The sequence below is a fragment of the Nocardia sp. NPDC003963 genome, assembly GCF_053605105.1.
In genome coordinates, this window is record NZ_JBSGIP010000010.1 from 1 (window position 1) to 56,538 (window position 56,538).

Here is a 56,538-nt window from a genome sequence, read left to right on the forward strand (position 1 = left end):
CGCGAAGCGCGAGTCTCGAGGCCTGAACGGCGGGACACCAGGGGGCCTCAACCCCCGCGACGCCGAAGGCGGCGCCAAAAACACAGCACCTTCACAAACAAGCCTGCGTCCCCGCCTTCACGAGCAAGCCCGCACCTCACCCCTCACAAACAAGCCCGCACGCCGCGCATGAGCAAACCCGAACTCCACCCACCCGCACGAGCGAGCCGACCTCCCGCTCCACCCCGCCGGCCTCTTCTCGTCAACCGGAGCGTTCACGCAACGCCTGGTCGCCCTCGCTTCTCCAGTACTGCCTTACACCAGCTCCAGCCCGACCACCTGATTACGCGCGGGCGGAACACCGTAGGTGGTGGTGCGTTCCCGTACCGGACGCCCGATCCCTTCGGCGATCTCCGTGAGTTCGGCCACAGTTTTCGCCGAGCCGTGCTGCGAACCCGCCATCCGGGAGATGGTCTCCTCCATCAGAGTGCCGCCGAGGTCGTTGGCACCGCTGCTCAACATCACCCGGGTGCCGGTGGTACCGAGTTTGACCCAGCTGGTCTGGATATTGTCGATCCGGCCGTGCAGCATGATCCGGGCCAACGCGTGCGCCGCGCGGTTGTCGCGGTTGGTGGGCCCCGGGCGGGACGCCCCGGCCAGGTAGAGCGGGGCGCTCTGGTGGACGAACGGGAGCAGGACGAATTCGGTGAAACCGCCGGTCTCGTCCTGGATACCGCGCAGTACTCGCAGATGCCCGACCCAGTGGCTGGGGTTGTCGACGTGCCCGTACATCATGGTCGAGCTCGAACGGATCCCGACCTGATGTGCCGTGGTGATCACGTCGATCCAGGCAGAGGCAGGCAGTTTGCCCTTGGTGAGCACCCACCGGACCTCGTCGTCGAGGATTTCGGCGGCGGTGCCGGGGATGGTGCCCAGCCCGGCTTCGCGCAGTGCGGTCAGCCAGTCCCGGACGCTCTCGCCGCCGCGCGAGGCGCCGTTCACGATCTCCATCGGGCTGAACGCGTGGACGTGCATCGACGGCACCCGGGCCTTCACCGCGCGGACCAGGTCCGCGTATCCGGTAACCGGTAGATCGGGGTCGATTCCACCCTGCATACAGACCTCGGTCGCACCGTCGACGTAGGCCTCCCAGGCACGGTCGGCGACTTCGCCGGTGCTGAGAGTGAAGGCGTCGGCATCGCCTTTACGCTGCGCGAACGCGCAGAAACGGCAACCGGTGTAGCAGATATTGGTGAAGTTGATATTACGGTTCACCACGTAGGTGACATCGTCGCCGCACACATCGCGGCGCAACTGGTCGGCGAGACCCGCGACGGCTTCCAGATCGGCCCCGTCGGCGGTGGCCAACGCCAGATATTGGTTGTCGGTGAGCCCGGCCGGATCCCGCTCGGCTGCCCGCAATGCGGCCAGGACATCCGCGTCCAGCCGCTGCGGCGCGGCGGCCAGATCCCGGACCTGTTCGCGGATGGTGTCCCAATCGCCGAACGCGTTGTCGATATCGCTACGGGTATCGGTATTGCGGCCGGCGGTATCGATCTCGGTGTTGAGGTCGGTTCGCCCCGCCGATTCCCAGCTCTCGTCGGGTTCCTGCCAGGGCAGGCCGACCGGAAGCGCGTCCGCGTTCGCCAACCCGGTGTCCGCGTCGGTGAGGGCAGCCACGTGCGCGCCGATCCGGGGATCGATCCACGGGTTCCCGGCACGTACGTACTTCGGATGCGCCGAGGTGCGTTCCACCAGTTCGAAACCGGCACCGGCGGTGATCTCGGCGAGCGTGTCCAGATTCGGCCACGGCCGTTCGGGATTCACATGATCGGGAGTTACCGGCGAAACACCGCCCCAGTCATCGATCCCGGCTTCCAGCAGGGCACGGCATTCCTCGCCGGACACCAGGTTCGGCGGTGCCTGCACCGAGACATCGGGGCCGAGCAACAACCGGGTCACCGCGATGGTGGCCAGGAATTCCGCGAAGTCCGCGTCGGGGGCGTTCCGCATGGCGGTATCGTCCTTGGCCCGGAAGTTCTGCACGATGACTTCCTGGATATGACCGAACGCCTTGTGCTGTTTCCGGATCGCGGCGATCGTATCGGCACGCTCGGCCATATTCTCGCCGATACCCACCAGGATTCCGGTGGTGTAGGGCACCGAGAGCCGGCCCGCGTCGGTGATGGCACGCAACCGCACCGCGGGATCCTTGTCGGGGCTGCCGTAATGGCAATTGCCCTTCTCGGAGAACAACCGGGTCGCGGTGGTCTCGAGCATCATGCCCATCGACTGCGCCACCGGTTTCAGCCGCGAGATCTCCTCCCACGACATCACCCCGGGGTTCAGATGCGGCAGCAGCCCGGTCTCCTCCAGTACCAGAATGGAGACCGCGCGCAGATAGTCCAGGGTGGAGTCGTAGCCGCGTTCGTCGAGCCACTGCGCGGCCTCGGGCCAGCGGGCCTCGGGCCGGTCACCCAGGGTGAACAGTGCTTCCTTACAACCCAGTTCCGCACCACGGCGGGCGATATCGAGCACCTCGTCGGGTTCCAGGAACATCCCGCGCCCCTGGGCACGTAATTTCCCCGGCACGGTCACGAAGGTGCAGTAGTGACAGGTATCCCGGCACAGATGAGTGAGCGGGATGAAAACATTGCGCGAATAGGTGATCGTGCTCGGCCGCCCGGCCGATTCGAGTCCGGCGTCACGCACCCGGGCGGCACTGCGGCACAGATCGGCGAGGTCCTCGTCGCGAGCGTGCAACAGCACCGTGGCCTCGTCGACGTTCAGTGTGACCCCGTCGCGTGCCCGGCGCAGCGCCCGGCGCATGGCGGACGGGGTCGGCACGGGGGTCGGGACGGTCGGTTCGGGTAGCTCGGTCACGCCCTCGATCATGCGGCACACATCCGGAACTGTCTCCTCCCAGGTCGTTGAGCGTTCACAACCGCGGTGTATCTCGGGCTATTCCACGCAGGTCAGTGCTTATTTGCGGCGCCTTCGGCGCCGCGGGCGGGGCCCTATCAACCCCGGTTCTTCACTCCTACGCTCAGTCGCTGCGCTCCTTCGCTTCGTCGCTCCAGAACCGGGGCGGGCCCCGCCGGTGAGATGGACCGTCCGGCGGGGCAGGGAAGGTTCGAGTGGGGAGTTGTGCACCTCGACCGACCCGGGTGGGCTCACGTCACTGTAGGTGGTCGGTGGTCGTCTGCCGGTGAACGGCCGACCGCACACACCGAGTCGCGGTACCCCGCATTGCGAAACCGGGAAGCGTCCCGACCATGAGCAGCGACCATCGGGAGCAGGCAGAACAGACGAGCCGGAACAGAGCTCGACCGACTCGGGGTGGGCCCACGATACGGTCGGTGCTCGATGGTCGCCGACCTACGGACGGCCGACCGCGCATGCCCCGTGCGACGATGAATACATGTCGTCGGACAGCTCGCCACGATCACCGAATCTTCTGGCCGATCCGTCGTGGCGGCCCAGTCCGCGCGCGAAGACCCTGTGGACCGCGCAGATCGCGCTGTCGTGGCTCGTCGTATTCGCCGTACTGCTCGGGTGGGTCGTTCTCGACTCCGATCGCCGCTCCTGGCAGGTACTGGTGGCGGTGGTGGCCCTGGTGATCGCCGTACTCACCACGATCGTGGTGCCCCGGTGGCGCTATCGGGTCCACCGCTGGGAGGTGACCGATGAGGCCGTGTACTCCCGGTCGGGCTGGCTGACCCAGGAGAGCCGGGTCGCGCCGATCTCCCGGGTGCAGACGGTGGACACCGAACGCGGTCCGCTGGAACGCATGCTCGACTTGTCGACGGTCACGGTGACCACGGCTTCCTCCGCGGGCGCGGTGCACATCAGCCTGCTGGACCGGGCGGTGGCCGAACAGACGGTGACCCGGTTGACCGAGATCGCGGCGCGGCACCGCGGGGACGCGACATGACCGCCGGTGAGCTACCGGCCGCGGAACAGGAACCGGCCGCGGGCCATACGCCGGACGACAGCGAACCGTGGCGGCGACTCGATCGCCGGATGCTGCTGGTCCATCCGGTGCAGGAGATCGTGAAGTTCCTGCCCGCGGTGATCGGTGCGGTGATCCTGGGGGTCAGTTCCGGAAACCCTCTCTACAGCCTGCTGGGCCTGGTGTTCGTGATCCCCTACGCGATCACCCTCTGGTTCACCACCACCTACCGCGTCGGGCCGACCCATGTCGAACTCCGCACCGGACTCGTCCGGCGGAAACGATTGTCGGTGCCCCGGGCGCGGATCCGCTCGGTGGATATCGAGGCCGATCCGCTGCACCGGGTACTGGGCCTGGCCGTGGTGGTGATCGGCACCGGCCGGGAAGCCGGCTCCGACGACCGTTTCCGGCTGGACGCCCTCGCCGCCGAACATGTCCGCCCACTGCGCACCGAGCTACTCGCCCACACCCGTGAACTCCATATCGCCGCCGACGATCCGGCACCGGCCCACGGCCCGGCGGCGAATGAACCCACCGGAACCGAGTACCACGGCGGCGAGGAGATCGGGCACTGGCAGCCCGGCTGGGTACGCTACGCACCGCTGTCGTTGACCGGTTTCGCCCTGGCCGCCTCGGCGCTCGGTGTCGCCGCGCAATTCGGCTTCGGCTCCGCCGAGATCAGTATCAGCCGCGATGCCGTCGACGGCGTCCGCGATATCGGCCTGCTATCGCTACTGCTCTTCGCTTTCGCCGCGCTGGCCGCGATGGTGGCCGTCGTGAGCCTCGCCGCCTGCGCCCACTACCTGACCACCAACTACGGCCTGCGTGTCACCGATTACGGCAGCACCCTGCAGATCCGCCGCGGACTGTTCACCCTGCGCCGGATAACCCTGGACACCGCGCGATTGCGCGGCGCCACGATCCGGGAACCGCTGCTCCTGCGCCTGGCCGGCGCCGCGCAACTGGAAGCGGTGATGACCGGTGAGAATCCCGAACAGAAAATCCTGCCGCAATCCCCGCGCGCCGCGGTGGAACGGACCCTGGCCCGGCTGCTCAGTCCACATCGGAATGCCGGAACCGCGGATCCCGCTCTGCCGTCGGCGCAGGTGTCCACGCTCGCCGACGTACCGCTGACCCGGCACGGCCCGGCGGCCCGGCGGCGCCGCTATATCCGGGCCTGCTGGCCGGTCCCGCTGATCGCGCTCGTGCTGATCCTCGCGCCGGCGGCCGGTCTGCCCGACCCGGGCTGGTGGTGGCTGCTACCGGTCGTCGCCGCTCCGATCTGCGCGCTGCTCGCCGAAGACCGCTACCGCGGCCTCGGCCATACCGTCGTCCCCGCCGCCGACGGCTCCCCCACCTGGTTGATCGTCCGCTCCGGATCACTCGACCGGGAACGCACCTGCCTGGAAGCACCCGGCATCATCGGCTGGACTGTGCGCCAGACCTTCTGGCAGCGCCGGGCCGGCCTGGCCACGGTCGGTGCCGCCACCGCGGCCGGAAAGAAGCTCTACCTCATCCACGACGTCCCCCTCGATCGCGCATGGGATGTGCCGGCGCGAATGGGTGGCACATCCGGCGCCGCGGGCCCGGGCGCCTGCTGACCCCCCTTCACTCCGCCGATCGGTCGCTGCGCTCCTTCGCTCCGGACCCGGGCCGACCGCGAATGGCAACGCACCCGGATCCCCCACCCCCGGAACGCTGTGTTCCGAAGGGCGGGAAGGGATCCGGGCCGCGGGGGTCAGGTCTGGCAGTGCCGGGTGGGGGCCACCCGCAGGTCGGGTTCGTCGGCCACGACCCGCAGATCGGGCCGGGTATCCGGACTCGCGTGATCGCCCGTCCACGACAGCAGGGACCACCGGGACAATCCGGAAAGAGCCGAGCCGAGGCTCAGGAAGGATCCGCTGGAGATCGCCGAACCGAACGATCCGATGGAGCCGATCGACAGGACCGACCCCACACTTCCGATCGACAGGATCGAATACGCGGAGCCGATGGACAGGATCGATCCCTCCGAGCGGTACGACAGGATCGACCGCGCCGAGCGCCGGCTCCGGATACCGGTCTTACGCGTACTCTCGACAGTCGCCATCACCCCGGTCTACCACAGCGAAGTGACGGCTGCCGGGCGCTGAACATCCGACGCTCCGAACCGGATCACCCGTTCCGCGGGAGCGGCGATTAACTCGATGTTCGCGGTCCGCGACCACCCGGGTGAACCACGCGCGGACCGCGGCGCCGGTCCCGGCGCGTGACCCGTTCGCACCGAACCGCGCGGAAACGGAAGAAGCCGAGGTCCGCGTGGACCTCGGCTCTCCGATACCTGCGTACCGTCGGTTCAGCCGACGGTGAAGAAGCCGATGGTCGGCATGAACGTGCAGCTGCGGGTTTCGGTTTCGGTCGCCTGGGTGGTGAGCCCGCCACCGATCACCGCGACGACCCGGCCGGTGCCGGTGTTCGCGATGGCCGAGAGGGTGGCCGGACCGTCCGGGTTGATCTTGGCCTCGTCGGTCAGCGGCTGCGAGCCCGCCTCACCGGTGTCCAGGTTCCGCCACTGCACCGTCATCGGCTGTACCTGTTCGGCCGTCGGGCGTTCGGTGCCCAGCGCGGTGAACACGAAACCGGTCTGGCCGGCGGCGGGTCCGGGCGGCGGCAACTGGGCCGGGCCGGGCACCGCGAGGGCGGTACCGACCGAATCGCCGGACGGGGCGATGCAGCCCTTGCCGATGGTCGGGTACAGGAACTGCGCGATCGTCGGCCCGGATTCGGGGATCTCGGGACCACCACCGCCGCTACCGTCCAGGAACGTGATGACCCGTTCCAGCGTCGATTTGATCTGCGGGGGCAGATTCACCGTGGCCAGCAGCGCGCGGGCCTGGGAAAGAATGGCCTCCTGCGGGCTGCCGGGCGCGGCGACGTCCTTGGCCGCCGGAGCCGGTGCGTTGACGATGGCCGGGGCCAGGGCGGCGAGAACGTCGACGGGTACCCCTTCGGGGACCATCGGGACGCTGTTCACCGACGCCTCGGTGGCAGGAGCCGCGACGGCTGTCGCGGGCGCCACGAGGGAGGCGCCCGCCGCAATGGCGAGCGCGGACATTGCGATCCGCGATCCTCGGGTGCGAAGCACTGGTCTAGCCGTCCTTACCTCGGGTACATCTGGGCGACGCTGAAAAGCCGTCGTTTCGGGGTCACTCTAAGGACACTGACGCGCGTTGTACAGCACCGGGGTCGGGATTGCGACCCCCAATTCGCTGTGCTACTAGACAGTAGCGAATAACGCAAGTGACTGGTGTGAAAATTGAGGCGAATGTACACCTGTGACGCATCGGTTGCTCGATGGTTACCGGACCCGGTGGGCGCGGTTTGCCGGGGCGCGCGTCGCACACAGTCCAGGCTCGCGATCGCCCGGAAAGGTGTGGGGTTAATGTATTCCGGGCCGGAAAATCCGGCCGACGCGCCCAACAGCACCGGGTCCGGCCGCCGGCCCGGACCGACTCGAAAGCTCGTGTATTGACTCAGCCCAGCGGCGCCCGGACCGACATTCGGGGGTTCGTACCGTTTCGCCTGGCCCTGGTAGCTCTCGGGATCACCGTGCTGACGCGGCTGTTGTGGATGCTGCTGACTCCCAACGGCATGAACCTGGTCGACCTGCACGTCTATGTCGACGGATCGGCAGCCCTGCTCACCGATCATCTCTACGATTTCACCTACGCCGAGAAGACACCGGATTTCCCGCTGCCCTTCACCTATCCGCCGTTCGCCGCGGTGGTGTTCTTCCCCTTGCACTTCCTGCCCTTCACCGTGGTCGCGATGCTGTGGCTGTTCGCGATCGTCGCGGCGCTGTATTGGGTGGTGCGGATCGCCTTCGAACTGATGCTGGGGCGGGACGCGCTGCGCGAACCGCGGTGGCGCACGGCCATGGTGGCGTGGACCGCGGCCGGCCTGTGGTTCGAACCGGTCCGCACGACCATCGACTACGGACAGGTCAACATCTTCCTGATGCTCGGGGTGATGATCGCGATCCGCAGCTCCCGGTGGTGGCTGTCGGGGACCCTGGTGGGCGCGGTCGCGGGTATCAAACTGACGCCGGCGATCAGCGGCCTCTTTTTCGTGGCACGGCGGCGCTGGGCGGCCGCGGTCTGCTCGGCGGTGGTGTTCGGACTGACGGTGGCGGCCAGTTTCCTCATCAATCCGGAGGAGACCCGCCGCTATTTCGGCACCCTGCTCGGCGACGCCGACCGGATCGGGCCGGTGGGCTCGGTCTGGAATCAATCCATGCGCGGCGCGCTGAGCCGGCTGCTGGGTAGCGATGTGGGTACCGGGCCGTGGTGGATCGCGGGCGTACTAGTCACGGCCGCGCTGGGCTGGTTCGCCTGGCGCGCGCTGCGCCGTGACGATCTGCTGGGCACGGTGCTGATCGTGCAGTTGTTCGGGCTGCTGGTCTCACCCATTTCCTGGTCGCATCACTGGGGCTGGTTGCTGCCGGCCGTCCTCTGGTTGCTCTACGGGCCGTACCGGGAGGTGGCCGGCGCGAAGATACTGGCCGGATACTGGCTGCTCACCACCCTGGTCGGCGCGCCCTGGGTGCTGTCGTTCCTGCAGGATTCGATCTGGACCATCTCCCGCTGGGGCGTATGGTCCTGGCTCGGCACGGTCTATGTGATCGGCGCGCTGGTCTGCTACGGCTGGATCATCTGGGCCGGCCGGACCGTTTCCCGTACCGCTACCGCGCCAGCCGATCTATCTCCCGGGCCAGCGCCACGTCCCGTGCCGTGAGCCCACCCGCGGAATGCGTGGACAGGGTGAAGGTGACCTTGCGCCACCGGATATCGATATCGGGATGGTGATTCGCCGATTCGGCGATATCGGCGACCTGCCGCACGAGTTCGATCCCGGCGGGGAACGTAGCGGCCTCGACCGTACGGGTCAGCGCATCACCGGACCGGCTCCACTCCGGCAGGGAGTCCAGCGCCGCGGTGATCTCGGTTTCGGAGAGCAGTGATGTGGTCATATCGCCGAGTTACCCCGCGATCGCATTCCTACAACCACCTTCCCCGACCCTTCATATCCCCACCCCCGAACTGCCCGCATCCGAGGCGGACGCCGGAGCGGAGGCGGAGGTCGCCCCTCGCTCAGGCGGCGCGCGCCTTCTTCAGTCCCTTTTTCAGTTCTTTTCCGGAGGCGCCTGTGGCCTCCAGGCGCTTCATCCGCATGATGACCACAGGGCATTTCACGCAGCGCGTCTTCTTTCGACAGCACTTCTTCTTCGGCTTGAGGCTCGAAACCTCGCTCGCCTTGACCTTGCCCATGCGGGTTAGCATACCCTTACCTCTGGGCGCCGCCAGCAGGCCACCGGGTTCCCGGTAGGGTGTAACCGGCCCAGATGCCCGGTGAGTTCGAATCTCCCTGTCGCAGGGTCCGGCCGCAAGCAACAGTTAACAGCAGGAGGAACCGGCGTGTCGTCTGCACGCGATTTTCGCAACGTCGCCATCGTGGCGCACGTCGACCACGGTAAGACGACGCTCGTCGACGCCATGCTGCGGCAGTCCGGCGCATTCGCCGAACGAGCCGAACCGGTCGACCGGGTGATGGACTCCGGCGATCTGGAGCGCGAGAAGGGCATCACCATTCTCGCCAAGAACACCGCCGTACACCGGCACCACTCCGACGGCAGCGTCACCGTCATCAATGTCATCGACACCCCCGGCCACGCCGATTTCGGCGGCGAGGTCGAACGCGGACTGTCCATGGTCGACGGTGTGGTACTGCTGGTCGACGCCTCCGAGGGCCCGCTCCCGCAGACCCGGTTCGTCCTGCGCAAGGCGCTGGCGGCCTGTCTGCCGGTGATCCTGGTGGTCAACAAGACCGACCGGCCCGACGCCCGGATCGCCGAGGTCGTGGAGGAGAGCCACGATCTGCTGCTGGATCTGGCCTCCGATCTCGACGACGACGCCGCCGAAGCCGCCGAACTGGCCCTCGACCTGCCCGTGCTCTACGCATCGGGCCGCGCCGGCAAGGCATCCAAGGAGCAGCCGCAGAACGGCGAGGTGCCGAACGCGGAGAACCTGGACGCACTCTTCGACGTACTGCTGGAGAACATCCCCGCGCCCAAGGGCGATCCGACCGCGCCGCTGCAGGCTCATGTCACCAACCTCGATGCCTCGGCCTTCCTCGGCCGGCTCGCGCTGGTGCGGATCCACAACGGCGAGCTCCGCAAGGGCCAGAACGTAGCGTGGATGCACGCCGACGGCGTGAAGACAATGAAGATCACCGAGCTGCTGCAGACGATCGGGGTGGAACGACAGCCGGGTGAGGTCGCGGTGGCCGGCGATATCGTCGCCGTCGCCGGTATCGCCGACATCATGATCGGCGATACCCTCGCCGACTCGGAAGAGCCCGTCGCGCTGCCCCGCATCACGGTGGACGAACCGGCCATCTCGGTGGTCATCGGCACCAACACCTCGCCGCTGGTCGGCCGGGTACAGGGCCACAAACTCACCGCCCGCATGGTGAAATCCCGGCTCGATCAGGAACTCGTGGGCAATGTCTCACTGCGTGTTCTCGATATCGGCCGCCCGGACGCCTGGGAGGTCCAGGGGCGTGGTGAACTCGCCCTCGCCATCCTGGTCGAGCAGATGCGGCGCGAGGGCTTCGAACTGACCGTCGGCAAACCGCAGGTGGTCACCCGGCAGGTCGACGGCAAGGTGCACGAGCCCTACGAAGAGCTCACCATCGACTGCCCGGACGAGTACCTGGGCGCGATCACCCAGCTCCTGGCCGCCCGCAAGGGCAAGATGGTGCAGATGGCCAACCACGCGGCCGGCTGGGTGCGCATGGAGTTCATCGTGCCCTCACGCGGGCTGATCGGCTTCCGCACCGATTTCCTGACCGAGACCCGCGGTACCGGTATCGCCAACGCCGTCTCACACGGTTACGCGCCGTGGGCCGGGGAGATCCGGGCCCGGCACACCGGTTCCCTGGTCTCCGATCGCACCGGCAGTGTCACACCGTTCGCCATGATCCAGCTCGCCGACCGCGGCCAGTTCTTCGTGGAACCGGGCGCGGAAACCTACGAGGGCATGGTCGTCGGGATCAATCCGCGCGCCGAGGATCTCGATATCAATGTGACCAAGGAGAAGAAGCTCACCAATATGCGCTCCTCCACGGCCGATGTGATGGAGACGCTGGCCAAGCCGCTGCAGCTGGACCTGGAGATGGCCATGGAATTCTGCGCTGCCGACGAATGCGTCGAGGTGACGCCCGAGGTCGTCCGGGTGCGCAAGGTCACGCTGGGATCCAACGAGCGGGCCCGGGAGCTGTCGCGCCGCAAGGCGCGCGACCGGGCCGCGCTGTAAGCGGTTTCGCCGCCGGACGGGGTGGCGCGGGTTTGGGTAGAGTGCCGAACGTGATTTCGGGGAGGCGCGCGGTGTGGCGCGGGCTGCTTGTGCTCTTGGCGGTGCTCGTTCCGGTACTGGCCGGATGCACCGCCGACCCGCCGCCGCCCATCGCCAGTACGGACAGCCCGAAGACCGAACCGGCGCAACCCACCAAGAACACCGTCGTCGTCGCCATCGACGACATCGGTATCGGGTTCAACCCGCATCTGCGGTCCGATCAATCGCCGGCGACCGCCGCGGTGGCGGCCATGGTGCTGCCGAGCCCGTTCCGGCCGACCCCCGATCCGGCGCTCCCCGGCGGCACCCTGTGGGTACCGGATAACGCGCTGATCGATTCGGCGACGGTGACCTCGCCGGGGCCGTTCACGGTGACCTACAAGCTGAAGGATCAGGCCAACTGGTCCGACGGCGCGCCCATCGCGGCCGAGGATTTCCACTACCTCTGGCAGCAGATGATCACGCAGCCCGGAGTTATCGATCCGGCCGGCTACCGACTCATCTCCGAGGTGCGGTCCTCCGGTGGCGGCAAAACGGTATCCGTGGTGTTCGACAACCCGTATCCGGCCTGGCCGCAACTGTTCGCGAATCTGCTGCCCTCACATCTGATGAAGGACTCCCCGGGCGGTTTCCAGCGCACCCTGGTCGAGCAGATCCCGGTATCGGGCGGGAACTTCACCATCGAATCGGCGGATCCGGGCCGCGACGAGATCCTGCTGGAACGTAACGACCGGTTCTGGGGCACCCCGGCCCGCCCCGACCAGATCCTGTTGCGCCGCGGCGGCACCCCGGCCCAGCTGGCGGATTCGCTGCGCACCGGCGACACCCAGATGGCACTCGTACACGGCGGTGTCGCCACCCAGGCCCAGTTGGCCGCGATTCCCTCGGTCCGCACCGCGATCATGCCGCAGTCCCGGCAGCTGCGTCTCACCCTGAACGGACGTGAGGGTGTGCTCGGCGACCAGCGGGTCCGGACGGCGATCCTCTCGTTGCTCGACCCCGCACTGCTGGCCACGGTCGGCGCGCAGACCGGCAACTGGGTGGAACCGGTACGCGCGCAGGTGCTGTCTCCCTCCGATCCCGGCTACGTCCCGACCGACCCGCCGCGCCTCAACCCCGATCAGGCGTTCGGCCTGCTGGCCGAGGCCGGTTTCGGCCGCGCGCCGGAACCACCGCCGGTCTCGGCGACCTCACCGGCACCGCGCCCCCGGTCGCTGGCCCGCAACGGCGAACCGCTGGTGCTGCGGATCGGTGCGGTGACCGGCGACGATACCGCGCTCGCGGTGGCCAATACCGCCGCCGACCAGCTGCGCAGCGCCGGGATCGACGCGTCGGTACGCAATCTCGCGGCCGACGAGCTCTACGGCAAAGGTCTGGTGGACGACCAGATCGACGCCGTCGTGGGCTGGGAGGCCACCGGCGGCGATCCCGCCACGGCACTGGCCTCCCGCTACGGCTGCCCGCCCGCGCCGCCCACCACGCCCACGACCGACGGTGCGAAAACCGAGGTCCCGGCCGCTGTGGAGGCGGCCCGCCGGGCGCCGAGCAATCTGTCGGGTGTCTGCGATCGGGAGTTCCAGCCCGCGATCGACGGCGCCCTGCACGGAGTAGAGGTGCCGCGGACCCTGGGCGACGCCGAACCCCGGCTGTGGGGAGCGTCCACCGTACTGCCGATCGTGCAGGACAATGTAGTGGCCGCCGCTGGTCCCTCGGTGGACGGGGCTTCGCTGAGCGGCGCGATCCAGGCCGGAATCTTCGGCGACGCGGCGATGTGGCGGCGCGTCCCGTGACCCTGCCCGGCGATCGGGGTACGGGTGGGCTGCTGCTGGTCCATGCCCATCCCGACGACGAGTCCATCACCACCGGGGGCACCATCGCCCACTATCGGCGGCTCGGGGTCCCGGTGACCGTGGTGACCTGCACGCTCGGCGAAGCAGGCGAGGTACTCGGCGAACAGTGGGCCGGACTGACCGCCGACCGGGCCGATCAGCTGGGCGGATACCGGATCGGTGAGCTCACCCGCGCCCTGGCCGAACTCGGTGCCGGCCCGCCGTACTTCCTGGGCGGAGCCGGACGCTGGCGCGATTCCGGTATGGCCGGTACGCCCGCGGCCGAGCACCCACGGGCATTCGTCGATTCCGGCGCGGCAGCGGTGCGGGCCCTCACCGAGGTGATCCTCGAACTGCGGCCGCGGGTGGTGGTGACCTACGACCCGCACGGCGGATACGGCCATCCGGACCATATCCACGCCAATCGGGTGACCACCGAAGCCGTCGAGGCCGCGGCCGGGAAAGGCTGGGACACGCCCAAGTTCTATTGGACCGTGACCGACGCGGATATCCTGCGCGACCACCTGCGAGCGCTGGCCCGGCGCACGGTCGACGGTCTGCCCGGTGCGCTACCGCCCGGCTGGCGGCTGCCCGCGGAAGACGAGTTGGCCTCCGTACCAGGCAGTTCGGTGACCACGGCGATCGATGTCGCCGACTCGCTGCCCGGAAAACGGGCCGCCCTGCGGGCCCACGCCACCCAGCTCACGGTCGCGCCGTCCGGCCGGGAGTTCGCGCTGACCAATATGATCGCCCAGCCGGTACTACCGGAGGAGCACTACATCCTGGTCCGCGGCCGCGCCTGGACCGGCGGCCCCGACGGCCGGGAAGACGACCTCTTCGCGGGGCTGGTGTAGCCGGGCGGCGCCCGTACCCGAATAGACTCGACGTCATGCAGCACTCGGATTCGGACAGCGGAATCGACCCCGTCGCCGCAGCGGCCCGGTGCCCCACGGCTCGGTCGCGCCGATGACGGCCGCCGTCGACGCCCGGACAGGCGCGAACACCCGGTCACGGTGGGCCGCGCTGGCGAGCGGGATGGTCGGTCCGGTGCTGATCGCGGTCCTGGTCGTGGACGCGGTGATCGCGCTGACGCTGGAGGTGCTGTATCTGCCCCTCTATATCGGCAGTGTCGCGGTACCGCTGTCCGCGGTGATCGCCGCACCGGTGAATGTGGCACTGGTATGGGCGGCCGCGACGGTGACCACCCGGTCGACCGTCCTGTTCCTGCCGATCGCCGCCTGGCTGGCCGCTTTTCTGGTCGCGGCGAGCCGCGGGCCCGGCGGGGACGTCCCGCTGCGCAGTGATCTGCCGACCCTGCTGTTGTTCCTGTGCGGGGCGGTGGCGCCGCTGGTCTACATGTACATGACGGCCAACCGGGCCAAACGCCCGCTGCGGTAGCCGGTCCGCCGGGCGGCGGAGCTCACCAGGCTCCGTACTCCGGGACGAGAATATCGTTCACATCCACTCCCACGCCGTCGACCGTGCGATCGTCGATCTCGAACTGGTGCAGATGCGCGGCCGGATGGACGTACCCCGGTGCCGTCCCCCAGTCGTGCTGCCAGAACCAGGCGCCCACCCCGGCCGTGCGGGCCAGATCGATGGTCGGGGCATTGGCGTAGACACCGGTGTTCTCCCGGCCGATCACCGCCTGCCAGCCGAGCAGGTACGGCAGGATCATGGTCGCGAATTCCACCGCGTTCGGATTGTCGTCGATCGAGGCGTAGATCGGCCGGTTGTCCGGCCCGCCGGCGGCCCGGTGCAGGGTCAGCCCCCGCTCGGCGTGACGGCGGCCGGCCTCGTGTCCACCCCGCCAGTCGGCGGTGGGCCCTTTACCGAACTGGTAGCAGGACACGATCGTCAACCCGGCGGCCCGCAGATCCGCGACTTCATCGGCCAGCAACGGTTTCCCGGCCATCCATTCCGCCCCCGGCCGGCGATCGGATACGTAGCGGATGACACCGGTATGCCCGGCCGCCCGGATCGCGGCCGCGGACGGCACTCCCCCGGCGTAATCGAGCAGAGTTCCCAGCGAAGCGGCGCCCGCCCGGGGCGCGCCGAGGGCCGAACCCACGGCACCCGCGGCGACGGCGGCAGCCGTGTACCCGAGCAGAGCACGACGAGACAGTGCAGAAACCATCGCGGACTCCTTCGCACACCCCGGTGAACAGCAGCGGCGTGCCCGGCGCACCTTCCCCATGAGCACTACATGCGCCGGGAGCCTCGAACGTGCAGTCATTGCACCACATCCACACCCGAACTGCCATCACCGACCACACGCGCCACCACGCTTTTCTGCACCGCTCCATACGCGCAGGTCGAAGTCGCGGCGCCGGAACTACAACAGCCGGTCTATCCGTTCGCCCACATCCAGCGTGCGCATCGCCGGATCGGCCAGTTCGGAGCGGACCACCCGGACCACCTGCGCGACGATCTGTTTCCTGATTCCGGCCAGTACGCCCAGTACCGCCGCGCGCATGCCCTGGGCGGCGTATTCGAGGCGGATATCCGCCCGGACCGGTGGATCGACTTCGACCACGATGAGCAGGGGGTCGGCGGCGTGCGCGGTGAGTTGTAGCGGTATCTCGATATCCGCGCGGTAGTGGTTGTTCTTGAGGACGCTGACAGTGATGTCGAGCGAGACCGGGACGAGGAGGTCGAACCGGACCAGCGCGATATCGTCGTCGGCCGAGGTGGCCTGCGGTATCCGGTCGGTGAGTTCGGGCTGTCCGACCTCACCGCGTACCGTGACCTCCGCCGCCGACCGGGGTCCGGTCCGCAGGGGGCCGATCTCGATCCGCCGGCCGGCGAGGTGGGTCACGAATTGTCCGAGGCGGTCGCCGGTGACGATACGCGGGAAGAAACGGCGGCCGAATTCCGCGTAATCGATCCAGTCGAATTCCGTACGGGTGTGGTGCGGGGAGCGTTCGCGGGCGACGATGGCCTCGATATCGTAGATACGGCTGCGCATCACGCCCGGATCGTTCAGCATCCCGTTCACGCGGTGGGCGACTTCCCGCTGCAGCAGCCCGGCGATCGGGTCCAGCAGCCATTCCGCCACCGAGTCGGCGGCCGACAGCCGCAGCAGCACGCTCACATCAGCGGGTTGTACGCGGGGGATATCGATCACGATCAGCAGCGGGTCGGCGGCGCGGGCATGGAAGGTGAGGCCGATCGACACCACGGTCTCCGACCGCAGCGGTTTACCGCCGAGCAGTATCTTGACCCGGAGTGAGAGCGGTATCCGCACGTCGAAAGCGATTTCGGAGCCGCGCCGCACGACCACCGGGCGGTCGATCCGGCCTTCGGCGAGGAATCCGGCGAGCCCGGCGGGTGCCAGGTTGACCGGCCCGATGGTCAGTCCGCGCCCGGTGATCCCGGCGACCGCCGCCTCGATTCGTCGTTCGGTCACCGCGTGGGTGACGAACCGCGTGCCGAACTCGGCGTAGTCGATCCGGCCCGGGTCGCCTACTTCGATCGGTTCCATGAGTCGTTCCGACACCTCTACCTCCACCGAATGCACTCACGCTACGCGATGAAGGTATCGATCCGGCACGCCCGTCCGCATCCCGGCTACAACCGTCCGTAACCGACGATATGGATATCGGGGACCGCGGCGGGGTCCCAGCGTTCGATACCGACCGCGTCGCCCTCGTTACCGCCGATCGTGGTGAGGGTGCCGTCGGAGGCGGCGGCGAGCACGATATTGGTGTGCTGGCCGTATCTGCTCTCCGGGCTGTAGAGGATCACATCGCCGGTCGCCGGCCGGTATCCCGATCCGGCCGCGACGAAGCGGCCCGCGCTCTCGTAGTACTCCTGCAGGGTGTAGACCCCGGGGATCCGCCACGATCCGGAATTCGGATTGGCCAGTGGAATCCCGGCCGCGCGCATCACCCAGCTCACGAAGTTCGCGCACCACGGTTCCTCGTTCCCTTCCGAATATCCGGTTCCGGTTCGGGGAGTGGCGAATTCGGCCGCGGCTGCGTCGACGATACGGGCCTGCTCCGATGTCAGCGCGGTCCGGTCGAGGGTGGGGAAGGTGGTGAGGCGTTCACCGACGAGCCCGTCGGCGGAATCGAGGAACGAACAACTACCGAGCGCGAGAGCGGCCAGGAGCACCAGTACCACGGTCGGCCACACCGGTTTCCGTCGCGCGCCACCGGTAGCCGGATATCCGCTCATTCCCACACCCCTCGTTCCGCGATATCGCGCCGGACGACCCCGTATCGCCGGTAGTACCAGCATGCCCGTTGCCGCGGTGGTCCGCCGAGTGGATTTCCCGTATGCGATCACGGGCTCTGGGCGGCGCCTGTTCGCATGGGGATCAGGGTGGTGAGCGCGATGGCTGCGCCGGCCGCGACGACCGAGATCAGGAACGCGGTCTGGAACGCATCGCGGGACGGCAGTTCACGGGTGCCCAGGGTGATGGTCATATTGGCCAGGACCGCGCTCATCACCGCGGCCGAGGTGGAGGTGCCGACCGAACGCATGAGGGCGTTGAGCCCGTTGGCCGCGGCGGTTTCGGTGATCGGTACCGCACCCATGATCAGGGCGGGCATCGCCGCGTAGGCGAGGCCGACACCGCCCGCCACCAGTACCGACGCGATCATGATCTGCCAGACGCTGTCCATCAGCGACGCGGCGCACAGATAACCGAGGCCGATCACCGCCGAACCCACCCCGAGGGTCAGTTTCGGGCCGAAGCGCGCCGAGATACGCGCGGAGACCGGCGAGAGCAGCATCATCACGCATCCGCCCGGGGCCAGCGCGAGTCCGGCCGCCACCATGGACAATCCGAGGCCGTAGCCGGTTTCGGCGGGCGCCATGAGCAGCTGCGGGAAGCTGAGCGACATACCGTAGAGCGCGAAACCCACGGCGATCGAGGCGATATTGGTGAACAGCACCCGGGGGCGGGCCGATACTCGCAGGTCGACCAGGGGATGCCGGCGCCCGAGTTCGTAACGGCCCCAGCCGAGGAACACGAGGATCGACACGGCGAACAGCGTCATGATCGACGGGCTGGTCCAACCCCATTGCGCGCCCTGGGTGATCGCCAGGAGCAGTGCCAGCAGCGCGGTGGCCAAACCCGCGGCACCGCCGAAGTCGAAGGGTGCCGGGGTACGGACCGGCGATTCCGGGACGAACCGGAAGATCAGCAGCGCACCCGCGGCACCCATCGCCGCGGCCGCCCAGAACAGGACATGCCAGTCCGCGTGTTCGGCGATGAGGGCGGCGACCGGCAGGCCGATCGCACCGCCCACGCCGAGCGTGGAACTCATCACGGCCATGGCCGAACCGACACGCTCCGGCGGAAGTTCGTCCCGCAGGATGCTGATACCCAGCGGGATGGCACCGATGGCCACTCCCTGTAGCGCCCGCCCGGCCACCGAGGGCAGTAGCGACGAGGACATCGCGCACAGCACCGAACCGATGATCATGGCCGCCAGATCGAGCAGCAGGATGCGGCGCTTGCCGAACATATCGCCGAGACGGCCGCTGATCGGCGTGCAGACCGCGGAGGCCAGCAGGGTCACCGTGATGACCCAGGAGGCGTTGGTCGTGGTCGTGTTCAGCAGGGTGGGCAGGCTCGGGATGAGCGGAACGACCAGAGTCTGCATGAGCGAGACGACGATGCCGATGGTGCTCAGGGTGGCCACCAGCACAATCGGTGTGGCGCGGGGACGATCCCGTTCGTCCGATCTGGAAGGGTCGCCGGCCACAGCAGTCACGAATATGTACGTTACATAACCTGTGTATCGTGCACAATTTTGTATTCGGGCGAAACAGACGACATAGTGTCCGAATGTCCGATTCGGCTGCACTGCCCGCCCCCACCGCGGCGGACCGCCGGGACCCCGCGGTCCTGGCGCGGCTCGTCCTGGAACTGAACCTGCTCTCCCGGCAGTACCCGGCCGCGCGCCGGAATTCGCCGTTCCAGCTGGACAGATCCGCGTACCTGATTCTGACCCGGCTGCGCCTCGGCGATCCGCTGACCCTGCGTGAGCTGGCCGAAGCGTTCGGACTGGACGTATCCACCGTCAATCGTCAGGTCGCCGCCATGCTCGACCAAGACCTGGTGGAGCGCGTCCCAGACCCCGACGGTGGGGTCGCCCGCAAGGTCCGGCCGAGCGAGAAAGGGCTGCGGCTCTTCGAAGCCGACCTCGCCCTGCAACGCCGCGGTGTCGGCTCGGTACTCACCGACTGGCCCGACGACGAAGTCGAACAGTTGGTCCGGCTGCTGGAACGGTTCAACGAAGGTGTCGAGGGCCTGGCCCGCCACCCCTGGCCGCGACCCCATCCGAGCACCGGTTCTCCGCTTCTCTGAGAGCGAACCCGGTGGTCACCCGGTGTTCTCCGGTAGCCGGTACCGTTGAGCCATGATCACGCTCAAAAAGGAAGACGGCGCAGCGGATCTCGCGGGGATCGCCAAGCTGAGTGTCGGTGTCAGCTGGGATCCCTCCGCAGGCGCCAGCGGTGGTGCGCTGGGCTGGGCCCGCCGCAAGAAAGGTGTCGACCTGGACCTGATCGCCATTCTCATGCAGGGCAGCGAACCGGTCCGCTTCGCCGGACTGGATTCGCTGGACCCGCTGGGCAACGGCTCGGTCCAGCACTCCGGTGACGAGCAGACCGGCGCGGCGGCCGGGGACGACGAAACCGTCCACGTGACCTTCGCCGAAATCCCCGGCGGTATCGACGCCATCATCTTCGTAGCGGCCGCCTTCAAGAAGGGCACCTCCTTCGAGAAGGCGAACAACATCTCCTTCAAGGTCTACGACGCCACCGGCGGCAACAGCCAGCAGGTGGCCGATATCTGGCCGTCGCTGCTGGGCAACGACAATGCCAATGCCGTGGCCCGCGCGTTCCGCAACGGAGATGTCTGGCAGCTCGAGGTACTCAACCGCAAAGGCAAGATCAAACAGGGCGATAAGCAGGCGCTGCTGCGGTTCGCCATGGGGGGCGGCGGGGCCTGACCCGCGGACGTGATCAGTCGGCCGCCCAGCCCGACCAGCGCGTGATATCGAGCGCGACAACCGGTCCGGGCGGCGGCTCCGACACATAGACGGGGTAGCGCGCGGTCAGGTGTCCCAGACCGACGCGCGCCTCGTCTCCCGTGACGATGCGTGCCGTACCGTCGGCGCGCACCCACCACAGCCGAGACCAGTCCTCGTCGTAGAAATCGGCCAGTACGGTGATATTCGGATTCGCTTCGATATTGGCGAGCCGGCGCAGCGCGGTGGTCGATTTCGGTTTGGCGTCGACCGCGGTGTAGACGGTATCGCCGGCGAGCGCGAAGACTATCGGCACGAGATGCGGTGTCCTTGCGGCGGTGACGGTGGCGAGCCGGGCCACCCGGGCCGCGGCGAATCGCGCTCGTGCCCGCGCCCGGTCCAATCGCATCAGACTCCCTCGCTCGCACACCCCACGCGGCCGCGGGACCGCGTCAACGCCGCCTACCCCGCAGATAGTCGCTGACCACCGCGGCACCGAGCCCGTCCAGATCGGGTGCCACCACCCGGCCGCCGCTGCGCCGGGCCACCAGATCCACGAACGCCGCCAGCCGCGGTTCCGCACCCAGCATGAACACCGAGACCGAGGCCCCCAGCCGGGCCAGCGAATCCACCTGGGTCATGGTCACCGCCAGGGTCCGGCGATCCGGCGGCCAGTTGAAGTAGGCCGTACCGTCGGGATCCAGATGCGCGGTCGGCTCACCGTCGGTGACCACCAGCACCACCGGGACCGCGTCCGGATGCCGGCGCAGATGGCGGCCGGCCAGCAGTAGCGCGTGGTGCAGATTCGTACCCTGCTCCCAGACCGGTTCCAACCCGGTCAGTTCCGCGATATCCACCGTTTCGGCGTGCCTGCCGAAGGTGATCAGTTCCAGCGCGTCCGACCGGAACCGGGTGCTGATCAGATGTTGCAGGGCCAGCGCCGTCCGTTTCATCGGAACCCAGCGCCCGTCCTGCACCATCGACCACGAGGTATCGACGCACAGCGCGACCGCCGCCCGCGACCGCTGTTCGGTCTCGGCGATCTCCACATCCGCGACATCCAGGGTCACCGACGGGCTCCCGGTGGACGCCGAGCGCAGCACGGCGTTGCGGACCGTCCGCGAAACGTCCCACGGCTCGGTATCACCGAACTGCCATGACCGGCTCGCACCGGTCGGCTCGCCGGCCGCCCCGGCCAGCGCGGTCGCCCGCTGCCCCTTGCGGCTGCGCAGTTTTCCGACGATATCGCGGAGCGCGACCTCGCCGAGCTGCCGTAGCGCCTTCGGGGTCAACCGCAGCGAACCGTCGGGGGTCCGCTCGAACAGGCCCTGCCGCCGCAGTTCCCGTTCCAGTTCGGCCAGCCGGGCCGCGTCCACCCGGGCATCCGCACCGAGCTGCCGCTCCAGCTTCTCCAGATCGATATCCTCCAGCCGCGCACCGGGATAGGACTGGGCGAGCTGAGCAGCGAGCTCGTCGAGTTCACCCAGATCCTGCATGGCGGCCACGGCCTCGCCCATCCCCAGCGGATCTTCGCCGCGGAAACGCCGCGCCGACTCCCAGTCCTGCCCGGGACGCAGGGCGCGCAGGTTCGCGTCGAGGTCGGCGACCTGCTGCGCTATCCCCGGATCACCGAACGCCTGCCCGATGAGCTCGTTCAGTTCCGCCCGCTGCTGCGCCGACATCGAATTCATCATCCGCTGCGCCGCCGCGGCCCGCGCGGCCAGCGTATCGATCAATTCCTCGGTATCGCGCGGACGTTCCGGGAAGAACTCCCCGTGTTCGGCCATGAACTCGGCGAACTGCTGCTCGGTATCCGCGCCACGGGCATGTGCGGCGAGGAGGTCGTTGAGATCCGACATCATCCGCCGGACCCGCTCCACATCCTGGGGGGTGGTGCCCTGCAGCGCCTGTTTCATCCCGCGGAAACGGGATTCCAATAGTTCCTCGCCGAGCAGATCGCGGATCTTCTCATAGTTCTCACGGCCGGTTTCCGAACGCCAGGGATACGCGCCGAGTTCGTTCACCGCACCCGCCGTACTCGCCGGCAGGGCGTCCAACTGCATTTCGGCGAACCGCGCGTCGTCGGAGGGGTCCGGGAACAACGCCCGCCGCTCGGCCTCGAGCGCCCGGTCCAGCAACTCGCGGACCTGCTGCAGGGTGCCGTCCAAACGGTGCGACCGCGAGATCTCGGCCCGCCGCTCCCACAGCCGGCGGGTCAGTTCTTCCAGTCCGGACATCCCGGACGTCCCGCGTCGCAACAGTTCCTCGAGCGCCGAACGCGGCGAGGAGCCCTCCATCACTTCGCGCCCTATCTCCGATAGCGCCTCCCGCAGATCGAGCGGGGGCGCCAGCGGATCGGGCCCATCGTGATAGGGCCCGTAGGAGTATCGGTCGGCCGCTGTCATCACACCTCTTCGGAACCGGGTGCCGCGGTCACCCGCCGTACACCGCGCTGCCCTCGTCGTCGGAGTCCTTGGCCACCTGCCGCGCCAGGTACAGGGACTCCAGGGCGAATTCGACCGCCGCGGCGATCCGCTGCGGCGGATCACCCGCGGCCGCGCCCAGCCGCAGCGCGACTTCGTGCAACACCGGCAACTCCGGGAGCGCGGACAGCACCTGGGTGCCGGGCACCCGCTCGCCCGTGGTCACCAGATGGCCCTCGTCCACCGCGTCGGCCAAGGGCCGCATATCCAGGCCGCCGAGCCGGTCGCGGGCGGTATCGGCGAAGGCCCGCCGCAGCATATGGGTGAGATGTTCCTGTTCGCGGCCTTCCTCACCGGATTCGAATTCCAGTTTCCCGCGCAGTACCGCGGGCACCGATTCCAGATCCACCGGCCGGGCCACTGCGGGATTCTCCCCGGTCAGCGCGGCCCGCCGCAGCGCCGCCGCGGCCACGGTCTCGGCCGCCGCCACCGCGAAACGGGCCGAGACGCCGGAGCGCTGGTCGATGGCGGGAGATTCCCGCAACCGCCGCACGAACCGGGCCAGCACCTCGATCAGCGGATCACCCACTTCGGCGACCAGTTCGGCCTCCTGCCGCACCAGCGCCATCTCCGCGTCGACGGACAGTGGATAGTGGGTGCGGATCTCGGCACCGAACCGGTCCTTGAGCGGCGTGATGATCCGGCCGCGGTTGGTGTAGTCCTCAGGGTTGGCGGTCGCCACCAGAAGCACGTCCAGCGGCAACCGGAGGGTGTAGCCGCGTACCTGGATATCGCGCTCTTCCATCACATTCAGCAGCGCGACCTGGATCCGTTCGGCGAGATCGGGTAGTTCGTTGACGGCCACGATGCCCCGGTGCGCACGCGGCACCAGCCCGAAATGAATGGTCTCCGGATCCCCCAGGCTGCGCCCCTGCGCGACCTTCACCGGGTCCACATCGCCGATCAGATCACCCACCGAGGTATCCGGCGTCGCCAGTTTCTCGGCGTAGCGCTCCGACCGGTGCCGCCAGGCCACGGGCAGCTCGTCGCCCAGTTCGGCGGCCAGCCGCCGGCCCTGGGGACTGATCGGTTCCAGCGGATGTTCACCCAGTTCCGCGCCCTCGATCACCGGGGTCCATTCGTCGAGCAGTGCGACGACTGCCCGCAGCAGGCGGGTTTTGCCCTGACCCCGCTCACCCAGCAACACCACATCGTGACCCGCCAGCAACGCGCGTTCCAACTGGGGCAGCACCGTCCGGTCGAAGCCGACGATCCCCGGCCACGTATCGCCTCCCGACGCCAGCCGGGCCAGTAGATTCTCCCGGATCTCGGCCTTGACACTCCGCGGCGCGTACCCGGCCGCCCGCAACGCGCCCGCGGTGGCGGGCAGGTCTGTTGGCACAGTCACCTCAACGACGCTACGACGATTTCGGCGATCGGTCGACAGGTAGTACCCCGGACGCGCCGCTCGGAGCGCCGCGTGCGCTTCAGGCGGGTCCGGCCGCCAGCCGCTGCCGCAACGTATCCGAGCCGTCTCCGTACAGGTCGGCGACCGCTACGTCGCGCGCCGAGGCTGCCAGCAACAGCGATAGCAGCGGGCCCCGCACCTGCGGGCCCGCGCCCGCGGTGAACTCCGCGTCGTCGGCCACCAGGGTGAGCCCGGCGGTGAACTCCTTCCCGCCGCCGAACCCCGCCGAGGTCCGCAACTGGAGCCGCAGGGCGTCGGCGGTGGCCTGCACCGGGTATTCCCGGGTGATCCCCAGGGGCCGCCGGATGTCCTCCCCGTGCACGATCATCTCGACCAGCCGGCTGTCGCGCGGCGCGGGCGGGCTGACGGTGCGGTCCAGGACCGCCCGCAACCGGTCCAGCGTCTCGGCGGGTGTCGCGCCGCGTTCCCGTTCGACGCCGTTCTCGGTGAACCGGTCGAAATCGAAGCGGGCGCGGGCGAACTGCCAGCAGAAACCGGATGCCGAGGTTTTCGCGGTGGCGACGATATGCGCGAGCACATCGTGCACGGTCCAGCCGGCGCACAGCGACGGGCTCGCCCACTGCTCGGCGGTGAGCCCTTCGAGATCCGCGATGAGCGCCGTCCGCTCGGCCCGGACGGTCGGCCACACGTTCTCCACAGCGCCTCCAGATGGGCTCGGCCCCGGTCCCGGGGGTGACGAACCGCACACTACGGATCGGCACCGACAATCCCGCTCACCCGCGCCGAGCGGCGAAGGCGACCTCCGGACGTTGCCCGGCCGGTCGATCAGCCGTGCGCCGCTCCGGATACCAGCGCCTCGTCCCAGAGCCGCCGCAGAATCGTGCCCGCCGGATCCGGCGACGCCGACCGGAACCCGGTACCCGCCCACAGGGCCATATCACCGGCGATGTACTTCTCTGCCGCGGCCGCCCGGATCGGACTGGTGAGGTGATGGATCTGCGGATACGCGGCCGGCGCCGTACCGTATTCGGCGACGAAATCGTTGGCCAGCCCACGGGCGGGCCGGCCGGAGAAGACACGGGTCACCACCGTCGTGGTGAACCGCGGATCGGCCAGCGCGTCCTTGTGCGCCGTTTTCGCCCCGGATTCAGCACTGCGCAGGAAGGCGGTACCGAGCTGGGCGGCCACCGCCCCGTGCGCGAGTACCTCGACGATGCGCGCCCCGTCGGAGATCCCGCCCGCGGCGATCACCGGCAGCGGGCACCGGGCGGTGATCTCGTCGAGGAGTTCGACGAGCGGTGTCGTACCCGGCTCGTCCTCCACCCGGAACGTTCCGCGATGTCCCCCACCCTCGGGCCCCTGCAGGCACAGCGCGTCGACGCCTGTCTCCACCGCGGCCCGCGCCTCGGCCGAATCGGTCACCGTCGCGATCACCACCGACCCCGCCGCACGTAACCGCTCCACCGTCTCCGCCGGCGGCAGGCCGAAGGTCAGCGAGACCACCGGTACCCGCTGGTCGACCAGCAGATCCACCTTCTCGGCGAACCGGTCGTCGTCGAATTCCCGGACGGCGGGCAGCTCGATCCCGTACCGTCGCGCGGTCGCCCCCAGCCTGGTCCGGTACTGCTCCACAGCCGCGGCATCGTAGGAATTACGCTGCGGCACGAAGAGATTCACACCGAATACCGCGTCGCTACGCGCCCGGACCTCACGAATCTGCAACGCCACGGCCTCGGGGGTCTTGTATCCGGCCGCCAGGAAGCCCAGGCCGCCCGCCGCCGCGACACCGGCCACCAGCTCCGGCGTCGAGGGCCCACCGGCCATCGGCGCCGCCACGATCGGTACGTCGAGATCTCCGAACTCGAACACGAACCACCTCCACGTCGATACCGGACCGGTCGCTACCCAGCCTCCTCACCGGCGCGCCCGGCACGACAACCGGGTGGGCACGCTGTTCCCTGCGTCACGGATCGGCCCGGACACCCACGCTCACGGAGTGACGATCGGGAACGCGGGATCGAAATCGTCGAGTATCGCGGCCGGATCGGTCAGCGCGGTGCTGTCGCCCGCGAGCCGGACCGCGCCCGACGCGGTGAGTTCTTCGGCTGCGGCCGGTCTCGCCGCTGTCGCGGATCCGGGTTCGTAGCACATACCGGCGATTCCTCCCTGGTGAACGAGGTCGTACCGCTCGCACAGGGTAGGCCGGGGCGGGTCCGCCGGGGTTCGCCCGAAACGGGTGAACCCCGGCATCGATCCCGGGACGTCAGTATCGATGCATAATTCCGGTGACCGTGGCGCACCGCGTGACGTCGCGCCTACCTCCCCCGCAGGAGAAGAGGGTATGTCCGATTCGAGTACGTTCGTCGTCGAGCGCGCGACCACCATCGCCGCACCCGAACCCCGGATACGCGCACTCGTCGACGATTTCCACCACTGGCGTGACTGGTCACCGTGGGAGGACGCCGACCCCGACCTGGACCGCACCTATTCCGGTCCGGGATCGGGAGTGGGCGCTCGCTACGACTGGGAGGGCAACCGCAAAGCGGGCGCCGGGACGATGACGGTCACCGCCTCCGAACCGGGGCGGGTCGGGATCGACCTGGCCTTCCGCAAACCGTTCAAGAATCGGAACGAGGTGACGTTCCTGCTGGTACCGACCGGCGACGCCACCGAGGTGACCTGGCGGATGACCGGCCGCAAGAACCTGTTCTTCAAGGTGTTCGGCTTCCTGTTCCCCATGGACCGGTTCATCGGACCGGACTTCGAGAAGGGCCTCGTGCGGTTGAAGGGCCGAGCCGAGGCGACCGCCTGAGCGTGGCCGCCCCGGCTCGGGCCGGGGCGGCGGCGAAGCCGGAAACGAGGAACGGCGGCGCGGCCACGGTGGCCGCGCCGTACAACCGGAGACGACTGTCAGCCGGACGCGCCGGCGCCGGGGTCCGGTACGGAGAACCCGGTGATCCGCTCCGGTGTGATGCGGACGATGAACCGCCGGATGTGCTCGGCTTCGGCGGGCGGGTCCTGTCCGAGATATTTCCGGGACAGGCGCAGCGGCAACGTCTTGTCCGGGTCCTCGATCAGTTCGGCGGTGCCCTGGATATCGACCGAGCGATAGGGATTCGCGGAATCGAAGACGGTGAGCCCGATCCGCGGATCCCGGGCCAGGTTCCGGACCTTGCGGCGGTCGGTCGTCGAGGAGAACAGGATCGAGTCGCCCTCGCGGTCCATCCAGACCACCGAGGTCTGCGGCCGGCCGTCCGGTTCTATCGTCGCCACGGTGGCGAAGTTCTTCCCGTCCAGCAGACGGCGTGCTTCCTCGTTCAATTCGATCGTCATGACAATTCTTTCGTTCGTTTCCGATGGTCGGCGGATGAGTGCGTACGTGCCGGTGGACTGCGCCCGGATCAGGCGACCGGGGCGGCCTCGATATGCGGGCGAGCCGGGACTGCCGGGCGCAACACCGTGATCGCGACGGCCAGCGCGGCCACCAGCAGTCCGGCCGCGACGGCGAATGCCACCCGGTAGCCCCCGGTCAGCGCGTCGGTGGCGGGCGCTCCGGCGTTCAGCAGGACACCGGTGCGCGACGCGGCCAGGGTGGTCAGCACCGCGACGCCGAGCGCCATGCCGATCTGCTGGGTCGTATTGAACAGCCCGGAGACCAGTCCGGCGTCGCCGGCCTCGGCGCCGGACATACCCAGCGCGGTGAGCGCGGGAAGTACCAGCCCGAATCCGGCGATCAGCACCATCACCGGCAGCAGATCCGCGAGGTAGGACGCGTGCACCGGTAACCAGGCGAGCCGGGTCATGGCGGCGGTCAGCAGCAGCAATCCCGCGATCAGCACGGCACGTTCGCCGAAACGGAGGGTGAGCCGAGCCGAGCCGAACAGCGAGACCCCGCCGATCGCGACGGCCGCGGGCAGCATGGCCAGGCCGGTTTCCAGTGCCCCGTACCCGAGTACGCGCTGTAGGTAGAGCGCGAGCAGCACCTGGAAGGCGAACATCGCCGAAACGGTCAGCATCTGCACCAGATTGGCTCCCGCGACGTTACGCGAGCGGAAGATCCGCAGGGGCAGCAGCGGATCACCGATCCGCGACTGACGCAGGACGAAAGCAACCAGCAGCGCGAGGGATACGGCCCCGAGCCCGAGGGTGTGTCCCGAGGTCCAGCCGTGGTCCTCGATCTCGACAACGGTGTAGATGCCGACCATCAGTCCCGCCGTGACCAGTGCGGCGCCGGTGAGATCGGCCCGGCCGGCGGAACCGGTCGCGTGATCCGCCGGTAGGACAGCGATCGCCAGCCCGACCGTGGCCAGGCCGATGGGCACATTGATCAGGAAGATCCAGTGCCAGCCGAATGCGTCGGTCAGCACCCCGCCCAGTACCTGTCCGAGCGCGGCCCCAGCCGCGCCGGTGAACGCGAAGACCCCGATCGCGGCCTTGCGCTCCCGGTTCTCGGTGAACAGCGTCACCAGGATGCCGAGCGCGACGGCGGAGGCGAAGGCGCTGCCCACCCCCTGGAGAAAGCGGGCCGCGATCAATATCGCGGGGGTGGTGGCGGCTCCGGCGATGACGGACGCGACCGTGAACACCGCGTTCCCGATCAGAAAGATCGTCTTGCGGCCGACGAGGTCGCCGAGCCGCCCGCCCAGTAGCAGCAGTCCACCGAAGGCGATCAGGTAGGCGTTGACCGTCCAGCTCAGCCCGGCGGCGGTGAATCCCAGGTCACGCTGTATCTCCGGGAGTGCGACGGTCACGATACTGCCGTCGAGGACGGTCATGAGAGTTGCGGCCGACAGTACGGCGAGGGCGAGACGTGCGGGAAAGCTCATGGTGTTCTCCTGTCCGGAACCCGACAGGAGAGACTGTAATAGATAGTTTTGTTGCAGACAATCTATTGGGGATCTATTGCCGGGCGCGGCGCGCGGCCGACGGCGCTTCCACGGCCTCGGCGAGATGCCCTTCGGTCAGATTCCGCAAGGCGCGCACCAGAGTGTCCCGTTCGGCGGGAGGCAACGATCCGAGTGCCGCACTGTGCACACCGTCGACGATCCGCTGACTCCGCTCGGCGACCTTGCGCCCCGCATCGGTGACAGCGATGATCCGGGCGCGGCGGTCGGCCGTTGAAGGCCGGCGCTCGGCCAGCCCGGCCTTCTCCAGCGCGTCGACGGTGACCACCATCGTGGTCTTGTCCATATCACCGAGGATCGCCAGTTGCGCCTGAGTGCGCTCCTCCTCCAGCGCATGGACGAGTACACAGTGCATACGGGCGGTCAATCCGATCTCCGCCAGCGCCGCCGCCATCCGGGTGCGCAGGACGTGACTGGTGCGGTCGAGCAGGAACGAGAGGTCCGGTTCGGCGCGGACGGGAGCCATGGCAGTCATGCAGCCATAGTAGTTCCGTTGTAGATCTTCTACGGCGAACCGTCCTGTCGGCCGTAGCCCGGCCGACACCGGAGTTCGTCCCCGGCCACCGCCGCGACAGCGACCGGAGCTCTGCGGATACTGCTGTCCGTTGTCGCTCCGCGGTACACCGCGTACCCCGCCCCGACTTCGAAACGGGGCACCGGCCCGGTTCTGGCATCCACTTCCACGATGCTGCCATCCGCGGAACCCGGCCCATTCCACAGCACGGCGGTGTCCCGAGGAGACGCGCCACCCGGACTACCCGGCTACCGCGACCAGTTCGTCGGCCACCCACTGCGCGATACCGGCCGGATACGGAGCCGGAAGCCCCAGCACGATATGGGTGAATCCGGCGTCGAGTGCCTCCGCGATCGAGGCCCGGGTATCCGCGGGGCGGTCGTAGGAGACCGGCAGGAAGAGGGACCGGACCACCGATGCGGGATCCCGGCCGATCTCGGCACAGTAATCGTCCAGCAGGGCACTGCGCGCGACGGCGTCGGCGATATCGCCGCCCGGGATATTCCACAGATCGGCATGTTCGGCGACGACCCGCAACACCGCCTTCGAGCGGCCACCGATGATGATCGGCGGATGGGGGCGTTGAACAGGCCGGGGGTTCCCGATCGCACCCCGGAGATGAATACGCGTGCCCGTGGCATCGAACGGTTCGTCCGCGGTCCACAGCCGCCGGATCACCGTGCAGGCCTCGGCCAGGTTTTCGACGGAATCACCGAAATCGTCATAGGGCAATCCGTGCGCTTCGTATTCGCGCCGGGCCGCCGGCAGGCCGGGGCGCGACCCGGCGCCGATCCCGAAGTCCAGGCGGCCCCCGGAGACGATATCGACGGTCGTCGCGATCTTGGCCAGCACCGCCGGCGGCCGGAAACGGTTACTGGTGACCAGTAGCCCGAGACGGAGCCGGGCGGTCTGCGCGGCAAGCGCGGAGAGCAGAGTCCAGCCCTCGTGGATCGGTCCGTTCATATCACCGGCGATCGGCAGCAGGTGATCGAAGAGCCAGGCGTGTTCGATTCCGGGAATTCCGTCGGCCTCCTGCCAGACACGCAGGATGTCCTGGTAGTCGACGTGCATGGGGGCGGTCATGATTCCGAAGCTGGGCCGGGATGATTGCGACATGGAGGGTCCTTCTCCGAACGTTGGAGGGCATGCTCGTCCGAGCGACCGGCCGGGCCGCCCGGGCGAAGAGACGATGCTTTCTGGCATCCTGAAAGCGGAACGATGTTCCGATAACCAACATACGGAACCATGTTCCGTTTGCCAAGCAGAGCGAGAGGACATTACGGAGTGGCCGCAGAAGACAGCGGGGCGCGCACCCCCGCTCCGCGGAAACGGGCCGATGCCCGGCGCAATCAGGCGGCCCTGCTGGACGCGGCCGCCGCGGCGTTCGTCGCCGCCGGTGTCGAGGTGCCCGTACGCGATATCGCCGCCCGCGCCGGGGTCGGCGTCGGCACGATCTATCGCCACTTCCCCACCCGCTCCGATCTCGTCGTGGCGGTGTACCGGCACCAGGTCGAGGCCTGCGCCGCGGCAGGCCCGATCCTGCTCGCCGAAGGTCCCACCCCGCATACCGCCCTGACCCGCTGGATCGATCTCTTCGTCGACTTCCTGATCACCAAACACGGCCTCGCCGAGGCGCTCCGATCCGACAATGCCGCCTTCGAACCCCTGCACGCCTATTTCATCGACCGCCTGCTGCCCGTCTGCGCGCAACTCCTCGACGCCGCCGAGGCGGCGGGCGAGACCGTCCCGGGCACGGATGCCTACGAGCTGATGCGGGGGGTGGGCAATCTGTGCATCGGCGCCGGTCACGACCGCCGCTACGATCCGCGCCGGATGGTCGGGCTCGTCCTCGAGGGACTACGAGCGCGCTGAGGATTCCGGTCGCCGGCGCCAGGACGCCCCGGTGGCCGGGCGGTTCCGCACACTCCCGCCCGGACACGGAGGCGCACCGCCCCGGGTAGCGTCCTGCCTCTAGAATTGCCCGTACAGCTCGAAGCGCTAACCGTTCTCCCTGGAGGCGCACCGCTGGTTCCCGATGCGCCGACGAGTGCGCCCGCCCACGCGGCCGCGCACACAACTCCGATCCGAGGCGGCGCTGATGACAGACGTCGACTATTGCGTGGTAGGCGGGGGATTCGCCGGACTGACCGCGGCCCTGCGCCTGAAACAGGCGGGCCGCACCGTGGCACTGCTGGAAGCCCGCGACCGGCTCGGCGGGCGCACCTTCACCGAAACCCGGACCGACGGGTCCTGGATCGACCGCGGCGGTGCCTGGATCGGCCCCGGACAGGAGCGGATCAGCGCCCTGATGCGGGAGTACGGGATAGCGAGCTACAAGCAGTACACCGGCGGTGAGGCGATCATGCTCGTCGAGGGCAGACAATATCGCTACAGCGGCACCATTCCGTGGTCGATGAGCCCGTGGGTGGCGATGAACCTCGGCGCCGCCCTGCTCGATCTCGGCCACCTGTGCAAGTCGATTCCACTCGACGCGCCGTGGACGGCCGAGCAGGCCGACCGCTGGGATCGCATCACCCTGGCGCATTGGCTGAACACCCACGTCGTCTCCAAGGCCGCCCACGAACTCCTCGAAACCGCGATCGCCGGTTGCTACACCTCCGCCGCTTCGGAAGTGTCGCTGCTCTTCGCGCTGTATCAGATGGCGTCCGGCGGCGGCCCCGGTTTCGTGCTGGGTATCGAGGACGGTGCCCAGGATTCCCGGCCGGTGGGCGGAATGGGTGCCATCTATCGCCCGATGGCGGCCGAACTCGGCGACGCGGTCCATCTCGCCCGGCCGGTGCGGCGGATCCAGCAGGATGCCGACGGGGTCACCGTCTTCTCCGGTAAGACCACTGTGCGCGCCCGGCGTGTGATCGTCGCGGTGCCCCTGGCCATCGCGAGCCAGATCCGTTACGAACCGATACTGCCGGTCGACCGCTCGTTCCTGCATCAGCGGATGCCCAGCGGCGCCATCATCAAGATCTCCCTCGTCTACGACGAGCCGTTCTGGCGCGACGACGGCCTGTCGGGCCAGTCGGCGGCGCCGGGTTCACCGGCCACCATCACCATCGACGCCTGCACCGATACCGGCCGCCCCGGCGTCCTGTGCGTCATCGTGGAGGGCCCTATCGCGCGGCGGATCGGACAGCTCGACCCCGCCGAACGGCGGCGAACGATTCTCGACGCCCTCGCCGACCGCTTCGGCGACCGGGTCCGCACCCCGGTCGACTACGTCGAACAGGACTGGAGCGCCGAGCGCTATTCCGGTGGCGGGATGCTCAGCCACGCACCCACCGGTGTGCTCACCCAGTTCGGTCACACCCTGCGGACCCCGTGCGGCCGGATCCACTGGGCCGGCACCGAGAGTTCGGCGGTGATGTGCGGGTGGGTGGACGGCGCGGTGCGCTCCGGTGAACGCGCGGCCGACGAGGTCCTGGAACAGGACATCGTGGCCTCGTCCGGGAGCCGGGCGAACGGCCGAGGTCATCCGGACCGATGAGGACCGCGAACCGCGAAAGCTGAGTTCAGGAGTACGCCGAGGTCTCCCGCGTGACAGGCAAGCATCTACTTGCCTATAGTGAGGGCGTGAGCGGAAGTACCGACCCGAGCGAAGTGTTCCGGGCCTTGGCCGACCCCACCCGTCGCGTGATCCTCGACGAACTCGCCGAACGCGACGGGCAGACACTGTTCGAAATCTGCGGCCGGCTGACGATGCGCCACCAGCTCTCGTCCACCCGGCAGGCCATATCCCAGCATCTCGACGTACTCTCCGGCGCCGGCCTGGTACGGACGAGCCGGGAGGGCCGGTACAAGTTCCACTACCTGAACCGAGAACCGTTGCGGAATCTCACCGACCGCTGGCTGAAGGAGTAGTAGATGCGGATAAACGTCACCAGCGTCTGGGTCGACGACCAGACCAAGGCACTGGCTTTCTATACCGACACACTCGGCTTCACGAAGAAGACCGACGTCCCCACGGGCGAGTACCGCTGGCTGACCGTCGTCTCCCCGGAGGCGCCCGACGGGGTCGAGCTGCTGCTGGAACCCGATGCCCACCCGGCCGCCAAACCCTTCAAGAACGCGCTGGCGGAAGACGGTATCCCGTTCACCTCTTTCGCCGTCGACGATATCCACGCGGAATACGAACGGCTGCGGGGCCTCGGCGTCCGATTCACCCAGGCGCCGGTGGACCACGGTCCCGTCACCACCGCCGTTCTCGACGACACCTGCGGCAACCTCATCCAGATCGCGGAGCACAAAGCCTGATTCCGCACGTTGCGCCACCCCCGAGTGCCGAACCGGCACGCCCCGGGGGCTCGTAGCGCGACCCGCTCCGGAGCTCGGACTCGGTCCACACAAGCGGACTCCGAGCTCCGGCGGCGGGGATCACCCCCGGCACTCGACTCATCGCACCGGGCGCGGACCTCGCATGGTCAGAACCGGTCCTTGTGTTCCCGCATCCAGTCGGCGAACGTCCGGGCGGGCCGGCCCAGGATCCGGTCGAGGGTGCCGTCCGGAATCCGCGCCTCCGGCGGCGGGTCGGCATGCCAGCCCACCACATACTCGGCATCGGACAGCGAGACCCCTTCGCGCAGAAACCTTTCGATCGCGCGTTCGCGGCCGATCTCCTCGAAGGCGATATCGCGGCCGAGCGCACCGGCGAGCAGTGTCACCCGCTCTCCGGTGGTCAACGCCTCGGGACCGTTCAGGTTGTACGCACGACCCGAATGCCCCCGCTCCGTCTGCGCGATCGCGGCGACGGCACCCAGATCGCCCTCGTGGACCACCGCGCTGGGCATATCGAACGGCTCCCGCACCACGCCCTCGTCGCGAATGGACGCGGCCCAGGTGAGCGCGTTGGACATGAACTCCTGCGGTTCGAGCCGCGTCCAGGCCACTCCGGATTCCTCGACCGCCCGCTCGGCCGGGCCGACGTATCCACCCCAGAGGATGGTGATCCGCTCGACCCCGGCGGCGACCGCGCGCCGGACCAGTTCGGGGCCGCTATCGGCCACCCCGGCTGTGACGGTGATGTGGAGTCCGGTGACACCGTCCAACGCGGCATCCAATGCCTCCGGCTCCGTATGCGTACCGCCGGCCAGCTCCGTTCCGGCGGGCAGCAGTCCCGCGGCCCGTACCGGATCACGAGTCAGCGCCCGCACTCGACTTCCTCTGCGCAGCAGCTCGGCCACCACATGCCTACCGGTGTTTCCTGTTGCGCCCGTTACCAGAATCGTCATCACGAACTCCCTTCCGCGGCGACACTAAGACCTCAACAAAAGTTCAGGTCAAATCGGAGGTGCAGGGCCACGGCCCCGACATTCGCTCCGTGGCACCGGGGATCCCCGCCCACGGACACCCGATCTCGCACACCGGGCCCCGTTGTCCCGCATACTCGAATCGAACCCGGAGCCGGCAAGCCCGACGGTCGAGGTGGAGAGTGCAGACCAGTACCGTTCTCGCGGAGCTCATGCGGAAGAAGGTCCTGCCCGAGATCAGGCGGCTGGAGGAAGCGGCGGACTCCGCGGCCTCGCAGATGCGTGGGGTGGGTGACAAACTCAGCGATCGAGCAGCGCCACACATGCGGAACGCCGACGAAGAGAGCGCACACCATCTCTCGGAGACCGATGCCGACCTCGACGCGAGAGCCGACATCATCGACAGCCGATCGGCCGAACTGGGGTTGCGCTCCAGGGCACAACGCGCGCTGGAATCGAGTCTGCTCATCGACGAACCTCTCCACCGGATGGCACTGATCAGGGATCAGCCGCATCCGGAACTGCTTTTCGGCGACGGTGAGTGGGCCGGCTACCTGGATGCCCGCGTGTTCGCCCGGCGATACGGCGCCCGCGATCTGTCCGTATCGTTCATGACCGAACTCCACCAGCGCCTGGGGCGCTTCTGCCCGGAAGGATCGGGCGGACTCTTCGCCGATCGCGAGCGCTGGGGCACCCAGACCCGTCGGCTCACCGATGCCGAGATCGCGCGGGTCGAGGCCGATCCGCATCTCGAATATCTACCGCCGGGCACCGGCGGGCACCGGCGGATTCCTGCTCGACGGCGGCCTGAAGTACCGGATCTCCACACCGGAGGCCGCGCGGGCGGAACTCGAATCACTGTGCGACTGGTACAACGCGGCACGCAGCCGACCCGTGTCAGATCCCTGTGCGCTCGCCGCGGAACTCCAGCAACGCGCCGTATCCATCCACCCCTGGCAGGACTACAACGGCCGGTTCTCCCGGCTGCTGATGAACTGGTCGCTGGAATGCGACGGACTACCCCCGGCCGCGCTGCCCGATTTCGACAGGGATGTCTTCTCCACTACACCGGAGTGGGCAGAAGCGGTGCGGACCGGCAGCGCCGCGTTCGGCGAGCGCGCGAACCGGCTGGAACAACTGGGTGCCGATGCGGACCCGGTCGAATTATTCGGTCTGGCCGACGATTACGAACGCTACCGCGCCCTCGGCCGGTCGACTGCGCCGTTCGGCTGCGGGGACTATCAAGATATCGATGGTTGTCGTCGGCAGCTGGATGAACTGCGCGCCGAGGGCCTGGATCGATAGCAGGACCGAACCCGGAAGCCGGCCATCGCGACGATCATGCCGGACCTCCGACCGCGCTGATCCGGACCGTGGTGAAACGACGCCGGGCGATACGCCAACCCTCGGAGGTCCGAACCAGGTGATCGTCGTAGTAACCGGCGGCATTCATACCGCTTCCATCGGCCCCGGGACGCCGGATAACGCGGCGATCGACCACGACGGCGGCCCCGCCGAGCCGCCGGCGGCGGGGAGCGCGTAGGTCTGCCAGGATTGCCGCATGAGAACCACGGCTCGCCCCGGCACGATCTCCGCCGGGACTCTGGTTCTGCTGACCGCCCTCTACTTCGCGCAAGGTCTGCCGTACGGGTTCTTCACCCAGGCGCTGCCGGTCGTGCTCCGCGAATCCGGTTTCTCGCTCATCGAGATCAGCGCCACCGGTGTCCTGTTCGCGCCGTGGGCGCTGAAATTCCTGTGGGCGCCCTACGTCGACCACTACGGCACACGGCGGCAGTGGCTGCTGTCCCTGCAACTCGCCGCCTCGGCGGTCACCCTCGGACTCGCCTGCCTGGACCTTTCGTCCGCACTGCGCTGGTTACTGGTGGGTGTCGCCGTGGTCAACGCCGTCTCGGCCACCCAGGACATCGCCACCGACGGTCTCGCCGTCCAGCTCCTCGGGCCGCGGCAACGGGGGCTGGGCAACGGTATCCAGGTCGGCGCCTACCGGATCGGGATGATCGTGGGCGGCGGCGCACTGCTGTGGTTGTTCGCGCTCGCCGGGTGGCGAAGCCTTTTCCTGGCGATGTCGATCCTGCTGCTGGCCACCGCGATACCGGTGTGGTGGTCACCGCGCACCCCGGTCCGCAATGCCCCGCGAACGCCGGCGAACCCGGGGCGGTTGCTGCTGGGATGGTGGCAGCGTCTACGCCGACCCGGCATGCTCGTGTTCATCCTCCTCATCGGTGGCTTCAAATTCGGCGATTCCATGGGATCGGCGATGGTCGGACCGTTCATGTCCGATACCGGACTCACACTCGCGCAAATAGCCCTGGTCAAAGGGGTCCTGTCCTCTGCCGGGGCACTCGCGGGGGCGGCGCTGGGCGGCTGGCTGTGCTACCGGTACGGCCGCCGCCGCGCGCTGCTGATCGGTGGGGTCACCCAGACCGCGAGCCTGGCCCTCTACCTGTGCTGCGCGCTCGGGATCGGCGGATTCGAGTTGATCGTCACCGCGAGTCTGGCCGAACACATCCTCGGCGGCGCCGCGACGGTGGCGGTGTTCACCCTCATGATGGATGCCGCCGACCCCGACCACGCCGGAAGCGACTACACACTGCTGGCATGCGCGATAGTGACGGTGCAGGGTATCGCGGGGTTCGCCGCGGGGACGGTGGGTGAGCTGCTCGGCTACCCGGCTCTTTTCGGAACCAGCCTGGTGCTGTCGGGAATCGGTTGCGCGGCACTGCTCATCGCGACCGACCGAGGTGCCGGACCGGCCGGCGTCCACGCGGTGTGGGCAGCACCGAAGCCGGCCGCTCGCACAAGTTCCGGCAACGGGTAGGCCCGGCCGCCGGAGACGGTAACTGTCACGAACGGTTCGAGTAACAAGAGCCGCAGGTCTGCGATGTTCTGGACAACATCTATTCAGGAGGTTCGACATGCGATCTGCGAAGCGGTTTGCCGCCGGCGCCATCGTTGCCACCGCGACGGCGGCCGCTGCGCTCGCCGGTAGTGGCGTGGCTCAGGCCGACGTACCGGTGTGGCAGGCCAACTGTCACGTCTACAACGTCTTCAACACCGGCGGGATGGCCAATTGCGAGCTGCCGACCTGGCATCAGGTGAAGCTCACCTGCGTCGCGTGGCCGGTTCCGTTCACCTACTGGAAGTACGGCCCGGTGCAGTACGGGCAGAACCAGTCCTGGGCCAGTTGCGACTCGCTGAACGCGCTGGTGCATGTCGAGATCATCCAAGCGTAGATCCTGCCCGGCCGGGTCGGCGGTGGATCACCCCGCCGACCCACCTGATCGACACCACGCCGCCGGCTCCGTGCACCCTTCACAACGAACCGGGCAAACTCTGTTCTCCCGGACCGTTGCGGCCCCCGCCGCGCGCTCGCTAGCCTGTCGCCATAGCGTGACGAAAGCGGTAGCGACCATGGCTGATACGGTCCGGCATGTTCCCCACCAGAGCGGAATCCGCGCCGCTTCCCACCGGCCACCGGCCGCCGCGCCCCCGCTCCGATGAAGATACCCATTCCCGGGTCACCCGCTGCGGGACTGCGCCAGGCCGCGGCCCGGTCTTCCCGGCTACTGAACTCCGCGGCCGGCCGCACGTCCACCGAATACCGGGGTTTCGCCCACGGTGTACGGAAGACAGATGAACTAGGGAAGGCTGATCGCCCTCGGATTTTCACCAAACTGAACGTTTTCGCTGTCGTGGTCGGGGCGACCTCCGGGTCGGCGATCTACCAGCTGGTCTTCGACGATCCGGTCTTCACGGAACCGCCGGTGACATCCGAAATCGATCCCGCCGTGGAGAAGCTCGCCGAGATGTCCCCTCTTCTGCGTCAACAGTTGGTGGACCTGCGAGCCGCGGGGTGGACGATCGGATACGGTGCCATCGACCTCGACGAGACCCGGACGATCATCGAATCAGGCGAGACCCGGAGGGGCTCCAAAACAATAGTCCTCGACGATTCCCTGAAGAGCGATCCGTTGGCGGCCACCTCCACTCTCGCGCACGAAATCGGGCACGCGTATCCCGGTCGGTTCGACTGGGAGCTCACGATGCCGTTCCCCGATGAGGAGTACAGCACCTGGCTCGAGCGGAATATCCAGCAGCGCCGACTCTCCGAAGCCGAAAGCGAGCTGGTCGCGGCTCAGGTGCGCCAGGAGATCATGGATGCTGGAGGTCCCGATATCGGAGGGGTCGAAGAATCAGTGGCGGGCCTCTACATGGCGGCATCGGAAGACCTGGTCTCGCGGGACGAAGCTCGCGAGCTCTTGACCGAACGTGGCGACTGGTATCCGTTCGACAGCTACAAATCCGATTACGAAAAGTTGTGGGACAAATACTTCGCTGAAACACACGGGCCGTCGGTGGAGCAGCCGGATCCCACGGAATCACCAGCCACACCGAGCCCTCCCCCGGTCGATCCGGTGACACCTCTTCCGAGCCCTTACCACTAGAACCAGAGTTCCCATCGGCGGGCTACGACACCATCTACTTCACCGGTGGACACGCGGGGATGTGCCACTTCGCCGACAGCACGGGCCGGCAGCGAATCACCCGGGAAATCTACGAACGCGGCGATATCGTCGCCTCGGTCTGCCACGACTACTGAGGCCTGCTCGATACCGAACTCCCGACCGGCACGTACCTCGTCGCCGGACGTGAACTCACCGATTTCGCCCGGCGGGATCAATTCCTCACACGGGTCGACGAAACGACAGGGAGCGACGGTCGTTTCGTCGGTGACCGCTGACCGGGGAAATACCCGAGGCCGCGCCTCGTACCGACCGTCTCGTGATCGCCGAGGTCGGAGCATTCGCCCGAGCTCGAATGCGATCTCGGCCGCACCGATGAGTTCCGGGGTGGATCCTCCGTCGATACCTCTGGATGAACCGGCAGCGGTGGACCGGTACCGGATCCGTCCCAACTCGGGAAGAAACGTATGGAGGCACTGGATGCGGAAGTCGATTCCTGGCTCGACGTCTCGCCGAACGGCGAAAGCGCAACGTGTACAAAAGGAGCCGGGACATCATGACCGGCGTCCACGGCCCCGGCACAAGCAGCCGGTCCGGACGAGTGAGCAGGTGGCGCAGTGAGCGGTAACAGGGTGTTGGTGGCGGGGGCGAGCATCGCGGGGCCCGCGCTGGCCCACTGGCTACGCCGGCGGGGGGCCGAGGTGACCGTGGTGGAGCGTGCCTCGGAGCTGCGTCCCGGCGGGCAGGCGGTGGACGCGCGCGGGGTCGCCAAGGAGGTCATCCGGCGGATGGGCCTGGACGCGGCGGTGCGCGCGGCCCGCACCGAGACCGCCGGCGCGTATACCGTCGACGGGGACGGGAACGTGCTGGAGACCTACCGCGCGGACGATGACGGCGGCGACGGGTACATCTCGGAGATCGAGATCCTGCGCGGAGACCTGTCCCGGGTGCTCCACGACGACACCCGCGACGATGTCGAGTACCTCTTCGGCGACCGCATCGCCGAACTCACCCAGGACGCCGACGGGGTCGACGTGGCCTTCGAGGGCGGCGACCGGCGGCGCTTCGGGCTGGTGGTCGGGGCAGACGGGCTCCACTCGGCACTGCGCGGGATGATCTTCGGGCCGCGCGAGCGGTTCGTCCGCCACCTCGGACACGTACTGGCCTTCTACAGCGTGCCCAACGAATTCGGGCTGGACCGCTGGCTGATCGACCACCAGGAGTCCGGGCGCTCCGCCGGCCTGCGGCCCATCCCGGACGCCACCCGGGCGATGGCCATGTTCTCCTTCCCCGCGGCCGACCTCGACGTCGACCACCGCGATATCGCGGCCCAGAAACGGCTGCTGCGCGAGCGGATGGCCGGCCTGGGCTGGTTGACACCGCGCATCCTCGCGCATCTGGACGACACCCCGGACTTCTATCTGGACCAGGTCGCCCAGGTGGTCATGGACCGCTGGTCGAGCGGCCGGGTGGGGTTGCTCGGGGACGCGGCGTTCAGCTCGTCGCCGATGTCCGGGCAGGGCACCGGGCTGGCTCTGGTCGGCGCCTACCTGCTGGCCGGTGAGCTGGCCGCCGCAGATTGGGATCCGGCGGTGGGCTTCGCCGGTTACGAGCGGCGGATGCGCTCGTTCGTCGAGGCCAACCAGGAGATCGGCCGATTGAACGCTCGCAGCCGCGACATCCCCGGGCCGGATGCCGAACCGGGCCCCGATTTCACCGGAGAATGGTTCGCCGAGCTGGTCGAGCGCGCGATCAACGGCGTCGAACTGCCCGACTACATGGGGGTGCCGGACTCCGGAACGTCGGCCGGGCCACCGACCACTTCGCCGGCCGTAGGTGTCACATAACGCGTCGAGCGGGACGGCGTGCCGGGGCCGGGAAACGCCGGAAAGTGGAAGTTGGCGTGTCGAGTCGGCCGAGGGTGGCTCCGCGATCGTGGACACCGGCCCCGGTCGGACGGGAGATATCCACTCGACACAATCGACATCCGAACAGCCGGTGCAGACTGGACCGCATGGTGACGAATCCGATCGAGCTCGAAAATCAACGCAGCCAGTTGCCGGCGCAATTGAACGAGCTGCGTCGCGCAGTCTCCGAACTGTCCGATGGGTACGCGGCCCTACCCGAATCGGGTCTGATCATCGACACCGTCGGCGCCGGGGCACTGACCACTCCCGGCTACTGCGTCGCCGGCGCACGGGAAGTGCTGGCGGAGGCGCTGATCGAGCTGGATGCTGCCGGCGACGCCATGGAGAGAGCGGCCCGATACACCGGCCGAATCCGCAGTGTGGTGTTCGACTGAGGGCCGAGTGACACAGCTTCACAATGCGTTTCGGTGTGACGTGCCAGGATGAAGTGCATGAATCCGCCTTCCGAAGGCCATGCGCTTCCACCTGATCCGGCCCGGGCGAGCGGCTATGACAGCATCGCCGAGGGCTACACGGCCGAGAACGAGACCGGTGTCCTGCACGCGTACTACAACCGGCCCGCAATCCTCGACCTCGCCGGAGACGTGGCGGGAAAGCGGATCCTCGACGTCGGTTGCGGCCCGGGTCTGCTGTTCGCCGCACTGCGTGATCGTGGCGCCGTCCCGACCGGAATCGACTCGAGCGTCCGGATGCTGGAGCACGCGCGACGGCGCCTCGGCGTCGATGCCGACCTGCGGCTCGCCGACCTGGCCGACCCGCTACCTTTTCCCGACGATACGTTCGACGACGTTATCGCCTCTCTGGTCCTGCACTACCTACAGGACTGGCGACCGGCGCTGGCCGAGCTGCGACGCGTGCTGAGACCCGACGGTCGGCTCATCGTCTCCGTCGAGCATCCTTTCGCCAATTTCCTGGGACAGCGCTCGGCCGGGGACACGACCGACTATTTCCAGACCCGCAACCGGATAGACGAATGGACCATGGGCGGACAGACTGCCCGGCTGAGTTTCTGGGACCGGCCATTGCATGCGATGACCGACGCTTTCACCGCGGCCGGCTTCCGCATCGGTGTCATCAGCGAACCGCCGGCCCTGCCCGCCGCTCGTGATCTGCTCCCCGAGGTGCTCGGCGATAGTGCCCACAACAGATTCCTGTGCTTCCTGTTCTTCGTTCTGCACACTGACCGACCGCAGGCTCCCCCCACTGCCCCTCCGGCAACCACGACCTGATCCCTGAATGGACCGAAACATCCGGCCGATACCGCTGCGCGCGCGGGCTGCGCAGTCGGCCCTCGCCGGGTACAGGACGCAGGCGGATCCGGCCACAGTGGAACCAGACCACCGCGCAATGCCGACGTGCGGTTCCACGTCGGGTTCTACGAGGACGCGGCCGCCGACGAAGCACCTGATGGCAACTCCAGGCTTTTCCTGGCCTGATTCTGCCGACAGGCCCTCATATCCGACTGCCGACGCCGCTGGCGAATGTGGCGCACCCCGGTGGGCTCGGTGCCCGGGCCTACCGGTGTTCTTCACCGGATGCCGCATGGAGCATCCGCGTAGCTGCGGCCCGCACCCGGTCGCGGAGCTCGTCCGGGCAATCGATCAGCACCTCGCAGTCCAGTGCCGCGATAACGGCAGGGATCCAGTCGAGACTCTCGGCACGGATCTCGGCTCGATACCAGGGCGGGCCGGAGCAGCCCGCGCTGTCCACCGCATGATCCAGACGCTCGAGCCGAGCGACGCTGCGCGGCAGATGTGCCCGGATACTGTTTTCGGTCGCTCGAATACGAAGCACGATCCGCCACCGGTAGTTCGCGTCGGCGAAGTGCTCGACGAGCCGGTTCGCCGCGTCGGGACGCCGGGGCGCATCGAAGGTTTCCGGGAGCAGGCGGGTTGCGCGAATCCGGTCGACACGGAACGTACGCTCCTCCGTCTTCTCCGAGTCGAGCGCCACGAGATACCACCGGCCCGTATGCGCAACCAAATCGTAGGGAAGGACCCTGCGCCGCGACGGGATCCCCTCGCCGTCGCGATAACGCAGGTCGACGACCCGTCGAAGGCTCACCGCTTCGGCCAGGGCGAGCATCACGGCCGGATCGGGATCAACGACTCCGTGCTGTGAGCCGCGCCCCATCACCTCGAATACGGTATCGACCTGCTGCGCATCTTCCGGCCGCATCGCTCGTCTGACCTTGGACAACGCCGTCTGCACAGCGATCTCCGGCTCACCCGGCATCGCCTGCGCATGTGCGAGCCCGAGAAAGACCGCCACCACTTCCGCACTACTGAACATGATCGGAAGGACGCGCCGGCCGGGCGCAAGCCGGTAGCCGCCATACCTGCCTCGCACGGACTCGATGTGCACTCCCGACCCGCTCAGTCGCGCTACGTCCCGGCGAACCGTCCGTTCATCGACACCCAGGCGTTCCGCCAGCTCGGCAACGGTGCGCATATGCGCGGACTGCAGTAACTCCAGCAACTGCAACGCTCGCGCGGTCGGATCGGCCATGACATCGATCATCCCCGGTATACCGGGCAGATCACGCCCGGTATACCGCATACGGTCTCTCCGTAGGCCAGGTCCATGAGCCATACGAACACCGAGCACTCACACAACGAGGAGAAACAGCGATGCGACTGGCAGCCACCCGGATTTTCACCGACGACCTGGACACGCTGGTCACGTTCTACGAAAGGGCCACCGGGATCAGCGCCGCGCGCCTTCACCCGATGTTCGCCGAAATACGCACCCCGACCGGCACACTCGCGATCGCCGGCTCCGCGACTGCCCGGTTGCTCGGGAACGAGGTCGCCGAGGCTCGTGCCAACCGCAGCGTCGCCCTGGATTTCCTGGTCGACGACGTAGACGCGACCTACCAGGCACTCCGAGATGTCGTCGACGTCTTCGTCAACGAACCGACCGATATGCCGTGGGGCAACCGTTCGCTCCTCGTCCGGGATCCGGACGGCAACCTGATCAACTTCTTCACACCGATCAGTGCGGCGGCCGAGGGCCGGTTCACGAACGGGGGAACCGAGGCGCCATGAGCCACCGAGCTACGCGACGCTCATCGGATCCTCCCAGCCGATCGGTCGACATCGCTCAGTCGGTGGGACAGCGCGCACAGATACTCGCCGAGCCTGTCGTGTACCGGCCGGCTACCCGCGGAGCGATTCCCGACTTACACGTTGAACCCGGACTCGACCGCGTTCTGCCACGAACCAACATCACGGCGAAGGTTCGATGTATTCGCACTGTAGTTCGGACACCCGCGCGATGTGTTCGAAGTCGTGGTCCGCGGCAAGCACGGTCGCATCGTTCACGATGGCGTAGCCGGCGATGAGGATGTCGTGTGAGCCGGCCGCACGGACGAGCCCGGCGTTCCACAGTGCTGCCTGGATATCGAGTACAAGCGATTCGTCGGGTGCGTGCTCGAGCGGGAACCCGAGGGAGATCTGCTCTCGGTAGTTCGCGTGCTCGTCGGGCGTCCGGGCGCTGTGGCAGAACTCGAGCACCTGTGGCGGACAGGTAACGAACAGGTCGGCCGGCGCTCGCTCGATACGCCGCAGGCGCGCGGTGATACCCGGGTCCCCAGTGGCCAGCCTCGCCCAGACCGAGTTGTCTACCAGGTAGTCGGTCACGAGGGCCGGGAATCGCCCGGAGCGACCACCGGCGCGCCGAGCTCGTGGTCGAGGTCGGTCAGTCCGGCGATACCGTCGATCATCGCACCTTTCTGCTTCGAAGCGATGAGTCGGCGCAACGCGAGGTCGAGGACGGCTCGATTCGACCGCTCGCCCGTAAGCGCTCGGGCACGCTCGATGAGCTGTGGATCCAGGTCGACGCTTGTGACTGCCATGAATACCCCTCCCGTCTCTTATATGTCTGATTATATATCGGACAGGGTCACGTGGCCACTCCAGCCGCAGCCATACCGGGGTCTCCAGCTCGAGCGTGAGAACCGAAGTACCGACCGGAGCCACCGCCCTCTCACTCGCTGCATTTCCCGAGCTCCGCGAGATTCACCTCGGCATTCCGCGGCATGCTCCGAACGCCCGCTTGCGTCCGAACGACCGCAGCACGCATTCGAGGCGGCCACACAGAGCGGGAGCATGGTCCGGCAGCGACACGCCCGAACCAGCAACTGCGAACCCCGATATCCGAACGTTCGGGCGCCTGTGCGAGGAGGCCCTGAGGTCGAACCGAAACGCGACTACACGTTGAACCTGAACTCGACCGGGGTCCGATCGAATACCTGCACGTCAAACGCACTGTTCACCCCTCTGCTCACGTTCCGAAGCCAAATAGCGTCTTCGCCAACACCCGCGGCCCCACTGCTGCAGGCCTACCTCCCGCCACCAGCGCCATGCACCTAGCTCTAGCGGGCTCAAGCACGCGCTCATGCCGATTTCAGAATGGGTGGAGCTGTCCCTGGCCTGGCTTGCGGGGCGAGCTGGTCCGGCCCGGCCTCCTCGGGGCTCTGGAGCGACCTCAGCATCGAGCGCGTCATGGCCCCCCTGGCTACACCCACATCGACACTGTCCTAGGCGCACCGGTCCAGAACGACGGCCACCCCGACCAGATCGTCGTCGAGATCACGAGATTCGCCCGCAAGGTGACCAACTGAGCCACGCCGGTCCACGGCGCTAACCGCGCGCCGCGCTAGCGCTGCCCTCAAGCGTCACCCGCAACCATGTAATGAGCGTGCAGATCAGTCGCAGGCTCCGATCCGTGCCGTCCGGCAGGAAGGGCAGCACCAGCAATGCCGGAACGCTCGCCAGCACGATGATCAGCAGCGGCACCAGCGCCACCGTCACCAGGGCGAGACGCGGGACGCCATGGAGTAGAGCCAGAAATGAAGTCATCGCAACCACCTTCGTTCGAGGCCGAGCCGCTTGCCGCCTCGGTCGTGGGCTCAGTGATAGAGCCGGTAACGGTTGTGCTGCCAGCCATCTCGGACACCCGGACAGTACGACCCGCTACGCTGCCGGTGAGGTTCGTGTCCGAGCTTGTCCGAGGGGTTTGTCCGACAGGGGGTTTGCACCATGGGAGACATAGGTGATCGCAGCCGGTGGTTCGCCGAACTCCAGGACTTGGAGACCGCGGCCCTGCGTGGACACAGCCGCAGCCGGGAGCGGGCCCGCAAGCACATCCCGAAACAGACCGCCAGTGACTGGTTCAACCGTCGTGTTCCGGACGATTTCGACGACATCTGGCCGATGATCGAAACCTATCTCGCCTGGTCGAGTCGAAGCGTGGATCGAGCGCACTGGACGAAGCTGCATTCGGCGGCGCGCCAGACCGCCGACCGACCCGACGACAATACCGGCCGATATGCGCGGGAATGGGCAAATCTGGTTACCCACCACCAGATTTGGTCTCACATACCCGCCGACCATTGGACCGAGGACCTCAAAGTCAGAACCGCGGAACTGGCGCGGGCCCTCGCGACGCTCTACGCACGGGCCGAGACCACGATCGATGATCCGTGGCGGGACGAGCGCTACCTGCACCGCTATACCCTGGCCGTCGAGTGCCTGGCCTCGTGGACGCAGGGCGAGAACACCGAGCAACTCAGCCATGGCGAGGCCGTCCTACTGGTGCTCACACCGCTTCTCCATCAGGTGCAACGCGGCCGAGCGACGGCCAGGCTCGCCGCTTCGATCTTGCCTGCGGAAAGCCCCTCGGATTCGAGCACGCACCGCCACAACGACTTCGAGGGCTTCCTGCTCGACTATCAGTGGCTGGTGCGCCGCGCTCGGCAGGCGGCCTTGCCCGACCGCAGATCCGCCCGGCACGAGATCGACTGGTGGCTGCTGCATCGCTGGATAGCCGAACGTAAACCGATCGAGTTTAACGAGATCCGTGAGCTGCTGTTCGAATTGCCGAAGCTGCAAAGTGATCTCGCGGAGATCCTGGAGCCGGAACGTCTCACGGCGCTGATCGGTTGCCTGTCCCTCGACATCGACCGATTGACTAGCGAGGGCGGTATGCGGCTCAAACCGCATTCCTATCTCGGACTTGCCGGCCCTCGTGGAACGCAGCCGCTGCGCGAACGAATGGTGGGGTTGTTGCTGGTGACGGCGCGAACTCTGGCGTTGGACATCACGCAGCTCTCCCAGGTCGTCGTCGACCACCTCGGTATTCCGCAGCCGGTGGACCTGGATGAGCTGCGCGCGACGCTGTGTCACGCCCGGTGGAAACTCGCTGGCTCCGGCCGCAAACCTGGTGGCTGCCAACTCGATGCCGACTGCGACCATCCGGCCGCACTGCACGCGGTCCGCTCACACGTCGGCACCATCGACACACGGTTGAAGGCGATCCACCGGTTCCTCGTCGACAGCGCGGACCCGTCTCTCGACCTGCTGCGCGGTCTCCCCTCCTATGCGTCCGCGATCAAGGTAACGCCCGCCGTGGACCCCGATGGCCAGGCGAAGTTCCAGGATTGGAATGCCCGCTTCACCGTCGACGAGCGGCGGATCCAAGAACTCCTGATGGGAAACCAGCTGTACGGTTCGCCGGACCTGGCGATCCGCGAGATGTATCAGAACGCGCTGGACGCCTGCCGGTACCGGCGCGCCCGCGAAGAGTACTGCGCGCGGCAAACCGGGCAGCGCTCCACTTTCGAAGGCGAGATCCGTATCGAGCAGCGGATCGACGGTGACGGCCGGATGTACATCGACTGCCACGACAACGGCGTCGGCATGGGCGAGCCCGAGATCATGGGCGCGTTCTCCCGCGCGGGCACCAGCTTCACCGGCATGTCCGAGTATGTGGAGGAGCGCGCCGAGTGGGCACGCGTCGGACTGCAGATGTTCCCGAACAGCAGGTTCGGCATCGGTGTGCTCAGCTACTTCATGCTCGCCGACGAGATCCAGGTGACGACGAGCAGGTTGCCGCGTTCCGGGGGTCTGGCCGGTCAGTGGCTCGAGGTGACGATCGTGGGGCCCGGGCATCTCTTCCGCATCAAGCAGATCGATCCCCCGTATGCAGGTCCGGGGACCAGGGTGCGTCTATATCTACGCTCCGATGCCCGGACCATGTCAGCCGTCACCGCACTGCGGCGGCTCCTCGGCATCGCCGAGTTCCGGACCGCCGCGATCCACGAAGATGGGGATCAGAGCGACGAACAAGTTTGGCTACCAAACCAATTGAACGCGGGCGAGCACGGCTCACGCGTCAGCGATGGCGTCAGCGCGCACGGTGGTCTGTTTCACTGCACGCCGCAACCGACCGGGCAAGTAGTGTGGTGTGAACGAGGTGGAGGTCTCCTGGTCGACGGCATCAATGTGGGCACGGCGCAGCACACCGGAGTCCTCGCCAGCATCGAGGGATCGATCGTGCCTGCGGGAGCCATCGTCAACCTCACCGGCGACGGGCAGATCCAGCTGTCGGTTGATCGGACCATGATTGTTCAGGATGTCGCCGAACGGGTAGCGGATCTGCTGACGCAGGCGGCTCGGGAGCTCGTGGAGAATCCGCCTGCTTTCTTGAATCATCCATGGATCTACAGTATTTCGGCGATCAGTCCCCGGGTTGCAGATATCCTCACCGACGCCGCTGCCGACGCGCGTAGCGCCTTGGCGATCGGCAACCGGAAACTCAATACCCTGATCACCGGAAGCTGGCCACCGGACGTCGACTTGCTAAACCTGACCGTCCGGAACTGGTGGGAGATCAAGCGTACAGTCGGCTACGAGCCAAAGACGATACATGGAAGGGTGCCGGATCACATCTTCTTGTGGCGGGCGCTGGCACACCGAACCGGATCCGCATGGCGGCTACTGTCCACCGCATTTCCAGGACTTTCCACCGCACCCACGACCATGCCGGGTCGGCCGTCCGACGCTCTGATCATCACAGAACGCGAGAACCCGCGCTGGAGCTCGCTGGCGAGCCTCACACAGCCGGGGCGTTATTTGCGGATTTCGCAGGTTTCGGGACTGGAGCTCGCGCGCATCGCTGAACGAGCTGTCGCATTGCGGGTACTCGACGCCGCCTCAGCGCAGCGGATCGTCGACACGGCTCCCTCCGCGGCACACTCCGAAGTCTTGCGTCAGGACATCGAGCTGCTGAAACTGAAGCGGGGAACCAGAGGCGGCTGGTTGCCGATCGCGGAGCCGGTGTCGCTCGGCCACTTGTTGAATGCGATCAAGGAACTGGGTATCGACCTGGCACACGCCGCGGAACGCCTGGCGAGATATGGGTACCATCTGAGCACACCGAGCAGCCTGCCCAGTCGAATCGACGAGCAGGACGAGATACTCCTCGAACCCGTCGCAACCTCCTACGCAAGTTATTCGAGTGATGACATTCCGGCTTCTCCCGGCCGGATGGTCAAGTCGTCCCTTGATACCGGTCTGACGATCCCATCGGTCATCGATCGCCTCCAGAAGTACGGAGTGACAGCGCCCACCGACATTCCGGACGACGCCGGGCCAGGCGACTTGATCCTCCTCAGCCGGTTTCTGGACGGTAACCCCCCATGGCTCACCGTCGCCGACCCGATTCAGCCAGGCTTCGTTTCAGCGGCTGCACGGGAGATGAGTATCGCCTCCGCCGAGGTAGTCGCAAGACTGCGCGATTACGGATTCCAGCTCGCTGCAGGGACCGTCGTCGATGCGATCACCGCGTACGACGCCGAATTGCTCAGTGAGGGCGACGACACCAGGGGGCCATGGCTCGACGTCCGGGAAGCCGTTCCGCCCGGACACATCTTGAGTGTTGCCCAGAACCTGAACATCACCCCGTCGGAGGTAGCCGATCGGCTGGCCGAATACGGCTACCGGATCGGACCTCCGATTCCCGGCGATTGGGCGAGTGCCGATCTCGAAATCCTGGCCGACAGCGTGGAGGGCGGCTGGCTGCGGATCGAGGACCCGATCTCTCTCGGCATTCTTTCCGAGTTCGCCGAGAAGGACCGATTACCCTCCCTCATCAGAGTGGGCACGCGCCTGAACGAGTATGGATTCGAGGTACCGAGGCACGGACGATTCGATGACCTGGACGAACGCATCATCCTGATACACGACGACTTCGATTCCGAAGAGCTCAATTTCGGGAGCTGGTTCTACGACACAAACCGCGGCGCCGTCACCGTCCGTGAGGTCTTGCTGATCTCACATCGGGTAGGGCGATCCATTCCCGCGGTTGTCGACCGATTGACAGCCTACGGTCTGCGGGTGCCAGAAGGCGTCGACCTGGGCGAGGAGGTCGATCGCGATGACCTCGTGATGCTCGGGCAAGGTCCGGACCGCTACATCGGGCACGTCCGGCTGGACGAGAGCGAACCTGTTTGCCTGGCGCACCTCTGCGATATCGCCAACCGTTTGGGGCGGTCGCTTGAGAGCGTCGTGCGCCGCATGTCCGAGCTGGGCATAGACATCCCCTCGCTCGACGATCTGGTCCTGTCCGCGCTCGAACTGGTTCCGTGGGTATCCGCGCCAGGCGACCTCCCAGCCCTGCTCCAGCGGGATAACGCGGCCAAGACGGCGTAAATCACAGTGCGGGAGTTACGACTACACCGAAGGCCAGCCGACTAAAGCCGAGCCGGTATTCAAGATCTTTCCGAAGGCGGCCTTCTCCCACACCAGCTACTTCACGGAAAATACCTTCTCCGACGATGTCGCTTTTCAGGCGTTGTTCGAGCAATCGGGGCAGTAGGGCGGACCCGCTGGCGGTCCACCTTCGAGCGGCGTGAGGACCCGTCAAGCCGGACTCGGTGAAGCCGAGAGACTGGTTACCCGCGCTGGCGGTGGAACGCCTAGCCCTTGCAGTTGCCGAACGACCACGGTTATAGGGCAACTACTGCAAGGATGGTGATCAGCCAACTGCGGGAACTAAATCCGGTGTGTGCCCTTCGATTTCTGAGCACCGGGCACACCGTCCGCCATATCGACAACGCTGCTCCGCGCAAGTTTGGACCGTGCTCGTGAATTCCGGTCGCCTCTGTTCCTCGACTTGCCCGGCCTGGTCCTCACCGCGTTGCCGACCACCGCCGCGGCGCAGCATATGACCGACGGCCTCTCGCCCAAACCATTCTCCGCGGTAGACACGCCCCAGTTGGTGTCGTGAGGTTCCCGCCAGAAGCACACGGTGGCAAGGGTCGAACCATCGTGATCGGCGACCGTAGGCTCGACGGCGTAGGTGCCGAAGGCCACAGGCGCAGCATCGATTACCCCTGGGCCACTGAGTTTTTCATGGTCGAACCCACGGACGTAGACACCCGCAGCAGAGAATACGATGAACCAGTCTTCACCGGATCCGATAAACATCGACGCCATCTCTTCGCTGTCGCCCCAGCCCCTGTTGAACGAGTAGTAGCGGACCTCCCACTCCGGACTGAGAACAGCATCGAGCATTTCCATCGCCCGGCAGCGGTTACAAAGTATCGGAATATCGGGGAGGCGGCGAAGCCCTTCGTTCATAGCGGCCATCTAACACACCGCCACCGACATTGACTGTGCCCGATCTATCTGGCACCTTTGCGGCGTCCTGTTACGCCGCTTATCGCGCGGCCGGCGCCGACCGCACCAGCCCCTGACAAGGAACCGAGCCTCTGCCCAACGGGACAGAGGCTCTGGATCTCTGCAGCGCGGCAACCGGCGCTGAGCTGCTACTTGTTCTTCGACGGTGAGGCTACTCCGCTACGGAACTCGACCACGTCGCCATCATGCATAACGTAGTCCTTGCCCTCCATCCGGACCTTGCCCGCCGCCTTCGCCGCGGCCATCGATCCCGTCTCGACCAGATCGTCGAAGGCGACCACTTCGGCCTTGATGAACCCGCGCTCGAAATCGGTGTGGATGACCCCCGCCGCCTTCGGCGCGGTATCACCCTGGTGAATCGTCCAGGCCCGGGCCTCTTTCGGGCCGGCGGTGAGGTAGGTCTGCAGGCCGAGGGTGTGGAAACCGGCACGGGCCAGGGCGTGCAGGCCGGGTTCGGCCTGGCCGATGGACTCCAGCAGTTCCATCGCGGATTCCTCGTCGAGCTCGAGCAGTTCGGATTCGACCTTGGCGTCCAGGAACACCGAATCCGCCGGAGCCACCGAGGCTTTCAGTTCGGCGACCTTGGCCTCGTCGCCGAGTACCGATTCGTCCGCGTTGAAGACGTACAGGAAGGGTTTGGTGGTCAGCAGCGACAGCTCTTTGAGCAGTTCCCCGTCGATCTCCTTCGCCGCGGAGAAGAGGGTGCGTCCGCCGTTGAGGATCTCCTGCGCCTGTTTGGCGGCGTCGGCGTAGGGTTTGCGGTCCTTCTTGACCTTGGCTTCCTTCTCCAGGCGGACGACCGCCTTTTCGAGAGTCTGCAGGTCGGCGAGGATCAGTTCGGTTTCGATGACCTCGATATCGGAGGCCGGGTTCACCTGGCCGTCCACATGCACCACATCGTCGTCGGCGAAAACGCGGACGACCTGGCAGATGGCGTCGGCTTCACGGATGTTGGCGAGGAATTTATTGCCCAGGCCGGCACCCTCGGAGGCACCCTTCACGATACCGGCGATATCCACGAAGGAGACCGTGGCGGGGACGATGCGGGCGGATTCGAAGATCTCGGCGAGCTTGTCCAGCCGGGGGTCGGGCAGCGGAACCACGCCGACGTTGGGCTCGATGGTCGCGAAGGGATAGTTCGCGGCGAGCACGTCGTTGCGGGTCAGCGCGTTGAACAGCGTCGATTTTCCGACGTTGGGCAGGCCGACGATTCCGAGGGTGAGACTCACGAGGACAGCAGTCTACGCGGGTGGCCGGGTGGGTCGGCGGTCGGCCGTACCGTGCGCGCGGGCGCCCGTGCGCAGGCCGGCGGCGAAGACGGCGAACTTCATGCGGTCCCCCGGCTGCTCGGTGATCTCGAACAGTTCGACGGCGCGTTCGTGCTGGACGGCGCGGACGGCGAAACCGGGGACGAAACCGAGGGCCCACCACGGCGGGTTCAGCGATTGCGCGGCCAGGCGGTCGGCGGCTGCGGTGCGGTGGAGTTCGGTGGCGAGGGTGCGGGTGAAGTATTCGGTGAACTCGGGCCAGCTGCCGGGCAGCGGCCGGGTGGAGATGCCGTAGGCCCGGTACCAGTCGCAGCATTCCTGGTAGAGACGTTCGCGGGCGTCGGGGGTGAGGGGGCGGACATAGGTGTCGACGGCGGTGACGAGGGTGTCGACGTAGGTGGCGTGCTGGAAGTGGAAGAGCTCCGGAGTCAGGGCGTGGTAGCGGCGGCCCGCGTGGTCGCGGCCTTTGACGTGTTCGTGGGCGTAGCGGATGACGCGGGCGGGGTCGGGGTGCTCGTGACAGGCCAGTCCGATCATCCGGTCGACGGTGCGCTGTTTGTGCGCCCACAGGCCGGTGTGCACATGTTCGGTGAACGACGCCGCGATGGCGGGATGCAGGATCTGGAGGGTGACCGCCCGGGGCAGGGCGAGCCGGAAGCGGCGGTCGGGGAGGTATCTCCGGAGGAGTGATGCGTGCGCCGGCCGATATGCGGTGCGCGTCGGATTCTTCATTCCGCGATCCCCTCGACAGGGTTCCGGCACCGGAACCCACCGTGAGAGTAATGAAACATTTTTCTCTCATCGTGTCAACATCTGCTCCGCTCCTGGGAGGTACACGGATCGGACGAACGAACAGCCGGCAGCCGGTGCCGCCGCTCATCGCGTTCCCGGGCCGGTGCATGGATACCTACCGAACAAACTCGGATCCGCGGACGAACGTGTCGGCGTAGCGTGGCACGCATGGAGCCGACCTCACAGGTGGTGACGGCCCGCCCGGCACCCGCACTGGCCGCCTTCATCGACCGGTACATCGGCTACCGCATGACCGGGTACGAGGCAGGTCTGCATCGCGGGCTGCCCTCCCGGCATATGACGTTCATCGTCGCCATCGGGCCCTCTATCGATGTGATCAGCCAGACCGACGCCCGGCAATCGCCGGACGACTACCGCTGTGTGCTCGGCGGACTCCAGGACAGCCCGGCGATGATCGCGCACGACGGCACCCAGGAAGGAGTCGCCATCGAGCTCACTCCGCTGGGCAGCCGGGCCCTGTTCGGGCTGCCCGCGGCGGAGTTGTGGAGTACCTCGATCGAGTTCGCCGACCTCATCGGCGCGCCGGGACGGCAACTGTGGGAGGAACTCCAGGAGCAGCCGGACTGGCCACTGCGGTTCGCGGCGTGCGACCGGGTGCTCACCCGGCTGCTGGTGCCCGAGCGGGCGGTGGGACCGGAATTGAGCTGGGCGTGGCGGGCGGTGACGGGGTCACACGGGACGATGGGCGTCGAACCGCTCGCCGAACGGATCGGGTGGAGCCGTCAGTACCTCACCAAACGGTTCACCGCCGAATTCGGGTCGAGCCCGAAGGTCGCGGGGCGGGTGGCGCGGTTCGAACGGGCGAAACAGATGCTGCTGCACACCCCGTCGTTCGTCTCGATCGCCCAGATCGCCGCCGCGTGCGGGTACTACGACCAGCCGCATCTCAACCGGGAGTTCGCCCGGCTGGCCGGCTGCAGCCCGACGCAATGGCTGGCCGAGGAGATTCCATCCGTCCAAGACCCGGAGATGGCCGACGGACCAGGCTGAAACCATGACCGCAACAGAGAACACCACCACGACCACCACCCCCGCGCCGGCCGTCTGGCCGTGCCTGGCCTTCACCGACGCCCGCGGCACCGCGGACTTCCTGGTCCGGGCGTTCGGCTTCGAACTGACGGCGATGTACGCCCGCGAAAGCGACCCGTCGATCATCGAACACGCCGAAATGCGCTGGCCGGAGGGCGGCGGGATCATGTTCGGCACCGCGAACAAGGGCGGTGGACTGCCGGAGCGGCGTACGCCGGGTACCGAATCGATCTATGTGGTGTGCGCCGACCCGGACGCGCTGTACGAGCGAGCCACCGCGGCCGGCGCGGAAACCGTCGCCGGGCTGAAGGACGAGGACTACGGGTCGCGCGGGTTCACTGTCGCCGACCCGGAGGGCAACTACTGGAGCTTCGGAACCTATCGGGGGCAGTGAACCGCGTCGCTGCGCCGGATCGGGCCCCACCCATGGTTCGCTGATCCCGGTGGCCGCGGCGGTGTCGAGCCCTGCCGCGGCGCCTTTCCCGAGCCAGTGCCTCGACCACCTCATATATGCCGCGAACGACGAGCGGCCTTGACCTTCAGGTCGCTCGAAGCCCGATGATGGGCGCGTGCCCGAAACCGACCTGATCACCATCGGCGCGTTCGCCCGCTCGTGCGGTATCACGGCCAGTGCGCTGCGCTTCTACGACGACTCCGGCCTGCTGTCACCGGCCGGGGTCGACGCGGCCACCGGCTACCGCTACTACGCTCCCGCCCAGCTCGAGCGCGCGGTGACGATCCGGCGCCTGCGCGCCATCGATATGCCGCTCGACGATATCGCCCGCGTGCTCGCGGCCGACCCGCATACCGCGGCCGGGCTCATCGACGATCATGTCGCGGGCCTGCTCCAGCGCACCCAGCGGGCCCGGCGGGCCGCCGAAGTGGTCAAGGCCGCTCTCGGCGAGCCTTCCGGCTGGTGGGTGGCGACCGTCCGCGGCCCGGTGCTGGCGGCGGCGGTCGAGCAGATACTCGCCGCTACCGGCACCGATCCCGAACTGCCGGTGCTGGCCGGCGTACGGGTCGAGGCGACACCCGAATCGCTCACGCTCACCGCCACCGACCGCTACCGGCTGTCCACCCGCACACTGGTTCCCGAACAGCCCGGGCCTGCCGAGTGGGCCGCGACGGTCGACGGTGCCGACCTGAGCGCGGCGCTGCCGGAGATCCGGAGCGCCCATTCGATCGATATCGAAGCCGGCGAACACAGCGTCCGGTTCCGGGCCGCCGACGGTGCCGTACGCACCTGCCGGACCCTGGCCGAACCGTTCCCCGACCACCGCGGGCTGCTGGCCGCGCTACCCGCGGCGCCCACCCATGCCGTGGTCGCCAAACACGACCTGATGCGCGCGCTGGAGCAGCAGCGGGACCGGTATCTGCGCGTCGAGGTCGCGACGGGCGTCCTCACCGTCGCGGGCACCGGAGGCGAACCGGCGACCGAACTGCCCGCACGGGTCACCGGCCCGGACAGCGCGCTCGTCTTCGGCTTCACCATCCTGCACCCGGCCGTCGCCACCGCCATCGGACCCGAAGTCCGCCTGGATATCGGCGGTCGCACCGACCCCGTGGTCGTCCGGTCCGCGGACAACGGCGACCTCACCACCCTGGCCATGCCGGCCGACCCCGCAGTAGTCGACGACGAGAACGGATCCCGCAGATGACCTCCACCGAAGAGCTCTCCCCCGACACCACCATGAACGCGATCACCGCGGCCGTCACGCTCGGCCGGTCCGGGGACACCACCACCGCCCGCGAACGTCTCCTCGAGATCTGGCGCGGTATCGGCGTCACCGGCGACCCCCTGCACCGCTGCACCCTCGCGCACTACCTGGCCGATCTGTACGACGATCCCGCCCAGGCACTGGCCTGG

The 56,538-nt window shown here is 67.6% G+C and carries 55 protein-coding genes and 1 pseudogene (1 of these 56 only partly in view); 27 read left to right on the plus strand and 29 right to left on the minus strand.

The window, feature by feature from the left end:
- Nucleotides 1-294: 294 nt before the first annotated feature.
- Nucleotides 295-2,874, minus strand: a complete 2,580-nt coding sequence (locus ACWEWT_RS18665; RefSeq protein ID WP_452560474.1) for a bifunctional FO biosynthesis protein CofGH — start codon at nt 2,872-2,874, stop codon at nt 295-297.
- 526 nt (nt 2,875-3,400) lie between these two features.
- Between ACWEWT_RS18665 and ACWEWT_RS18670 the strand changes: the two genes are divergently transcribed.
- Both ACWEWT_RS18670 and ACWEWT_RS18675 read left to right on the plus strand, forming a co-directional pair.
- A complete protein-coding gene (locus ACWEWT_RS18670; RefSeq protein WP_452560481.1) occupies nt 3,401-3,913 on the plus strand; it encodes a PH domain-containing protein in 513 nt (170 codons plus the stop codon).
- Nucleotides 3,910-5,532 carry a PH domain-containing protein gene (locus tag ACWEWT_RS18675; protein WP_452560482.1) on the plus strand — a complete coding sequence of 541 codons (1,623 nt, stop codon included), beginning with the start codon at nt 3,910-3,912 and terminating at the stop codon, nt 5,530-5,532. The genes ACWEWT_RS18670 and ACWEWT_RS18675 overlap by 4 nt, the downstream gene beginning before the upstream one ends.
- A gap of 137 nt (nt 5,533-5,669) precedes the next feature.
- Here the strand turns inward: ACWEWT_RS18675 and ACWEWT_RS18680 are convergent, their stop codons facing one another.
- Together ACWEWT_RS18680 and ACWEWT_RS18685 are read right to left on the minus strand one after the other, a co-directional pair.
- Nucleotides 5,670-6,020, minus strand: a complete 351-nt coding sequence (locus tag ACWEWT_RS18680; RefSeq protein WP_452560483.1) for a hypothetical protein — start codon at nt 6,018-6,020, stop codon at nt 5,670-5,672.
- Nucleotides 6,021-6,266: 246 nt separating this feature from the next.
- Complete coding sequence (locus ACWEWT_RS18685; protein WP_452560485.1) at nt 6,267-7,025, minus strand: Rv1157c family protein; 759 nt, start codon at nt 7,023-7,025, stop codon at nt 6,267-6,269.
- A gap of 515 nt (nt 7,026-7,540) precedes the next feature.
- On the opposite strand from ACWEWT_RS18685, the gene ACWEWT_RS18690 reads away from it, so the two are divergent.
- Nucleotides 7,541-8,704, plus strand: coding sequence for a mannosyltransferase (locus tag ACWEWT_RS18690; protein ID WP_452560750.1), 1,164 nt, complete (start codon nt 7,541-7,543; stop codon nt 8,702-8,704).
- Here ACWEWT_RS18690 and ACWEWT_RS18695 read toward each other — a convergent pair.
- Together ACWEWT_RS18695 and ACWEWT_RS18700 are read right to left on the minus strand one after the other, a co-directional pair.
- Entirely contained in the window at nt 8,652-8,939 is a 288-nt protein-coding gene (locus tag ACWEWT_RS18695) for a 4a-hydroxytetrahydrobiopterin dehydratase (RefSeq protein ID WP_452560486.1), read from the minus strand. The two genes, ACWEWT_RS18690 and ACWEWT_RS18695, sit on opposite strands and share 53 nt — an antisense overlap.
- 121 nt (nt 8,940-9,060) lie before the next feature.
- Nucleotides 9,061-9,237, minus strand: a complete 177-nt coding sequence (locus tag ACWEWT_RS18700) for a hypothetical protein (RefSeq protein WP_168165626.1) — start codon at nt 9,235-9,237, stop codon at nt 9,061-9,063.
- Between the two features lie 147 nt (nt 9,238-9,384).
- Between ACWEWT_RS18700 and typA the strand changes: the two genes are divergently transcribed.
- The 4 genes from typA to ACWEWT_RS18720 all read left to right on the plus strand — a co-directional run bounded on the left by typA (nt 9,385) and on the right by ACWEWT_RS18720 (nt 14,549).
- Nucleotides 9,385-11,283, plus strand: coding sequence for a translational GTPase TypA (gene typA / locus ACWEWT_RS18705; RefSeq protein ID WP_452560488.1), 1,899 nt, complete (start codon nt 9,385-9,387; stop codon nt 11,281-11,283).
- A 41-nt stretch (nt 11,284-11,324) separates the two neighbouring features.
- Nucleotides 11,325-13,112, plus strand: a complete 1,788-nt coding sequence (locus ACWEWT_RS18710) for an ABC transporter family substrate-binding protein (protein WP_452560490.1) — start codon at nt 11,325-11,327, stop codon at nt 13,110-13,112.
- A 2-nt stretch (nt 13,113-13,114) separates the two neighbouring features.
- Nucleotides 13,115-14,005, plus strand: a complete 891-nt coding sequence (gene mshB / locus ACWEWT_RS18715; protein ID WP_452560752.1) for an N-acetyl-1-D-myo-inositol-2-amino-2-deoxy-alpha-D-glucopyranoside deacetylase — start codon at nt 13,115-13,117, stop codon at nt 14,003-14,005.
- Between the two features lie 112 nt (nt 14,006-14,117).
- On the plus strand, nt 14,118-14,549 hold the full coding sequence (locus ACWEWT_RS18720; RefSeq protein ID WP_452560492.1) for a hypothetical protein: 432 nt from the start codon (nt 14,118-14,120) through the stop codon (nt 14,547-14,549).
- A gap of 22 nt (nt 14,550-14,571) precedes the next feature.
- Here the strand turns inward: ACWEWT_RS18720 and ACWEWT_RS18725 are convergent, their stop codons facing one another.
- From ACWEWT_RS18725 to ACWEWT_RS18740, 4 genes are all read right to left on the minus strand, one after another.
- Nucleotides 14,572-15,288, minus strand: a complete 717-nt coding sequence (locus ACWEWT_RS18725) for a DUF1906 domain-containing protein (RefSeq protein WP_452560494.1) — start codon at nt 15,286-15,288, stop codon at nt 14,572-14,574.
- A gap of 198 nt (nt 15,289-15,486) precedes the next feature.
- Nucleotides 15,487-16,650, minus strand: a complete 1,164-nt coding sequence (locus ACWEWT_RS18730) for a hypothetical protein (RefSeq protein WP_452560495.1) — start codon at nt 16,648-16,650, stop codon at nt 15,487-15,489.
- A gap of 71 nt (nt 16,651-16,721) precedes the next feature.
- Nucleotides 16,722-17,330, minus strand: coding sequence for a CHAP domain-containing protein (locus tag ACWEWT_RS18735; protein ID WP_452560497.1), 609 nt, complete (start codon nt 17,328-17,330; stop codon nt 16,722-16,724).
- 107 nt (nt 17,331-17,437) lie between these two features.
- Nucleotides 17,438-18,877 carry an MFS transporter gene (locus ACWEWT_RS18740; protein WP_452560498.1) on the minus strand — a complete coding sequence of 480 codons (1,440 nt, stop codon included), beginning with the start codon at nt 18,875-18,877 and terminating at the stop codon, nt 17,438-17,440.
- A 74-nt stretch (nt 18,878-18,951) separates the two neighbouring features.
- Here ACWEWT_RS18740 and ACWEWT_RS18745 point away from each other — a divergent pair, with 74 nt between their 5' ends.
- Nucleotides 18,952-19,473: a MarR family winged helix-turn-helix transcriptional regulator gene (locus tag ACWEWT_RS18745; RefSeq protein ID WP_452560500.1), complete on the plus strand. Its 522-nt coding sequence runs from the start codon at nt 18,952-18,954 to the stop codon at nt 19,471-19,473.
- A gap of 52 nt (nt 19,474-19,525) precedes the next feature.
- Nucleotides 19,526-20,119, plus strand: a complete 594-nt coding sequence (locus ACWEWT_RS18750; protein WP_452560502.1) for a TerD family protein — start codon at nt 19,526-19,528, stop codon at nt 20,117-20,119.
- A gap of 13 nt (nt 20,120-20,132) precedes the next feature.
- Here ACWEWT_RS18750 and ACWEWT_RS18755 read toward each other — a convergent pair whose 3' ends face one another.
- From ACWEWT_RS18755 to ACWEWT_RS18780, 6 genes are all read right to left on the minus strand, one after another.
- Nucleotides 20,133-20,546 carry a TIGR03668 family PPOX class F420-dependent oxidoreductase gene (locus ACWEWT_RS18755; protein WP_452560503.1) on the minus strand — a complete coding sequence of 138 codons (414 nt, stop codon included), beginning with the start codon at nt 20,544-20,546 and terminating at the stop codon, nt 20,133-20,135.
- Nucleotides 20,547-20,589: 43 nt separating this feature from the next.
- Nucleotides 20,590-22,542: a hypothetical protein gene (locus tag ACWEWT_RS18760; RefSeq protein ID WP_452560504.1), complete on the minus strand. Its 1,953-nt coding sequence runs from the start codon at nt 22,540-22,542 to the stop codon at nt 20,590-20,592.
- A 28-nt stretch (nt 22,543-22,570) separates the two neighbouring features.
- The gene (locus tag ACWEWT_RS18765; RefSeq protein WP_452560505.1) at nt 22,571-23,968 is read right to left on the minus strand and encodes a sigma 54-interacting transcriptional regulator; all 1,398 of its coding nucleotides are present in this window, start codon (nt 23,966-23,968) and stop codon (nt 22,571-22,573) included.
- A 79-nt stretch (nt 23,969-24,047) separates the two neighbouring features.
- Complete coding sequence (locus tag ACWEWT_RS18770) at nt 24,048-24,686, minus strand: maleylpyruvate isomerase family mycothiol-dependent enzyme (protein WP_452560506.1); 639 nt, start codon at nt 24,684-24,686, stop codon at nt 24,048-24,050.
- Between the two features lie 128 nt (nt 24,687-24,814).
- Entirely contained in the window at nt 24,815-25,858 is a 1,044-nt protein-coding gene (locus ACWEWT_RS18775; protein WP_452560508.1) for a nitronate monooxygenase, read from the minus strand.
- 120 nt (nt 25,859-25,978) lie between these two features.
- The gene (locus ACWEWT_RS18780; protein WP_452560509.1) at nt 25,979-26,140 is read right to left on the minus strand and encodes an alkyl sulfatase C-terminal domain-containing protein; all 162 of its coding nucleotides are present in this window, start codon (nt 26,138-26,140) and stop codon (nt 25,979-25,981) included.
- 190 nt (nt 26,141-26,330) lie between these two features.
- Here ACWEWT_RS18780 and ACWEWT_RS18785 point away from each other — a divergent pair, with 190 nt between their 5' ends.
- Entirely contained in the window at nt 26,331-26,801 is a 471-nt protein-coding gene (locus ACWEWT_RS18785) for an SRPBCC family protein (protein ID WP_452560511.1), read from the plus strand.
- A gap of 98 nt (nt 26,802-26,899) precedes the next feature.
- Here ACWEWT_RS18785 and ACWEWT_RS18790 read toward each other — a convergent pair whose 3' ends face one another.
- The 4 genes from ACWEWT_RS18790 to ACWEWT_RS18805 form a co-directional block, all read right to left on the minus strand.
- Nucleotides 26,900-27,322 carry a PPOX class F420-dependent oxidoreductase gene (locus tag ACWEWT_RS18790; RefSeq protein WP_452560513.1) on the minus strand — a complete coding sequence of 141 codons (423 nt, stop codon included), beginning with the start codon at nt 27,320-27,322 and terminating at the stop codon, nt 26,900-26,902.
- A 68-nt stretch (nt 27,323-27,390) separates the two neighbouring features.
- Nucleotides 27,391-28,815, minus strand: coding sequence for an MFS transporter (locus ACWEWT_RS18795; RefSeq protein ID WP_452560515.1), 1,425 nt, complete (start codon nt 28,813-28,815; stop codon nt 27,391-27,393).
- A gap of 73 nt (nt 28,816-28,888) precedes the next feature.
- Nucleotides 28,889-29,368 carry a MarR family winged helix-turn-helix transcriptional regulator gene (locus tag ACWEWT_RS18800; protein ID WP_452560516.1) on the minus strand — a complete coding sequence of 160 codons (480 nt, stop codon included), beginning with the start codon at nt 29,366-29,368 and terminating at the stop codon, nt 28,889-28,891.
- A gap of 279 nt (nt 29,369-29,647) precedes the next feature.
- A complete protein-coding gene (locus ACWEWT_RS18805) occupies nt 29,648-30,523 on the minus strand; it encodes an LLM class flavin-dependent oxidoreductase (protein WP_452560518.1) in 876 nt (291 codons plus the stop codon).
- A gap of 168 nt (nt 30,524-30,691) precedes the next feature.
- Here ACWEWT_RS18805 and ACWEWT_RS18810 point away from each other — a divergent pair, with 168 nt between their 5' ends.
- The 4 genes from ACWEWT_RS18810 (at nt 30,692) to ACWEWT_RS18825 (ending at nt 33,673) form a co-directional block, all read left to right on the plus strand.
- Nucleotides 30,692-31,279, plus strand: coding sequence for a TetR/AcrR family transcriptional regulator (locus ACWEWT_RS18810; protein ID WP_452560519.1), 588 nt, complete (start codon nt 30,692-30,694; stop codon nt 31,277-31,279).
- Between the two features lie 226 nt (nt 31,280-31,505).
- Entirely contained in the window at nt 31,506-32,906 is a 1,401-nt protein-coding gene (locus ACWEWT_RS18815; RefSeq protein ID WP_452560520.1) for a flavin monoamine oxidase family protein, read from the plus strand.
- A gap of 86 nt (nt 32,907-32,992) precedes the next feature.
- Nucleotides 32,993-33,280, plus strand: a complete 288-nt coding sequence (locus ACWEWT_RS18820; RefSeq protein WP_452560521.1) for an ArsR/SmtB family transcription factor — start codon at nt 32,993-32,995, stop codon at nt 33,278-33,280.
- Nucleotides 33,281-33,283: 3 nt separating this feature from the next.
- A complete protein-coding gene (locus ACWEWT_RS18825) occupies nt 33,284-33,673 on the plus strand; it encodes a VOC family protein (RefSeq protein ID WP_452560523.1) in 390 nt (129 codons plus the stop codon).
- 167 nt (nt 33,674-33,840) lie between these two features.
- Here ACWEWT_RS18825 and ACWEWT_RS18830 read toward each other — a convergent pair whose 3' ends face one another.
- Nucleotides 33,841-34,647 (minus strand): NmrA family NAD(P)-binding protein, encoded by an 807-nt coding sequence (locus ACWEWT_RS18830; protein ID WP_452560525.1) that lies wholly within the window; start codon nt 34,645-34,647, stop codon nt 33,841-33,843.
- 32 nt (nt 34,648-34,679) lie between these two features.
- The gene (locus ACWEWT_RS18835) at nt 34,680-35,414 is read right to left on the minus strand and encodes a hypothetical protein (RefSeq protein WP_452560527.1); all 735 of its coding nucleotides are present in this window, start codon (nt 35,412-35,414) and stop codon (nt 34,680-34,682) included.
- Between ACWEWT_RS18835 and ACWEWT_RS18840 the strand changes: the two genes are divergently transcribed.
- Nucleotides 35,380-35,970: a Fic family protein gene (locus ACWEWT_RS18840; protein ID WP_452560529.1), complete on the plus strand. Its 591-nt coding sequence runs from the start codon at nt 35,380-35,382 to the stop codon at nt 35,968-35,970. The genes ACWEWT_RS18835 and ACWEWT_RS18840 overlap by 35 nt on opposite strands.
- Nucleotides 35,971-36,004: 34 nt before the next feature.
- Here the strand turns inward: ACWEWT_RS18840 and ACWEWT_RS18845 are convergent.
- A pseudogene (locus tag ACWEWT_RS18845) lies at nt 36,005-36,130 on the minus strand (nuclear transport factor 2 family protein); the annotation flags it as partial.
- Nucleotides 36,131-36,226: 96 nt separating this feature from the next.
- On the opposite strand from ACWEWT_RS18845, the gene ACWEWT_RS18850 reads away from it, so the two are divergent.
- The 6 genes from ACWEWT_RS18850 to ACWEWT_RS18875 all read left to right on the plus strand — a co-directional run bounded on the left by ACWEWT_RS18850 (nt 36,227) and on the right by ACWEWT_RS18875 (nt 42,306).
- Nucleotides 36,227-37,504 carry an MFS transporter gene (locus ACWEWT_RS18850; protein ID WP_452560531.1) on the plus strand — a complete coding sequence of 426 codons (1,278 nt, stop codon included), beginning with the start codon at nt 36,227-36,229 and terminating at the stop codon, nt 37,502-37,504.
- 97 nt (nt 37,505-37,601) lie between these two features.
- Nucleotides 37,602-37,919, plus strand: coding sequence for a hypothetical protein (locus tag ACWEWT_RS18855; RefSeq protein ID WP_452560533.1), 318 nt, complete (start codon nt 37,602-37,604; stop codon nt 37,917-37,919).
- 459 nt (nt 37,920-38,378) lie between these two features.
- The gene (locus tag ACWEWT_RS18860) at nt 38,379-39,131 is read left to right on the plus strand and encodes a hypothetical protein (RefSeq protein ID WP_452560534.1); all 753 of its coding nucleotides are present in this window, start codon (nt 38,379-38,381) and stop codon (nt 39,129-39,131) included.
- Nucleotides 39,132-39,766: 635 nt separating this feature from the next.
- Nucleotides 39,767-40,996 (plus strand): FAD-dependent monooxygenase, encoded by a 1,230-nt coding sequence (locus ACWEWT_RS18865; RefSeq protein ID WP_452560536.1) that lies wholly within the window; start codon nt 39,767-39,769, stop codon nt 40,994-40,996.
- A gap of 167 nt (nt 40,997-41,163) precedes the next feature.
- Nucleotides 41,164-41,451, plus strand: a complete 288-nt coding sequence (locus ACWEWT_RS18870; protein WP_452560538.1) for a hypothetical protein — start codon at nt 41,164-41,166, stop codon at nt 41,449-41,451.
- Between the two features lie 57 nt (nt 41,452-41,508).
- Entirely contained in the window at nt 41,509-42,306 is a 798-nt protein-coding gene (locus ACWEWT_RS18875; RefSeq protein WP_452560540.1) for a class I SAM-dependent methyltransferase, read from the plus strand.
- 286 nt (nt 42,307-42,592) lie between these two features.
- On the opposite strand, the gene ACWEWT_RS18880 is transcribed toward ACWEWT_RS18875, so the two are convergent.
- Nucleotides 42,593-43,636, minus strand: coding sequence for a helix-turn-helix transcriptional regulator (locus tag ACWEWT_RS18880; protein WP_452560542.1), 1,044 nt, complete (start codon nt 43,634-43,636; stop codon nt 42,593-42,595).
- A gap of 71 nt (nt 43,637-43,707) precedes the next feature.
- Between ACWEWT_RS18880 and ACWEWT_RS18885 the strand changes: the two genes are divergently transcribed.
- The gene (locus ACWEWT_RS18885) at nt 43,708-44,124 is read left to right on the plus strand and encodes a VOC family protein (protein ID WP_452560544.1); all 417 of its coding nucleotides are present in this window, start codon (nt 43,708-43,710) and stop codon (nt 44,122-44,124) included.
- A gap of 180 nt (nt 44,125-44,304) precedes the next feature.
- On the opposite strand, the gene ACWEWT_RS18890 is transcribed toward ACWEWT_RS18885, so the two are convergent.
- The 3 genes from ACWEWT_RS18890 to ACWEWT_RS18900 form a co-directional block, all read right to left on the minus strand.
- Nucleotides 44,305-44,718: a PIN domain-containing protein gene (locus ACWEWT_RS18890; RefSeq protein ID WP_452560546.1), complete on the minus strand. Its 414-nt coding sequence runs from the start codon at nt 44,716-44,718 to the stop codon at nt 44,305-44,307.
- A complete protein-coding gene (locus ACWEWT_RS18895) occupies nt 44,715-44,933 on the minus strand; it encodes a type II toxin-antitoxin system VapB family antitoxin (RefSeq protein ID WP_452560548.1) in 219 nt (72 codons plus the stop codon). Before ACWEWT_RS18895 ends, ACWEWT_RS18890 begins: the two co-directional genes overlap by 4 nt.
- Before the next feature lie 787 nt (nt 44,934-45,720).
- The gene (locus ACWEWT_RS18900) at nt 45,721-45,939 is read right to left on the minus strand and encodes a hypothetical protein (protein WP_452560550.1); all 219 of its coding nucleotides are present in this window, start codon (nt 45,937-45,939) and stop codon (nt 45,721-45,723) included.
- 180 nt (nt 45,940-46,119) lie between these two features.
- On the opposite strand from ACWEWT_RS18900, the gene ACWEWT_RS18905 reads away from it, so the two are divergent.
- Nucleotides 46,120-50,571: a wHTH domain-containing protein gene (locus tag ACWEWT_RS18905; protein WP_452560551.1), complete on the plus strand. Its 4,452-nt coding sequence runs from the start codon at nt 46,120-46,122 to the stop codon at nt 50,569-50,571.
- Between the two features lie 342 nt (nt 50,572-50,913).
- Here the strand turns inward: ACWEWT_RS18905 and ACWEWT_RS18910 are convergent, their stop codons facing one another.
- The 3 genes from ACWEWT_RS18910 to ACWEWT_RS18920 all read right to left on the minus strand — a co-directional run bounded on the left by ACWEWT_RS18910 (nt 50,914) and on the right by ACWEWT_RS18920 (nt 53,561).
- Complete coding sequence (locus ACWEWT_RS18910) at nt 50,914-51,510, minus strand: hypothetical protein (RefSeq protein ID WP_452560553.1); 597 nt, start codon at nt 51,508-51,510, stop codon at nt 50,914-50,916.
- Between the two features lie 179 nt (nt 51,511-51,689).
- Entirely contained in the window at nt 51,690-52,790 is a 1,101-nt protein-coding gene (gene ychF, locus ACWEWT_RS18915) for a redox-regulated ATPase YchF (RefSeq protein ID WP_452560555.1), read from the minus strand.
- Nucleotides 52,791-52,802: 12 nt separating this feature from the next.
- Nucleotides 52,803-53,561 (minus strand): oxygenase MpaB family protein, encoded by a 759-nt coding sequence (locus tag ACWEWT_RS18920; protein ID WP_452560557.1) that lies wholly within the window; start codon nt 53,559-53,561, stop codon nt 52,803-52,805.
- Nucleotides 53,562-53,789: 228 nt separating this feature from the next.
- Between ACWEWT_RS18920 and ACWEWT_RS18925 the strand changes: the two genes are divergently transcribed.
- The 4 genes from ACWEWT_RS18925 to ACWEWT_RS18940 all read left to right on the plus strand — a co-directional run.
- On the plus strand, nt 53,790-54,632 hold the full coding sequence (locus tag ACWEWT_RS18925) for a helix-turn-helix domain-containing protein (protein ID WP_452560559.1): 843 nt from the start codon (nt 53,790-53,792) through the stop codon (nt 54,630-54,632).
- A 4-nt stretch (nt 54,633-54,636) separates the two neighbouring features.
- A complete protein-coding gene (locus tag ACWEWT_RS18930; protein ID WP_452560561.1) occupies nt 54,637-55,065 on the plus strand; it encodes a VOC family protein in 429 nt (142 codons plus the stop codon).
- A gap of 175 nt (nt 55,066-55,240) precedes the next feature.
- Nucleotides 55,241-56,329: a DNA polymerase III subunit beta family protein gene (locus ACWEWT_RS18935; RefSeq protein ID WP_452560563.1), complete on the plus strand. Its 1,089-nt coding sequence runs from the start codon at nt 55,241-55,243 to the stop codon at nt 56,327-56,329.
- Nucleotides 56,326-56,538 carry the 5' portion of a hypothetical protein gene (locus tag ACWEWT_RS18940; protein ID WP_452560565.1) on the plus strand. Its footprint extends 300 nt past the window's final position, so 213 of the gene's 513 nt are visible here — the first part of the coding sequence; the start codon lies at nt 56,326-56,328; the stop codon falls past the right edge of the window. Before ACWEWT_RS18935 ends, ACWEWT_RS18940 begins: the two co-directional genes overlap by 4 nt.

Excerpts from the sequence above, each read along its gene's own strand:
- ACWEWT_RS18665 (WP_452560474.1), bottom strand. The coding sequence starts at position 2,874 with ATGATCGAGGGCGTGACCGAGCTACCCGAACCGACCGTCCCGACCCCC.
- ACWEWT_RS18670 (WP_452560481.1), top strand. The coding sequence starts at position 3,401 with ATGTCGTCGGACAGCTCGCCACGATCACCGAATCTTCTGGCCGATCCG.
- ACWEWT_RS18675 (WP_452560482.1), top strand. The coding sequence starts at position 3,910 with ATGACCGCCGGTGAGCTACCGGCCGCGGAACAGGAACCGGCCGCGGGC.
- ACWEWT_RS18680 (WP_452560483.1), bottom strand. The coding sequence starts at position 6,020 with ATGGCGACTGTCGAGAGTACGCGTAAGACCGGTATCCGGAGCCGGCGC.
- ACWEWT_RS18685 (WP_452560485.1), bottom strand. The coding sequence starts at position 7,025 with ATGTCCGCGCTCGCCATTGCGGCGGGCGCCTCCCTCGTGGCGCCCGCG.
- ACWEWT_RS18690 (WP_452560750.1), top strand. The coding sequence starts at position 7,541 with ATGCTGCTGACTCCCAACGGCATGAACCTGGTCGACCTGCACGTCTAT.
- ACWEWT_RS18695 (WP_452560486.1), bottom strand. The coding sequence starts at position 8,939 with ATGACCACATCACTGCTCTCCGAAACCGAGATCACCGCGGCGCTGGAC.
- ACWEWT_RS18700 (WP_168165626.1), bottom strand. The coding sequence starts at position 9,237 with ATGGGCAAGGTCAAGGCGAGCGAGGTTTCGAGCCTCAAGCCGAAGAAG.
- ACWEWT_RS18720 (WP_452560492.1), top strand. The coding sequence starts at position 14,118 with ATGACGGCCGCCGTCGACGCCCGGACAGGCGCGAACACCCGGTCACGG.
- ACWEWT_RS18725 (WP_452560494.1), bottom strand. The coding sequence starts at position 15,288 with ATGGTTTCTGCACTGTCTCGTCGTGCTCTGCTCGGGTACACGGCTGCC.
- ACWEWT_RS18735 (WP_452560497.1), bottom strand. The coding sequence starts at position 17,330 with ATGAGCGGATATCCGGCTACCGGTGGCGCGCGACGGAAACCGGTGTGG.
- ACWEWT_RS18745 (WP_452560500.1), top strand. The coding sequence starts at position 18,952 with ATGTCCGATTCGGCTGCACTGCCCGCCCCCACCGCGGCGGACCGCCGG.
- ACWEWT_RS18750 (WP_452560502.1), top strand. The coding sequence starts at position 19,526 with ATGATCACGCTCAAAAAGGAAGACGGCGCAGCGGATCTCGCGGGGATC.
- ACWEWT_RS18755 (WP_452560503.1), bottom strand. The coding sequence starts at position 20,546 with ATGCGATTGGACCGGGCGCGGGCACGAGCGCGATTCGCCGCGGCCCGG.
- ACWEWT_RS18760 (WP_452560504.1), bottom strand. The coding sequence starts at position 22,542 with ATGACAGCGGCCGACCGATACTCCTACGGGCCCTATCACGATGGGCCC.
- ACWEWT_RS18780 (WP_452560509.1), bottom strand. The coding sequence starts at position 26,140 with ATGTGCTACGAACCCGGATCCGCGACAGCGGCGAGACCGGCCGCAGCC.
- ACWEWT_RS18785 (WP_452560511.1), top strand. The coding sequence starts at position 26,331 with ATGTCCGATTCGAGTACGTTCGTCGTCGAGCGCGCGACCACCATCGCC.
- ACWEWT_RS18790 (WP_452560513.1), bottom strand. The coding sequence starts at position 27,322 with ATGACGATCGAATTGAACGAGGAAGCACGCCGTCTGCTGGACGGGAAG.
- ACWEWT_RS18795 (WP_452560515.1), bottom strand. The coding sequence starts at position 28,815 with ATGAGCTTTCCCGCACGTCTCGCCCTCGCCGTACTGTCGGCCGCAACT.
- ACWEWT_RS18800 (WP_452560516.1), bottom strand. The coding sequence starts at position 29,368 with ATGACTGCCATGGCTCCCGTCCGCGCCGAACCGGACCTCTCGTTCCTG.
- ACWEWT_RS18805 (WP_452560518.1), bottom strand. The coding sequence starts at position 30,523 with ATGTCGCAATCATCCCGGCCCAGCTTCGGAATCATGACCGCCCCCATG.
- ACWEWT_RS18815 (WP_452560520.1), top strand. The coding sequence starts at position 31,506 with ATGACAGACGTCGACTATTGCGTGGTAGGCGGGGGATTCGCCGGACTG.
- ACWEWT_RS18825 (WP_452560523.1), top strand. The coding sequence starts at position 33,284 with ATGCGGATAAACGTCACCAGCGTCTGGGTCGACGACCAGACCAAGGCA.
- ACWEWT_RS18830 (WP_452560525.1), bottom strand. The coding sequence starts at position 34,647 with ATGACGATTCTGGTAACGGGCGCAACAGGAAACACCGGTAGGCATGTG.
- ACWEWT_RS18840 (WP_452560529.1), top strand. The coding sequence starts at position 35,380 with ATGCCGAGATCGCGCGGGTCGAGGCCGATCCGCATCTCGAATATCTAC.
- ACWEWT_RS18835 (WP_452560527.1), bottom strand. The coding sequence starts at position 35,414 with ATGCGGATCGGCCTCGACCCGCGCGATCTCGGCATCGGTGAGCCGACG.
- ACWEWT_RS18850 (WP_452560531.1), top strand. The coding sequence starts at position 36,227 with ATGAGAACCACGGCTCGCCCCGGCACGATCTCCGCCGGGACTCTGGTT.
- ACWEWT_RS18855 (WP_452560533.1), top strand. The coding sequence starts at position 37,602 with ATGCGATCTGCGAAGCGGTTTGCCGCCGGCGCCATCGTTGCCACCGCG.
- ACWEWT_RS18870 (WP_452560538.1), top strand. The coding sequence starts at position 41,164 with ATGGTGACGAATCCGATCGAGCTCGAAAATCAACGCAGCCAGTTGCCG.
- ACWEWT_RS18875 (WP_452560540.1), top strand. The coding sequence starts at position 41,509 with ATGAATCCGCCTTCCGAAGGCCATGCGCTTCCACCTGATCCGGCCCGG.
- ACWEWT_RS18880 (WP_452560542.1), bottom strand. The coding sequence starts at position 43,636 with ATGCGGTATACCGGGCGTGATCTGCCCGGTATACCGGGGATGATCGAT.
- ACWEWT_RS18885 (WP_452560544.1), top strand. The coding sequence starts at position 43,708 with ATGCGACTGGCAGCCACCCGGATTTTCACCGACGACCTGGACACGCTG.
- ACWEWT_RS18895 (WP_452560548.1), bottom strand. The coding sequence starts at position 44,933 with ATGGCAGTCACAAGCGTCGACCTGGATCCACAGCTCATCGAGCGTGCC.
- ACWEWT_RS18900 (WP_452560550.1), bottom strand. The coding sequence starts at position 45,939 with ATGACTTCATTTCTGGCTCTACTCCATGGCGTCCCGCGTCTCGCCCTG.
- ACWEWT_RS18905 (WP_452560551.1), top strand. The coding sequence starts at position 46,120 with ATGGGAGACATAGGTGATCGCAGCCGGTGGTTCGCCGAACTCCAGGAC.
- ACWEWT_RS18910 (WP_452560553.1), bottom strand. The coding sequence starts at position 51,510 with ATGGCCGCTATGAACGAAGGGCTTCGCCGCCTCCCCGATATTCCGATA.
- ACWEWT_RS18920 (WP_452560557.1), bottom strand. The coding sequence starts at position 53,561 with ATGAAGAATCCGACGCGCACCGCATATCGGCCGGCGCACGCATCACTC.
- ACWEWT_RS18925 (WP_452560559.1), top strand. The coding sequence starts at position 53,790 with ATGGAGCCGACCTCACAGGTGGTGACGGCCCGCCCGGCACCCGCACTG.
- ACWEWT_RS18930 (WP_452560561.1), top strand. The coding sequence starts at position 54,637 with ATGACCGCAACAGAGAACACCACCACGACCACCACCCCCGCGCCGGCC.